This window comes from Terriglobus albidus, from assembly GCF_025685425.1.
In the GTDB taxonomy this organism is placed as follows: Bacteria; Acidobacteriota; Terriglobia; order Terriglobales; family Acidobacteriaceae; genus Terriglobus; species Terriglobus albidus.
Map to the genome: position 1 here is coordinate 115,344 of NZ_JAGTAS010000048.1, position 57,379 is coordinate 172,722.

The 57,379-nt window shown below is 58.2% G+C and carries 55 protein-coding genes (2 of these 55 only partly in view); 24 read left to right on the forward strand and 31 right to left on the reverse strand.

All coding sequences use genetic code 11. The annotated features are described in order from the left end of the window. The 8 genes from rseP to OHL21_RS08530 form a co-directional block, all read right to left on the reverse strand. Positions 1-424, reverse strand: partial view of an RIP metalloprotease RseP gene (rseP, locus tag OHL21_RS08495; RefSeq protein ID WP_263416825.1) — the 5' portion only. 929 nt of this gene lie to the left of the window's left edge; only the first 424 of its 1,353 coding nucleotides appear in the window; it begins with the start codon at positions 422-424; its stop codon lies beyond the left edge, outside the window. A gap of 19 nt (positions 425-443) precedes the next feature. Then, positions 444-1,622, reverse strand: coding sequence for a 1-deoxy-D-xylulose-5-phosphate reductoisomerase (locus tag OHL21_RS08500; protein WP_263416826.1), 1,179 nt, complete (start codon positions 1,620-1,622; stop codon positions 444-446). Positions 1,623-1,688: 66 nt separating this feature from the next. Further along, positions 1,689-2,144 (reverse strand): hypothetical protein, encoded by a 456-nt coding sequence (locus OHL21_RS08505; RefSeq protein ID WP_263416827.1) that lies wholly within the window; start codon positions 2,142-2,144, stop codon positions 1,689-1,691. After that, entirely contained in the window at positions 2,141-2,410 is a 270-nt protein-coding gene (locus OHL21_RS08510; RefSeq protein WP_263416828.1) for a UPF0175 family protein, read from the reverse strand. The genes OHL21_RS08505 and OHL21_RS08510 overlap by 4 nt, the downstream gene beginning before the upstream one ends. Positions 2,411-2,463: 53 nt before the next feature. Then, positions 2,464-3,285 carry a phosphatidate cytidylyltransferase gene (locus tag OHL21_RS08515; RefSeq protein WP_263416829.1) on the reverse strand — a complete coding sequence of 274 codons (822 nt, stop codon included), beginning with the start codon at positions 3,283-3,285 and terminating at the stop codon, positions 2,464-2,466. Between the two features lie 300 nt (positions 3,286-3,585). After that, entirely contained in the window at positions 3,586-4,440 is an 855-nt protein-coding gene (locus OHL21_RS08520) for an isoprenyl transferase (protein ID WP_263416830.1), read from the reverse strand. Positions 4,441-4,503: 63 nt separating this feature from the next. Further along, the gene (locus OHL21_RS08525) at positions 4,504-5,421 is read right to left on the reverse strand and encodes an EamA family transporter (RefSeq protein ID WP_263416831.1); all 918 of its coding nucleotides are present in this window, start codon (positions 5,419-5,421) and stop codon (positions 4,504-4,506) included. A gap of 117 nt (positions 5,422-5,538) precedes the next feature. Then, positions 5,539-6,816, reverse strand: a complete 1,278-nt coding sequence (locus OHL21_RS08530; protein WP_263416832.1) for a VWA domain-containing protein — start codon at positions 6,814-6,816, stop codon at positions 5,539-5,541. A 173-nt stretch (positions 6,817-6,989) separates the two neighbouring features. Here OHL21_RS08530 and OHL21_RS08535 point away from each other — a divergent pair, with 173 nt between their 5' ends. After that, entirely contained in the window at positions 6,990-8,033 is a 1,044-nt protein-coding gene (locus OHL21_RS08535; RefSeq protein ID WP_263416833.1) for a VWA domain-containing protein, read from the forward strand. Positions 8,034-8,300: 267 nt separating this feature from the next. On the opposite strand, the gene OHL21_RS08540 is transcribed toward OHL21_RS08535, so the two are convergent. The 12 genes from OHL21_RS08540 to OHL21_RS08595 all read right to left on the reverse strand — a co-directional run bounded on the left by OHL21_RS08540 (position 8,301) and on the right by OHL21_RS08595 (position 17,331). Next, positions 8,301-8,855 carry a methylated-DNA--[protein]-cysteine S-methyltransferase gene (locus OHL21_RS08540; protein WP_263416834.1) on the reverse strand — a complete coding sequence of 185 codons (555 nt, stop codon included), beginning with the start codon at positions 8,853-8,855 and terminating at the stop codon, positions 8,301-8,303. Positions 8,856-8,904: 49 nt separating this feature from the next. After that, entirely contained in the window at positions 8,905-9,600 is a 696-nt protein-coding gene (locus tag OHL21_RS08545; RefSeq protein WP_263416835.1) for a 1-(5-phosphoribosyl)-5-[(5-phosphoribosylamino)methylideneamino]imidazole-4-carboxamide isomerase, read from the reverse strand. Between the two features lie 184 nt (positions 9,601-9,784). Further along, the gene (hisF, locus tag OHL21_RS08550; RefSeq protein WP_263416836.1) at positions 9,785-10,564 is read right to left on the reverse strand and encodes an imidazole glycerol phosphate synthase subunit HisF; all 780 of its coding nucleotides are present in this window, start codon (positions 10,562-10,564) and stop codon (positions 9,785-9,787) included. Next, on the reverse strand, positions 10,558-11,091 hold the full coding sequence (locus OHL21_RS08555; protein WP_263416837.1) for a hypothetical protein: 534 nt from the start codon (positions 11,089-11,091) through the stop codon (positions 10,558-10,560). Before OHL21_RS08555 ends, hisF begins: the two co-directional genes overlap by 7 nt. 3 nt (positions 11,092-11,094) lie before the next feature. Beyond that, complete coding sequence (hisH, locus tag OHL21_RS08560; RefSeq protein WP_263416838.1) at positions 11,095-11,703, reverse strand: imidazole glycerol phosphate synthase subunit HisH; 609 nt, start codon at positions 11,701-11,703, stop codon at positions 11,095-11,097. Continuing rightward, positions 11,700-12,044, reverse strand: coding sequence for a hypothetical protein (locus OHL21_RS08565; protein WP_263416839.1), 345 nt, complete (start codon positions 12,042-12,044; stop codon positions 11,700-11,702). The genes hisH and OHL21_RS08565 overlap by 4 nt, the downstream gene beginning before the upstream one ends. After that, a complete protein-coding gene (hisB, locus tag OHL21_RS08570; RefSeq protein ID WP_263416840.1) occupies positions 12,041-12,703 on the reverse strand; it encodes an imidazoleglycerol-phosphate dehydratase HisB in 663 nt (220 codons plus the stop codon). The genes OHL21_RS08565 and hisB overlap by 4 nt, the downstream gene beginning before the upstream one ends. Then, complete coding sequence (locus tag OHL21_RS08575; RefSeq protein WP_263416841.1) at positions 12,690-13,826, reverse strand: pyridoxal phosphate-dependent aminotransferase; 1,137 nt, start codon at positions 13,824-13,826, stop codon at positions 12,690-12,692. Before OHL21_RS08575 ends, hisB begins: the two co-directional genes overlap by 14 nt. Next, entirely contained in the window at positions 13,823-15,085 is a 1,263-nt protein-coding gene (gene hisD, locus OHL21_RS08580) for a histidinol dehydrogenase (protein WP_263416842.1), read from the reverse strand. The genes OHL21_RS08575 and hisD overlap by 4 nt, the downstream gene beginning before the upstream one ends. Next, positions 15,085-15,960 carry an ATP phosphoribosyltransferase gene (gene hisG, locus OHL21_RS08585; RefSeq protein WP_263416843.1) on the reverse strand — a complete coding sequence of 292 codons (876 nt, stop codon included), beginning with the start codon at positions 15,958-15,960 and terminating at the stop codon, positions 15,085-15,087. The genes hisD and hisG overlap by 1 nt, the downstream gene beginning before the upstream one ends. Positions 15,961-15,963: 3 nt before the next feature. Then, positions 15,964-16,305 carry a phosphoribosyl-AMP cyclohydrolase gene (gene hisI / locus OHL21_RS08590; RefSeq protein WP_263416844.1) on the reverse strand — a complete coding sequence of 114 codons (342 nt, stop codon included), beginning with the start codon at positions 16,303-16,305 and terminating at the stop codon, positions 15,964-15,966. A gap of 225 nt (positions 16,306-16,530) precedes the next feature. After that, positions 16,531-17,331, reverse strand: coding sequence for a glutaminyl-peptide cyclotransferase (locus tag OHL21_RS08595; RefSeq protein ID WP_263416845.1), 801 nt, complete (start codon positions 17,329-17,331; stop codon positions 16,531-16,533). 348 nt (positions 17,332-17,679) lie between these two features. Between OHL21_RS08595 and OHL21_RS08600 the strand changes: the two genes are divergently transcribed. The 3 genes from OHL21_RS08600 (at position 17,680) to OHL21_RS08610 (ending at position 21,516) form a co-directional block, all read left to right on the forward strand. Continuing rightward, positions 17,680-18,045 (forward strand): ComEA family DNA-binding protein, encoded by a 366-nt coding sequence (locus tag OHL21_RS08600; protein ID WP_263416846.1) that lies wholly within the window; start codon positions 17,680-17,682, stop codon positions 18,043-18,045. Between the two features lie 177 nt (positions 18,046-18,222). Then, positions 18,223-18,585, forward strand: coding sequence for a helix-hairpin-helix domain-containing protein (locus OHL21_RS08605; protein WP_263416847.1), 363 nt, complete (start codon positions 18,223-18,225; stop codon positions 18,583-18,585). 288 nt (positions 18,586-18,873) lie between these two features. Next, complete coding sequence (locus OHL21_RS08610; protein ID WP_263416848.1) at positions 18,874-21,516, forward strand: SpoIIE family protein phosphatase; 2,643 nt, start codon at positions 18,874-18,876, stop codon at positions 21,514-21,516. Between the two features lie 286 nt (positions 21,517-21,802). Here the strand turns inward: OHL21_RS08610 and OHL21_RS08615 are convergent, their stop codons facing one another. Further along, positions 21,803-22,957 carry an LssY C-terminal domain-containing protein gene (locus tag OHL21_RS08615; protein WP_263416849.1) on the reverse strand — a complete coding sequence of 385 codons (1,155 nt, stop codon included), beginning with the start codon at positions 22,955-22,957 and terminating at the stop codon, positions 21,803-21,805. Between the two features lie 97 nt (positions 22,958-23,054). On the opposite strand from OHL21_RS08615, the gene OHL21_RS08620 reads away from it, so the two are divergent. Beyond that, a complete protein-coding gene (locus tag OHL21_RS08620) occupies positions 23,055-23,801 on the forward strand; it encodes a DUF4397 domain-containing protein (protein ID WP_263416850.1) in 747 nt (248 codons plus the stop codon). A 123-nt stretch (positions 23,802-23,924) separates the two neighbouring features. Next, entirely contained in the window at positions 23,925-24,248 is a 324-nt protein-coding gene (locus OHL21_RS08625; protein WP_263416851.1) for a hypothetical protein, read from the forward strand. Positions 24,249-24,493: 245 nt separating this feature from the next. Here the strand turns inward: OHL21_RS08625 and ahcY are convergent, their stop codons facing one another. From ahcY to OHL21_RS08645, 4 genes are all read right to left on the reverse strand, one after another. After that, on the reverse strand, positions 24,494-25,924 hold the full coding sequence (gene ahcY / locus OHL21_RS08630; RefSeq protein ID WP_263416852.1) for an adenosylhomocysteinase: 1,431 nt from the start codon (positions 25,922-25,924) through the stop codon (positions 24,494-24,496). A gap of 276 nt (positions 25,925-26,200) precedes the next feature. Beyond that, positions 26,201-26,464, reverse strand: coding sequence for a hypothetical protein (locus OHL21_RS08635; protein ID WP_263416853.1), 264 nt, complete (start codon positions 26,462-26,464; stop codon positions 26,201-26,203). Positions 26,465-26,505: 41 nt separating this feature from the next. Further along, complete coding sequence (locus OHL21_RS08640) at positions 26,506-27,174, reverse strand: Rossmann-fold NAD(P)-binding domain-containing protein (protein ID WP_263416854.1); 669 nt, start codon at positions 27,172-27,174, stop codon at positions 26,506-26,508. Between the two features lie 181 nt (positions 27,175-27,355). Next, on the reverse strand, positions 27,356-28,201 hold the full coding sequence (locus OHL21_RS08645; RefSeq protein WP_263416855.1) for an SDR family oxidoreductase: 846 nt from the start codon (positions 28,199-28,201) through the stop codon (positions 27,356-27,358). A gap of 97 nt (positions 28,202-28,298) precedes the next feature. Between OHL21_RS08645 and OHL21_RS08650 the strand changes: the two genes are divergently transcribed. After that, positions 28,299-28,724: a winged helix-turn-helix transcriptional regulator gene (locus OHL21_RS08650; protein WP_263416856.1), complete on the forward strand. Its 426-nt coding sequence runs from the start codon at positions 28,299-28,301 to the stop codon at positions 28,722-28,724. Between the two features lie 62 nt (positions 28,725-28,786). Beyond that, complete coding sequence (locus OHL21_RS08655) at positions 28,787-29,662, forward strand: carbon-nitrogen hydrolase family protein (RefSeq protein WP_263416857.1); 876 nt, start codon at positions 28,787-28,789, stop codon at positions 29,660-29,662. 95 nt (positions 29,663-29,757) lie between these two features. Here OHL21_RS08655 and ada read toward each other — a convergent pair whose 3' ends face one another. Further along, on the reverse strand, positions 29,758-30,840 hold the full coding sequence (gene ada, locus OHL21_RS08660) for a bifunctional DNA-binding transcriptional regulator/O6-methylguanine-DNA methyltransferase Ada (RefSeq protein WP_317889966.1): 1,083 nt from the start codon (positions 30,838-30,840) through the stop codon (positions 29,758-29,760). Positions 30,841-30,946: 106 nt separating this feature from the next. Here ada and OHL21_RS08665 point away from each other — a divergent pair, with 106 nt between their 5' ends. The 4 genes from OHL21_RS08665 to OHL21_RS08680 all read left to right on the forward strand — a co-directional run bounded on the left by OHL21_RS08665 (position 30,947) and on the right by OHL21_RS08680 (position 35,409). Further along, the gene (locus tag OHL21_RS08665; RefSeq protein WP_263416858.1) at positions 30,947-32,434 is read left to right on the forward strand and encodes a GH39 family glycosyl hydrolase; all 1,488 of its coding nucleotides are present in this window, start codon (positions 30,947-30,949) and stop codon (positions 32,432-32,434) included. 82 nt (positions 32,435-32,516) lie between these two features. Then, entirely contained in the window at positions 32,517-34,103 is a 1,587-nt protein-coding gene (locus tag OHL21_RS08670) for a DHA2 family efflux MFS transporter permease subunit (protein ID WP_263416859.1), read from the forward strand. A 532-nt stretch (positions 34,104-34,635) separates the two neighbouring features. After that, the gene (locus OHL21_RS08675; protein ID WP_263416860.1) at positions 34,636-34,992 is read left to right on the forward strand and encodes an MmcQ/YjbR family DNA-binding protein; all 357 of its coding nucleotides are present in this window, start codon (positions 34,636-34,638) and stop codon (positions 34,990-34,992) included. Between the two features lie 60 nt (positions 34,993-35,052). Then, entirely contained in the window at positions 35,053-35,409 is a 357-nt protein-coding gene (locus tag OHL21_RS08680) for a VOC family protein (protein ID WP_263416861.1), read from the forward strand. A gap of 186 nt (positions 35,410-35,595) precedes the next feature. Here the strand turns inward: OHL21_RS08680 and OHL21_RS08685 are convergent, their stop codons facing one another. The 3 genes from OHL21_RS08685 to OHL21_RS08695 form a co-directional block, all read right to left on the reverse strand. After that, complete coding sequence (locus tag OHL21_RS08685; protein WP_263416862.1) at positions 35,596-37,170, reverse strand: ArnT family glycosyltransferase; 1,575 nt, start codon at positions 37,168-37,170, stop codon at positions 35,596-35,598. A gap of 172 nt (positions 37,171-37,342) precedes the next feature. Further along, positions 37,343-38,446, reverse strand: coding sequence for an ABC transporter permease (locus OHL21_RS08690; RefSeq protein WP_263416863.1), 1,104 nt, complete (start codon positions 38,444-38,446; stop codon positions 37,343-37,345). A 248-nt stretch (positions 38,447-38,694) separates the two neighbouring features. Next, positions 38,695-40,191 (reverse strand): hypothetical protein, encoded by a 1,497-nt coding sequence (locus tag OHL21_RS08695; RefSeq protein WP_263416864.1) that lies wholly within the window; start codon positions 40,189-40,191, stop codon positions 38,695-38,697. A 100-nt stretch (positions 40,192-40,291) separates the two neighbouring features. Here OHL21_RS08695 and OHL21_RS08700 point away from each other — a divergent pair, with 100 nt between their 5' ends. The 9 genes from OHL21_RS08700 to OHL21_RS08740 all read left to right on the forward strand — a co-directional run bounded on the left by OHL21_RS08700 (position 40,292) and on the right by OHL21_RS08740 (position 52,715). After that, positions 40,292-40,717, forward strand: a complete 426-nt coding sequence (locus tag OHL21_RS08700) for a helix-turn-helix domain-containing protein (RefSeq protein WP_263416865.1) — start codon at positions 40,292-40,294, stop codon at positions 40,715-40,717. 206 nt (positions 40,718-40,923) lie between these two features. Then, positions 40,924-44,421 (forward strand): TonB-dependent receptor, encoded by a 3,498-nt coding sequence (locus tag OHL21_RS08705; RefSeq protein ID WP_263416866.1) that lies wholly within the window; start codon positions 40,924-40,926, stop codon positions 44,419-44,421. A 187-nt stretch (positions 44,422-44,608) separates the two neighbouring features. Then, entirely contained in the window at positions 44,609-45,805 is a 1,197-nt protein-coding gene (gene metK / locus OHL21_RS08710) for a methionine adenosyltransferase (protein WP_263416867.1), read from the forward strand. A 147-nt stretch (positions 45,806-45,952) separates the two neighbouring features. After that, complete coding sequence (locus OHL21_RS08715) at positions 45,953-47,038, forward strand: hypothetical protein (RefSeq protein WP_263416868.1); 1,086 nt, start codon at positions 45,953-45,955, stop codon at positions 47,036-47,038. A gap of 155 nt (positions 47,039-47,193) precedes the next feature. Then, complete coding sequence (locus OHL21_RS08720) at positions 47,194-48,270, forward strand: glycoside hydrolase family 88/105 protein (RefSeq protein ID WP_263416869.1); 1,077 nt, start codon at positions 47,194-47,196, stop codon at positions 48,268-48,270. 29 nt (positions 48,271-48,299) lie between these two features. Continuing rightward, a complete protein-coding gene (locus OHL21_RS08725) occupies positions 48,300-48,458 on the forward strand; it encodes a hypothetical protein (RefSeq protein WP_263416870.1) in 159 nt (52 codons plus the stop codon). Positions 48,459-48,590: 132 nt separating this feature from the next. Further along, entirely contained in the window at positions 48,591-49,766 is a 1,176-nt protein-coding gene (locus tag OHL21_RS08730; RefSeq protein WP_263416871.1) for an acyltransferase family protein, read from the forward strand. A gap of 449 nt (positions 49,767-50,215) precedes the next feature. Next, a complete protein-coding gene (locus OHL21_RS08735) occupies positions 50,216-51,319 on the forward strand; it encodes an acyltransferase family protein (RefSeq protein WP_263416872.1) in 1,104 nt (367 codons plus the stop codon). 226 nt (positions 51,320-51,545) lie between these two features. Further along, positions 51,546-52,715, forward strand: a complete 1,170-nt coding sequence (locus OHL21_RS08740) for an acyltransferase family protein (protein ID WP_263416873.1) — start codon at positions 51,546-51,548, stop codon at positions 52,713-52,715. A 148-nt stretch (positions 52,716-52,863) separates the two neighbouring features. Here OHL21_RS08740 and OHL21_RS08745 read toward each other — a convergent pair whose 3' ends face one another. Next, positions 52,864-54,030 carry an AAA family ATPase gene (locus OHL21_RS08745; protein WP_263416874.1) on the reverse strand — a complete coding sequence of 389 codons (1,167 nt, stop codon included), beginning with the start codon at positions 54,028-54,030 and terminating at the stop codon, positions 52,864-52,866. A gap of 59 nt (positions 54,031-54,089) precedes the next feature. Between OHL21_RS08745 and OHL21_RS08750 the strand changes: the two genes are divergently transcribed. From OHL21_RS08750 to OHL21_RS08760, 3 genes are all read left to right on the forward strand, one after another. Continuing rightward, positions 54,090-54,836, forward strand: a complete 747-nt coding sequence (locus OHL21_RS08750; protein ID WP_263416875.1) for a cytochrome b/b6 domain-containing protein — start codon at positions 54,090-54,092, stop codon at positions 54,834-54,836. Continuing rightward, complete coding sequence (locus OHL21_RS08755; protein WP_263416876.1) at positions 54,833-55,588, forward strand: molybdopterin-dependent oxidoreductase; 756 nt, start codon at positions 54,833-54,835, stop codon at positions 55,586-55,588. Before OHL21_RS08750 ends, OHL21_RS08755 begins: the two co-directional genes overlap by 4 nt. Before the next feature lie 195 nt (positions 55,589-55,783). Beyond that, on the forward strand, positions 55,784-56,662 hold the full coding sequence (locus OHL21_RS08760) for a transglutaminase-like domain-containing protein (RefSeq protein WP_263416877.1): 879 nt from the start codon (positions 55,784-55,786) through the stop codon (positions 56,660-56,662). Between the two features lie 145 nt (positions 56,663-56,807). Here OHL21_RS08760 and OHL21_RS08765 read toward each other — a convergent pair whose 3' ends face one another. After that, positions 56,808-57,379: the 3' portion of a hypothetical protein gene (locus OHL21_RS08765; RefSeq protein ID WP_263416878.1), read on the reverse strand. The gene runs 199 nt beyond the window's last position; only the last 572 of its 771 coding nucleotides appear in the window; its start codon lies beyond the right edge, outside the window; it ends in the stop codon at positions 56,808-56,810.

A 57,379-nucleotide genomic window follows, 5' to 3' on the forward strand; every position in this document is an offset into this window, starting at 1 on the left:
CGGCGTCTGCCGGAGAGCCCTTTACAACGTAGTTCACGCGGGCCGGTCCGGAGATGTACTCATCCACCTCGTTGTGGAAGTGGAACACCAGAACCATGATGGCGAAAGCCAGGATGAAGTTCGCAACCGGTCCTGCGAGCGCAATGATCACGCGCTGCCAGCGCGGATGCGCATTGAACTCACCGGGATCGCCAGATGGTTCTTCGCCCGGATTATCACCTGCCATCTTCACATAGCCACCGAAGGGCAACAAAGAGAGCCGGTAATCCGTATCTCCACGGCGGAAGCCGATGAGACGGCGGCCAAAACCGATGGAGAAGGTCTCAACGCGAACGCCGCACCACTTCGCGGCAAGAAAGTGGCCCAGCTCATGCACGAGCACCATAATGCCCAGCACGATGGCGAGATAAATAATGGTTGTCATTGGGAGTGTGTCGGTGACCTCAATGGGTGGCAGCCTGGCTCAGGGCTACCTCGCGTGCAAGCTGCCGAGCCTCATGGTCTGCCGTAAGCACCGCTTGAATGGACGCGGGATGGCCGGGCTTGGTTAGCTGGAGCACTGATTCTATTGTACGAGGAATCCCCAGGAAGGGAATACGTCCTTCAAGGAATGCCGCGACCGCTATCTCGTCGGCCGCATTCAGGGCAATGCAATGCGCCGGACCGGCCTCGGCAGCCTCATAGGCAAGCCGTAGACAGGGGAACCGGGCGAAGTCAGGTTGCTGGAAGTCCAATTGGCTCAATGACTTCATGTCGAAGGTCAGATCCGACGGAATGCGCTCCGGGTACGCCATGGCGTACAAGATCGGCAGCCGCATGTCGGTAACCGAAAGCTGTGCCAGGATGCTGCCGTCCACGTACTCCACCAGCGAGTGGATGGTCGACTGGGGGTGAATCGTCACCTGGACCTTGCCGGGAGGGAGGTCGAAGAGCCGGCAGGCCTCGATGATCTCCAGTCCTTTGTTCAACATAGTCGCCGAATCGATGGTGATCCGCTGACCCATCACCCAGGTCGGGTGCTTCAAGGCCTGTGCCGGCGTGATCGATGCGAAAAAATCAAGCGGTGTGTTCCGAAATGGGCCTCCCGAGGCTGTCAGCCAGATCTGCTTCACCTCAGCAGCGGTGCCGCCGCGCATGCACTGATGAATCGCATTGTGCTCGGAATCGATAGGCAGCAGAGCAACGTTGTTCCGCCGCGCCTCGGCGATGATCAGCTCGCCTGCAGCGACCAAAGCCTCTTTGTTGGCCAGGCCGATGTCCTTGCCCGCTTTGACCGCCTCATACGTGGCTTCCAGTCCGGAGACGCCGACGATGGCGGAGACCACAAAATCGACCTCAGGCAGCGTGGCCACTGCAATGGTTCCCGCCGTGCCATGCAGCACATCGATACCGGTGACGCCTTCAGCCCGCAGCCGCGCGGCAAGCTGGTCAGCAAGCTCTTCATTCGCCATGGAGACCAGTCGCGGTCTCCACTGCTTGCACTGTGCAACGGCTACGTCCAGGTTGCGTCCGGCAGCGAGCGAGACGGGCTGAAAACGATCTGGAAAGCTTTCGCAGATAGAAAGAGTGCTGGCGCCGATGGATCCGGTAGAGCCGAGGATAGCGATCTTCTTTACGGACATTGCTTCTCAATTCTAGCGTTTAGCGCTTTTCAGATCCTGATATTGCGCGATTCCGGTACCGATCCATCAGAGCCGTTCAACATTGTGCGAGAGGCGGAATCCGGCTTTTTTCAATGCTTCGATTGAACTCGGGAGGTTCACGGCACCTTGCACGGCCGCGTTTAGCAAGACCGCAAGTGTTCCGGCTGCAGGAATACTCCGCGTTTCCGCCTCGTTTCGTCCTGCCCATTCGTCGATCAGTAGAACATCCGCATGTAATTCGAGAGCAAGACTAATAGCTTCCCGTTCTCCGGCGCCCAATGCGTCGGGAAGGGTATCGTCTATTTGTTTTGGGGAGCGAATGCTAACCCACGAGGGCGGATTTGCAGCCCATCTTTGAACAGCCATTGGGGCTGCCGCATGTTGCATTTCAATCAAGACTGCTCTAGGAACGATGAGCGAGCCATACATCGTAAGCAATAGATCCTGCTGCCCGAGAAGAATCAAATAGTTCAATGGGCTGGTGTCTGCGACGATGATCATTCTGCTTTAGCGGGCAACTGATCCAGAATGCTGAGGTCGTGGTCCAGATCAGCAACGGTATAGTCGAAGACTCCGTGTCTTTGCAGGAATCCATCCACCTGCAAGCAGGTTTCGAACCCAAGCACCTGACGGACCTGTTCCATCGTCAGCCGATGTTCCCGGTAAGCGCCGGCTACGGACTCTTCAAGGAGAAGACGGGAGCCATCGCTTCCAGACGGAATGATCTGGGAGACGAACTCATCCGGAATTTCAACCGTTACCTGCATGCATCATCAGGGTAGCAGTCCGGGAACCGGAATACCACGTCAAACCCCAGCAACTAGAACGACTGCAGCAGCAGCGCATAATACAGCACCGGCGCTGCGAAGAGCAGTGCATCGATGCGGTCCAGAATGCCGCCGTGCCCAGGCAGAAGATTGCCGGAGTCCTTCACGCCTGCGCCGCGCTTGATGGCCGACTCCAACAGGTCGCCGATCTGTGCTGCCACATTGATCAGTGCCGCGAACAGCGGTACCTGCAGCAGGTTGAGACCCACATCCAGAATCGACTGTCCACGCGCAGCAAGCCATTGTCCGAACCACGTGAGCAGCAGTCCCAGAAGAACGGATGCAACCACGGAGGCGATCGAGCCCGACCATGTCTTGCCTGGTGAGATCGACGGCGCCAATTTCTTTCCGCCGATTGCGCGGCCGATATAGAGCGCAGCGATATCGCCCGACCACACGCACACGAAGAGGAAGATCAACAGTCCGGTCGACTGCGCGGCGAGCAGGTATAGCAGCGAGAGCGGCCAGGCAATGTACAGCAGGCCAAACGCTCCGGCGGCAGCATCTTTCAAGACACGCGCGGTAGGCTCCGCAAACAGCGAGATCACGAAGAGCGAAAATGCCAGAAGTGTCAGCACCGGCAACTGCAGGTTGGGCGTGAAAAATGTCGCCGCGAAGAAGGTGAGGATCGCGACGCCCGTCCACCAGTAAGGGATCTTCGCTCCGGAGAGATTTACCAGGCTGGTGTATTCAAAGCCCGCAAGCAGAGCGACCAGCATGCCCGCCAACAGCAGAAGCCATGGATAACGATTGCCGAACCACAGCAAAGCCGCGACGGCGAGAATTAAAACTGTGGCGGTAAGAATCCGTTGCATGAGTGCTGGAGCATTTCCCTGTAGGTGTAATGTAGAGCTTCTGCATCCATAGGCGTTTTCCGAAATGAAAACGCCGCTGCACGCCCCTTCCGGGATACCCAGCAACAGGGAAAATGCTCTACAGGGAAGGTACTAGGTGCGGGGCGTAGGGGGCAAGAACGACAGAAGGTTGAATAGTGGAATAGTTGAATCGTTGAATCGTAAAAGCCACCTCCATTGCAATGTTGGGCGGCCCAATTCGAATGGTAACGGGAGGTCCGTTATTCAACCATTCAACTATTCAACAAGTCCACCATTCAACTACTTCACAAGCGCTTCAGCCTCAGCCGCTGTGCCATGAAGCTCTTCTTCATCGGTGGTTGAATCACCCAGGCCGCCATAGCGGCGTTCGCGGCCCTGGTAGGCAGCGATAGCCTCCAGCAGATGCACTCCCCGGAAGTCAGGCCACAGACGTGGCGTCACGAAGATCTCCGAGTAGGCGATCTGCCACAGAAGGAAGTTTGAGATGCGCATCTCGCCCGAAGTGCGTACCAGAAGATCCGGATCGGGAATCTGGCCGGTGTACAGCCGAGGTCCGATCGTCTCTTCGTTGATGGCGTTGAGCAGCTCTTCGCCGGTCTTGCCCGCGGCAATGGCGTCGCGCAGAATGGCGCGGCAGCTATCCACAATCTCCGAACGCGAGCCGTAGTTCAGCGCCAGCGTTAGTGTGGTGCCAGTGTTCTTCGCCGTCTGCTCCTGCGCCCATTGCATGCTCTCCTGGACCTCGGCAGGAAGCTCGGTCAGGCGGCCGATATAGTTCATGCGGACGTTATTGTCGTTCATCCGCTTCACGTTCGAGACCAGATAGCTCTTCAGCAGCTTCATCAGGAAGTTCACTTCCGATTTCGGCCGGCGGAGATTGTTCTCGATGGAGAAGGCATAGAGCGTCAACCAGGGCAGGTTGATGCGCGTCGCCGTTTCGACGACAAACTGCACGGACTCGGCGCCTTGCTTGTGGCCGAAGAATCGCTTTAACAGCCGTTTACCGGCCCAGCGTCCATTGCCGTCCATGATGATCGCAACGTGCTCAGGAATACGGGCGGGGTCCAGCGTGCGGTAGATTGCCATCTCTTCGGGAGAGAGCTCATGCACACGGCTGGGCTGTGAAAGGGGCAAAACAGGTCACCTCGTCATCTTCGACCGTAGCACGCCGGGCGGCTCGGGGCAATTGACGTTGTGTTACAGCGTGATCAGCACGGCTGCGGCCACTGCAATCGCAAAGCCCAGATTTTGGCGTGCCGTGGTGCGTTCTTTCAGGATACGGCTGGCCAGAATAATGGTGGATGCGGGGTAGAGCGATCCCAGCACGGCCGCCACATCCAGCCGTCCGGCCTGCGTGGCGGCGATATAGAACAGGTTGCCGGAGGTATCGACGACGCACCCGGCCAGAACCCAGTAAACCGACTTTCGGGGGAGCCAACCCCCGGTCGAAGACATCCCCCGGCGGCGTCCGGCTGCGCTGACCAGGGCAAGGGTGATGGCGCAGGTTGCCAGCGAGCCCACGCGGGTGGTGGCCATCGGCAGCAGCACCCCTTTGGTCCCCTCTCCGGCCCATTTGATTGCTGTAAAAAAGATGCCGAAGCCCAGACCTGCGGCCAGCGCCAGCCAGGTCGACCGTTTGGCATGAGCATGGGCCGCCTCAGCCAGCTCGTGCTCGCCTTCCGCCCCGGCGATGAACCAGATCGCCACCGCCGCCAGCAGAAAGCCCAGATACCGGCGCCACCCTGAAGATCCCTCGGTAAAGGCCGAGATCACCGCCGGCAGCGCCGCGGCCAACAGGCCGCTGATGGCCGCGGCCGCGCCCATCGCTCCGCCCGACAGCGAGACGTAGAAGATCGCCAGCGCCAGTCCGTTGGCAACGCCCGCGACAAGGCCCCACAGGATGGCCGCCCTGCCCGGAATGGGGTCTCCCAGCGACCAGGCAATCAGGCAGACAACCGTCATCGAGATGGTGTGCGACAGCAACACCACCCGCAAGGCTGCCGGGACTGTCCCGCCGGAGTGCTTTGAGGCCAGGCCGCCGCAGAAGTCTCCGCCGCCCCAGAAGATGGCGGCCAGCAGACCGAAGATGGCATTCGATTGGAGGAGAGCTTGCATTGGGTCGTCTGTGATACAGATGCGACGGCAGGGCCTTCGGGTGCGTAAGTTGCTGCAAACAAAAAGGCTCAGTTCCCGTGGCCGGTTGTGTGGCCAGGAACTGAGCCCTTTGATGATTTATCGGACGCGGGTAGGGGTGTTCTCCCGGGCATCGCGAAGGCTTGGGATGAAACCCTCCTTCGCTGTGACGGTCAGGTTCGGACGCATCACACGCACATCGATGGAGCGATACTTTCCGTCGATAAAGTTCTTTGTGTAATAGCCAACCGTGTACTGGGCGCGCATCGTGCGACCGATTTCGGCAAAGCTGTCTTCGATCGCCCGCTGCCGCCATTCGGAGTACAGCGTGCCGCCGGTGGCGTTGACGTACTTCGGCAGGATGTTGTCCTGCATCATCATCGGCAGGTGGAACTTCTCTACCCAGCCCAGGCCCCATGCGGCAGAGTCGCCCACCAGCGTGCCCCAGACCGAGATCTGGTTGGTCTGCAGATAGCGGCGAACCTCGGTGAACTTGGCATGCGAGCCATATTCCTTACCGTCAGAGATGACGTAGATCACGCGGCGACGATCCTTCGGACGCGTTGCCAGCTCCTCGGCCGCGGCAAAGATCGCATCGTTCAGGGTGTGCTGTTCCTTTGGAATGGTCAGGGTCATACCCTGTTGGTTGCGGCGAGGCGAGGTGTTGGCGTCGAACTGGCGGCCGTTGATCGTGGTCGTCTGTGCCAGCGGGCCAGTGTTGTCGTAGAGGTCCACTTCGCGGCCCTTCGATTTCGACCGTTCCAGAATTGCCGGCAGACGGGCCGACTGGGAGCCGGTAAAGTCCGTCTGCTTTTTGGTGCCGTTGTTGTACGTAAAGACCGCTACCTCGTCCTGTGGCGTAAAGGCGCCGGGCAGGGCTCCGAGCGATGAGTTCACCTTCTCCATGACGTTGAAGGGCAGGCTCTGGTCAATGACCAGGGCGATCGAGAGTGGGAAAGGATCAACGGTAAAGAGCTTGATCTCCTGGCGGATGTTGTTCTCGTACACTCGTACATCTCGCCAAGTCAGGCCGTAGACCAGATTGCCCTTATTGTCCTTGACGGTGAAAGGCACCTGCACGAAGTTGACGTTCGTGCGCAGAATATACGCCGGAGCCTCACCCGGCGCTGGAAGGTCCGGCGGTGGGCCTGGATTGTCGTCCGGCGCAGGGGGCTTTGCCGCCTGCGGGACCTGGTTCTCATTTGCCGGTTTGGGGGCGTCGGGTACCGTGCCTTTGCCGGGCGCAATGCCCGAAAAGACCGGCGAGGGCGCGGCCGAAGGAGCGTCCGGGATGGCCTGCTGCTGTGCGGATTGCGTCGCCGACTGTTGCCCCGCCAGGGCAACTGCCATGACGCCTGCCATAAGTCCCAGTTTCACTAGATCTTGCCTCGCTTTCTTACCTATAGAAGACTACCAGCGCGGTGATTCGGAGTCACCGCCTTCTATAGTTTTTGACGCTGGAGTATGGTTGGGGTTGCTGGAAGGTGCCATCAAACTCCTGACGTGCACCAATGGCCGCAAACGGCGTCTAAAAGGATGATATGCAGCGAATGACGTGGTGTGTTGCAGCAGTGTTAACCCTGGCGTGCGTCTCGGTGCTTGCCCAGGAGGCTCCGTCCCCCGGCGGCGCTCCGCCTATGAGCTCCGCCCCCAGCGCCGCCCAGGAGGCCACTGACGCCCAACCCACCCTTCGGGTGAACGTCAATCTGGTCAACACCTACTTCTCCGTCCGCGACAAGAACGGATTCGTCACAGATCTGACCAAAGATTCCTGCTCCGTTCGCGAAGACGGCAATCCGCAGACCATCAAGAACTTCACGACGGAAAAGAGCCTTCCGCTGACGATCGGTATCCTGCTGGATACCTCGGGCAGCATGGAGCGCATGCTCCCCATGGAGCAGGATGCGGGTTCCGAGTTCCTGAAAGACGTTCTCACGCCGAAGGACGAGGCCTTCCTCATCACCTTCGATGTGAATGTCGACCTGCTGGCGGACTACACCAACAATCAACGTGAGCTTGACCGCCAGATTCGCAAGGCCCAGATCAACACCTCATCTTCCTCCGGCGGTATTCCCGGCATCGGCGGCGGACCGGTACCGACCAGCAACCCGCGCGGAACGCTGCTCTATGACGCGGTCTACCTGGCAGCCCACGATAAGCTTCGTCCCGAGGCCGGCCGTAAGGTGATCGTCATGCTGACCGACGGCGTCGACCAGGGCAGCCAGGAGACGCTGAAGTCCTCCATCGAGACAGCGCAGAAGGCTAACGCCATCGTCTACGTCATTCTGGTGGAAGACCGTAGCTTTTACTCCAACGGCGGCATCACCTTCGGCGGTGGCGGTGGTGGCTACATGAAGAAGCTGGCCGAAGAGACCGGCGGACGCATGATCGATGTCGGCTCCAACGGGAAAAAGCTGAAGGATGCGTTTACTCAGATCAGCGATGAACTTCGCACACAGTACCTTATGAGCTATACGCCAACGAACTTGAAGCTGGACGGCACCTTCCGTAAACAGGAGATCGACTGCGGCAAAGGGTTGAAGGTCCAGGCACGCCGTGGATACTACGCGATCGACGAAGCGGCGAAGGACTAGAAAGGGTGCTATCCAATTCGAGCGAAGCTCGAATTGGTGGGAGCCGAGGGCTTTCAGCCCTCGGTCTAGCACGTCTAGAGAAATGGGCTTTTAGCCTTGGGTTTTGGATAGAAAACCCAGGGCTAAAGCCCATTCCTTCAAAGGTCAAAATCAGCGGGCTGAAGCCCACTGCTCCCACCCATATGTGAGGCAGGCAATGAACTTTCGGTACCCATACCGTACGTCTTCAACTTTCAACTTTAACTTTCAACTGTTTGCCTACTCTGCCTACTCCGGAAATAGAGAGGCCTGCTCGGCCGGGGGGCCATCGAACCTGGTCGCACGTTCCAGCCTCAACAGCGCTTCCTTGCGATGCTTTCCACCGCCGTAGCCGGTCAGCGATCCGTCAGCGCCAATTACGCGATGGCAGGGGATCACCACGGCGAGACGGTTCTGTCCATTGGCCGCACCGACTGCGCGCGATGCGCCCATGGTTGTACCGGCGGCGATGGCAAGTTCGCCATAGCTCGCGGTTGTACCGTAGGGAATTTGTCGCAGGGCATTCCACACACGAAGCTGAAAGCTTGTGCCCGGAGTGATGAGGGGTACGGTGAACTCCTGCAGGGTACAGGCGAAGTACTCCGCGATCTCCCGCTCAATGGCATCGTGATGCGATGTTCGTCCGGGCAGAATGGTGTAGCCGTAGCGCTTCTGCAGCTCGTGTTCTTCAGTGGGTAGAGCGGGCCGGTCGTAGAACTCCAGCAGCACCAGGCCGTTGTCTTCGGCCATGGCGATCATCAGTCCGAGCGGAGTCTGAAAGATGCTGGAGTAGAGCTTCTTCATGACACAACCGTGTTTTGATCATAGATCGTCTGCCGGCCCACCGCGAGCGTCAGGCGTCCATCGCTCCCGAGTAGACGGCCATACCGACAACAGCGTCCACGCCAAAGGCGTCGAGATCATCGACTTCCTGCTTCGAGCGGATACCACCGGCGACAATCAACTGCTTCGTGGTCGTGGCGCGCAGAATGGCGGCGGTATCGATGGGGAAGCCCTGCATGGTGCCCTCGGTATCGACGTGGGTGTAGAGGAAGGCAGCGCAGTACGGTTCCAGCCATGTGATGGCCTCTTCCGGCGTGAGATCGACGTTGGCCTGCCATCCGCGTACGGCAACTTTGCCGTTTTTGGTATCGACAGAGAAGACCAGGTTCTCTTCGCCCACTTCCTTCTGGAGGGATGCGGCGAAGTCCTTGCGGATTAATTGGTCGGGTTTGGCGTCCGGCTCGGTGTTGAAGAGCGAACTACCGAAGATCACACGCTTGGCTCCGCTATCCAGCAGTGCACGGGCATCGTCGGCGGTGCGAATGCCGCCACCTACCTGTACCGGCAGACGCTTCGCGATGTCGTGGATCAGCGCACGGTTGTCGCCCTTGCGCATAGCGGCGTCTAGATCGATCAACTGTACGAGCGGATACTTGCTGAAGCGATTAATCCAGTAGTCGAAGTCATCGAAGCTCAGCTTCAGCTCCGCTCCCTGGCGAAGCTGCACAATCTTTCCGTTCATCAGGTCAATGGATGGAATCAGCACGTCACGACAACCTTTCTAACGTTGAATCTTACTCATTTTTGTTTTGTCATCCTGAGCTTAGCGAAGGACGCGCCGTCTTATCTTTCCTCTGAAGCAGGCAATCACTCAACCCCACCCATACGGTACGTCTTCAACTTTCAACCTTTAACTTTCAACGCGAAACTCGCGAAGCGAGTTTCGCCCCTCAGCACGGCAGTCTCATCGGGATGCCGCTTTTCGCCAGTTCTTCTTTTAGCGCGCGGCTTGAGGTGACACCGAAGTGAAAGATGCTCGCCGCCAGCGCCGCATCGGCTTTGCCGCGAGTAAAGACATCGGCGAAGTGCTGCGCAGTGCCCGCACCACCACTGGCGATGACGGGAATCTGTACCGCCGCGGAGACAGCAGCGGTCAGCTCACAGTCGAAGCCCGCGCGTGTTCCATCGGAATCCATGCTGGTCAGCAGAATCTCACCTGCGCCACGATCTTCCGCCTCACGCGCCCAATCGACGACCTTGCGGCCTGTGGGCTTGCGTCCACCGGCAACGTAGACCTCGGCGTTGCGGACCGGATCAGGTGAGTCAGCAGCACGACGTGCATCGATAGCAACGACAACGGCCTGTGCCCCGAAGGCTCCGCCGATCTCACCGATCAACTCCGGCCGCGCGATAGCGGCAGAGTTGATGCTGATCTTGTCCGCGCCTGCGGTGAAGACTGCCTCGGCTTCCTGGGCAGAACGAATCCCACCACCGACGGTGAACGGAATGAAGAGCTGCGATGCGGCGCGGCGCACGGTGTCGATCAGCGTGGCGCGGCCTTCATGTGTGGCGGTGATGTCGAGCAGGACGATCTCGTCCGCTCCCGCGGCGGCATGGCGATGTGCCAGCTCCGCGGGATCACCGGCGTCGATAATGTCAACGAACTGAATCCCTTTGACGACGCGTCCGTCACGGACGTCGAGGCAGGCGATGATGCGTTTGGTCAGCATTTTGTAGAGGCCACCTTGGATTGCAGGAACACGACAAATTGGTCCCAATCAGTTGGAGTGAGGTTCTCACGCGGAATGCAAAGAAACTTGGTTTTTGTAAAAAGAACCAAGGCGAGTTTGTCGTTCGAGACGACGCGGCAGAACGCCTGCCAAGTCCATTCACTGCTCGCAACCCCAGCTATCTCTGTATGTACTCCCGCGTCAGAAAATACCAGGAAGCAATCTCTGCGCGTAACCTTGCCCGGAAAGATATTACGGTAAGCACGACGGAAGCAGTACCACCGGAGGCCCCATAGAAAAATGGCGTATCCAAGAGGCATGAGGATGGCGAAATAGTCCGGAGGGTTCTCTGACGGATCGTTCATTCTGACTGCAGCCAGAATTGCCGCCAAGAGGAGACAACTGATAGGAAGCACGAACCAGATAAGCCCGTAGAAGATGGCGGTCCGGATATTCTTCTTCCGAAATAACTGGTTTGCCTCCATGTACAGCGGATAGGTGAATTCGTAGCGTGCTTCGAAGTCCATCGATCACATCTCCAGAAAATTCTTCAACAACTGCAAACCGGTATCGCTAGATTTCTCCGGATGGAACTGCACGCCCATCACGTTGTCGCGTTCGACGGCAGCGGTGAACGCTCCACCGTAGTTCGTTACCGCAGCCGTATCTTCGCTTACCGGAGCACGCCAGGAGTGCGTGTAGTACACAAAGCTGCCATCGGAGATGCCGCGCAGCAGTCGCGAATCCGGGCGAATCTGCTCCAGCGAATTCCAGCCGACGTGCGGACTCTTCAGCTCTGCGCCTTTCCATGCCGCGGGGAAGCGTTCGCAACGGCCGTTGAAGTGGCACAGGCCATCGGTTGAGGGCGCCTCGGTCGAACCGACATAGAGCCACTGCAGTCCAACGCAGATGCCGAGGAACGGGGTGCCCTTGGCTGCCGCTTCGCGCGTTGCTTCCGTCAGCTTCAGATCATGCAGCAGTTGTGTCGCCTGAAAGTGCCCGACGCCAGGAAGCACGATCTTTTGTGCACGACGAACAACATCAGGAGACTGCGTGACCTCGGTCTCCGCACCAAGGTAGTTCAACGCTTTCACAACGCTAGTGAGGTTTCCGGCTTTGTAGTCGATAACAGCGATCATGCTTTTGACCAGTACTGGCGGAGCGCTCTCCACTCACCAGTTCGTTGAGCGTTCAATATTTTTCCGAGAGGAACATCCGGTCTTTTGCGAAAGAGATTCCGTTCCCCGGCTTTGATGGCATCGCGCGTGGATTGTTCAGCTGCAATAGCAGCATCTTCATCGACGAAATGGCCCGCGTCATAAAGTGGTCGCTTGGCGGCACGACGGAGAGCATGCTGTCCAAGCCGCTTGCCGAGAGGAATGCGTCTACGACTGGCCTTATCATTTTCGCCGTAAAAGTTACGGCGATCATGCAGAAGGCTCAGCCGCTTCTTTTCGACAGGCGACTTGACCGTACTCATAGCAATCCCTTCGTGCTCGGCAGAATCTCTGCCATGCGCTCATCGCGGCTGCAGGCTCCGCGTAGCGCGCGTGCAAACGCCTTGAAGATCGCCTCAATCTTGTGATGGTTGCTGCGGCCATACATTGTCTTCACGTGTACATTCGCACGCGCACCACGCGCGAAGCCGTCGAAGAAGTCGGCCAGCAGCTCGGCCTGGAAGTCACCGACGAGGCGAGTCTTCACCTTGTCATCGACCACGTAGGCCACGCGGCCTGAGAGATCGACCGCGGCAACCGCTAGCGTCTCATCCATCGCCATCACGAAGTAGCCGGCGCGTAGGATGCCCTTTTTGTTGCCCAGGGCCTTATCGAAGGCCTCGCCCAGCGCAATGCCCACATCTTCCACCGTGTGGTGCTGATCGACATCCAGATCGCCGTTGCAAGTCAGCGTCAGGTCGAAGCCGCCGTGGCGGGTGAAGAGCTCCAGCATGTGATCGAAGAAGCGGATTCCGGTAGTGACCTTATAGACACCGGTACCGTCGATATTCAGCTTCAGCGCGATCTGCGTCTCGGTCGTATCGCGCTTGACGGTTCCCGTACGTGCCTTCAGCGGCTTTACTGCAGGGGCTGGGGCGGCGGCGGCGACGGGTTTCTTCTTTGTGGTTTTACTCGTACTCATGTTCTTCTCCGCTTGTTCCTTTGCTCAGGCCTGCCTCGGCCGGAGTCCAGTTCATGGCATGGATCGCCAGTTTCAGCGCAGCCAGGCCGCGCTCTACATGATCATTCGGACCGATGGTGATGCGCACACACCCTGACAGTCCAGGATCGTTTGACCGGTCACGCAGCAGCACACCGTGCGCGCGGGCATCGGCGACAAACTGTTTGTGGCGCGGCCCGATCCGCATCAGGATGAAGTTCGCATGCGAGGGATAGTAGGGAATTCCAAGCTCATCCAGACCTTTGGCCAGGCGCTCACGACCAACGCGAATCTGGTCGGCATACCACTCGAGATAAACATCGTCGTCGAGCGACGCTTCCAGCGCCGCCAGGGCTACGCCGTTCACGTTGTACGGCGAAGCGGCCTTGCGCAGATGCGTCATCAATTCGGTCGAAGCTATCAGTGCTCCGGCGCGCAGGTTCGCCAGACCGTAGGCCTTGGAGAAGGTGCGTGCGACGATTACGTTCGGCAGCGAAGCAAGCTCGTCCAGAATGGTCTCGCCGAAGAAGTGGTAGTAGGCCTCATCCACCAGAACAGCCGCCTGCGGAGCCATATTCGCGATATTGCGGATCTGCTCTTTCGTCATCGTCGTGCCCGTCGGGTTGTTCGGTGAGCACAGAATGATGAGCCTGGTCTTCTCGTTGATCGCGGCAACAAAGCGCTCATACGGAAAGGCCAGTGTCTTGTCAGCCAGAATGCGATGCAGCTTTGCTCCCATAGCCAGTACGTTGACGTCGTACATGAAGAAACTGGGGACCGCGACTACCGCCTCATCGCCTTCGTTCAGGAAGGTGAAGGTCACCAGGTGAATGGCTTCATCGACAGCATTGGTCAGCAGCACCTGGCTCGCATGCAGGCCGAGGTGCTTGGCAAGCTTACGTTCTACCGGCTGGCGTTCGGGATAGATGGTGAAGCTCTCCGCCGAAAGCGAGCGAATGCGTTCCAGCACCTTCGGCGAGGGAGCGAAGGTGTTCTCGTTGAAGTCCAGGCGCAGCCCGGTACGTCCGGCCAGCGGCGGATGATACTCCGGCATCTCGTCGATGGCTTTACGCGGCTTTACCTGCGACTTGAGTGCTGCGCTCATGGCTTCAACCTCACACGGACACTTTCGGCGTGACCCACCAGGCCCTCGGCCTCGGCCATTGCAATGGCGTGCGGCCCCAGCTTGGCCAATCCCTTCGCGGTGTACTGCTGCACCGTGATCAGTTTTACGAAGTCCATCACCGAGAGCCCGCCGCGCAATCTGCCGGTGCGGCCTGTCGGCAGCACATGGTTCGGGCCGGAGACGTAGTCGCCCATCGATTGTGGCGAGTGCGGCCCGATGAAGACTGATCCGGCATTGCGAACCCACTGCAGATCCTCAGGCCGGTCGACGGTCAGATGTTCCGGAGCCAACAGATTGGTCAGCGCCTGGGCTTCCATCGGCGTCTCGCAGACAAAGATGGTGCCGCGCGCCTCCAGCGACTGTTTCGCCAGCTTGTTCTTCCGCGCCAGAGCCTTGGCCTGCTTCTGTACCTCTTTGGCCAACGGCTCATTGGTCGTGATGAAGATCGCCAGCGTCTCCGGATCGTGCTCGGCCTGCGCCACCAAGTCGGTCGCAATGCCCTGGGCATCGCCAAGATCGCTGGTGACTACAATCTCTGTCGGTCCGGCAGGCATGTCGATGCCGCAGTCCTGCGAGACCAACTGCTTCGCCGCAGTGACGTATAGATTGCCGGGACCGACGATGCGTGTGACCGGCGGCGTGGAGTCGGTGCCGTAGGCCATCATCGCGATCGCCTGCGCTCCGCCCACACGATAGAACTCGCTAACGCCGCAGAGATGCGCAGCTGCCAGTGTCTCCTGCCCGGGCTTCGGCGAGCAGACCACGATGCGCTCCACACCCGCGACCTGCGCCGGCAGCGTCGTCATCAGCAGCGTGGAGGGCAGGGGATAGCGGCCGCCGGGAACATAGCAGCCGACGGCGTCGAGCGGACGGACGATCTGTCCGGTGCGGACGCCGCTTGCGGGTTCAATGATCCACTCCTCGGGCATCTGCGCTTCGGCAAAGGCGTGAATGTTGGCCGCGGCCTCTTTCATCGCTGCCTTCAGATGCTTCGGCAGGGCGTTCCACGCGGCTTCCATCTCGGCGGGGTCGACCAGGATGTCCTGCTCCGGCTGCAGGCCGTCGAACTGCTGGGCATACTCGCGCACGGCTTTGTCGCCCTTACGCTTCACATCGGTGACGATCTTCTTCACCGCGGGAGCGACCGAGGCGGTGGAGGTTGCTCCACGCGCCGCGATCTCCTGGATAACCGTCGTTGCCTCAGCCGCTGATTTGCCGAAGGTGCGGATCAGCTTCATTAAAGAACCACCTTGCTCAGCGGATACTCGACAATACCGGTGCCGCCCGCTGCCTTGAGCTTGGGAATCACCTCGCGCACGGTCGACTCATCCAGAATGGTGTTCACCGCCACCCACTCCGAGTTTGACAGGTGCGAGATGGTCGGCGAGTTCAAAGCCGGTAGTACCGCCAGCACATCCTTCAGGTTGTCGTTCTTCACGTTCAGCATCAGGCCGACCTGTGTCTGTGCGGCCATGGCGCCGTTGAGCATGAGGCTGATGTTCTGGATCTTCTCGCGCTTCCAGTCATCCTGCCACGCGGTCTTGTTGGCGATGAGCTGGGTCTCGCTCTCCATCAGGGTCTCGATGATGCGCAGACGGTTGGCGCGCAGCGAGCTTCCGGTCTCGGTTACCTCGACGATGGCGTCGGCCAGCATCGGGGGTTTCACTTCGGTCGCGCCCCACGAGAACTCCACCTTGACGGGGATGTTCTTCTCGGCGAAATAGCGCTTGGTGAACTCCACCAGCTCGGTGGCGATGATCTTTCCGGCCAGATCCTCGGGCTTCTGGAAGGGCGAATCTTCCGGAACCGCGAGTACCCACTTCACCTTCTGGCGGCTCTGCTTGGAGTAGGTGAGCGAGGTGACACGCTCTACATCCGACAGGTTCTCCAGCACCCAGTCATTGCCGGTCAGGCCGGCATCCAGAGCGCCGTGTTCGACATAGCGGGCCATCTCCTGCGCGCGGACCAGCATGCACTCGATGTCTCCATCGTTGATGGTGGGGAAGTAGGAGCGGCCGCTCGCGTAAATCTCCCAGCCCGCGCGCTGGAACAGTGCAATGGTTGCGTCCTGCAGGCTGCCCTTCGGAATACCAAGCTTCAGTTTGTTCGCCATGACTTACTTCGTCTCCTGCTGAATCGGTTTGGTGAAGCAGCTTACGGTGCCCTCGTGGCACACCAGGCCGTCGCCGTCGACGGTCACCTTGAAGAGCAGCGCATCGCTGTCGCAGTCGGTCGAGATCGACACAATGCGCAGGCGATTGCCGCTGGTTTCGCCCTTCATCCACAGCTTCTGGCGCGTGCGTGACCAGAAGGTGACGAAGCCGCTCTCCAGCGATTTCTGATAGCTGGTCTCATTCAAAAAGCCAAGCATCAGCACCTGGCCGGTGTTCGCGTCCTGCACAATGCCGGGGACGAGTCCGTTTTCTTTTGCGAAGTCGAGCTGTATGGGTTCTGCCATGTCCTGCTTTCCGTTTCTTGCCGTGCGCATCAGCCGCAGACACAACAAAGCCCGCTGGCTTTGCGCATCAGCGGGCTTTGAATCCTTCGAGTGTCTCTGTGCTTACTTCTGAACCGCACCGGACACCGCCGCCGACACGCTGATCGCGTGATGGTGATGGTGGCCATGATGGTGCACAAAGCGCATATCTCTACTTTCGAAAGTACCGAAGACGCCTCCGTTTTGTCAATTTGTCTTCTGTTTCGTGCCGGTCGAAGCGGCTTTAGGAACGGCTTTAATCTCGAAGATCTTCGGCCAGTTTTTGCCGGTCACGAAGATACGGTTCTGCTTTGCGTCATAGGCGATCCCGTTCAGGACCGACTCACTGTCCCGCCGCTGGTCTGCAGGAAGAATGCCGGTCAGGTCGATCCAGCCAAGAACCCGGCCGGTCGCAGGTGAGATGCGGGCAATCCGGTCCGAATGCCAGACGTTCGCATAGATTTCACCCTTGATGTATTCCAGCTCATTGAGTTGTTTTACCGGCTGGCCATCATCGCGGACCGTAATCGTGTGCCGCACTTTGAAGGTGACCGGATCGCGAAAATACAGCGTCGCCGAGCCATCGCTGGTGATGATCTCCCGGTTAGACCGGGTCATGCCCCAGCCCTCGCCCTCGTAAGTGAACTGCCTTATCGGCCTGAGGGAGAACCGGTCGTAGATGAAACCGGTATGCGTCTCCCAGGTCCATTGGTAGAGGTTCGCGCCCCAGTCCACGATGCCTTCCCCGAAATATTGCGACGGCAGCGTGGTGGTCTGCTGCAGCACCTTGCCAGTTGCAGGATCGGTCACCGCCAGGCGCGAGTCGCCTTCGCGCCCCGTGCCCTCATAGAACATGCCATCCCGGTAGAAGAAGCCCTCAGTGTAGTTATCCGTCGCATGCGGATACGTTGCAACCACGCGATATCCCGCGACCGGCGCTGCAGCCAGAGGAAGAGCCGACAACCCAATACAGAAGCAGAGAAGCAATCGGATTGTCTGGTTACTCATTTCTTATTCCTCACAAGGATCCTTGTATCTCCGAACAATTAGGGTCACCAGAAGAATTGGGGTTACCCAAACAATTGGGTGCCCCATATCTGGCGGCTTTATCGCCAGATGTGGGTGCGGTGCCACAGGCCGGATGTCTCATTACCTACTGTTGGACAGGACATGGAATCCTGCAAACCCACATCTCGGCTATGCCGAGATATGGGGCACCCAGACATAGCCAGCCTTAGCATTTCAACGTTCAACTTTTAACTCTTATCCCGCCATGCCGTACGTCTTCAACTTTTAACTTTCAACTTTTAACTCTATTTCTGTTACTCTGGCGGCCCATTTGGGAGGAGGAAACGTATGTTGAAGTTCCATCGCATTGCGTTGTTGCTGGTACTGATCCCTCTGTTGTATTCCCCCGCTGCGCCGGCACAGGCACAGAGCAAGCCCGCTAAGCCTGCCGCAACTTCTAAACCGGCTGCAACTGCCCCTGGCAAGCCGGCAGCGGGTTCCGCCGCAGCGTCTGCTTCCGGCCTGGTCGACATCAATAGCGCAACCGCCGACCAGCTCAAGGCCATTCCCGGCATTGGCGATGTCTACTCCAAAAAGATCATCGACGGCCGCCCCTATGCCAACAAGACGCAACTCGTCAGCAAAAATATCCTTCCGCAGGGCGTCTATGACAAGGTGAAAGACAAGATCATCGCCAAGCAGGCGAAGAAGTAGATCCTGGCTCAGGCGCCTGCCTCGGAACAGCGGGTATTCGGAGCACCCCCGAGGCACGCGCCATCTGACAATTTGCCGATACGGCTTTCTACGCCAGCCAGGGCTGCTGAAAAAAGCTCGTGCCAGCGATTGGGGGCTCATGGTAGTCTTCTCTGGATTCTTGGAGACTGTTGAGCAATGATCTCTCCCCGAAAACTGCTGCCATATCTGTTGGCGCTCGGGCTCTCTGCCTTTGTCTGCCTTACTGACGCCGCACTACCCCCTGTCGAGGCTCAGCAGATTGCCCCTGATGGAACCGAGACCGCTCCCGCTAAGCTGGACCTCAATGCTGCATCACCCGAACAGCTCAAATCGCTGGGACTGGGCGACAACTACGTTCGCCGCGTCATTGCAGGCCGTCCTTACACGGCGAAGAACCAGCTCGTAAGCCGTGGCGTTCTGCCGCAGGATGCGTACGAACCCATCAAAGAGCGGCTGGTCGCGCATCACTCCTTGCAGGAGCATCACTCCTCACAGGAGCATCACTCCTCACAGCAATAGAGCATTTCCCTGTAGGTGTAGTCCAGAGTATCCGCATCTATGGGCGTTTTCTGCAATGAAAACGCCGCTGCACGCCCCTTCCGGGATACCCAGCAACAGGGAAAATGCTCTAACTGCTCCGTAAACCATTCGGTCTGCTCGTTCGTCTTCGATGCCAGGAGCATTTCCCTGTGGATGTTGTGTAGGGCGTTCGCATCTATGGACGTTTTCCGCAATGAAAACGCCGCTGCACGCTCCTTCCGGGATACCCAGCAACAGGGAAATGCTCTAGGATGAGCACCGACACGGATGCATACATTTTCCCCATCACGGCCGAGGCACCGCTCTGCCGTCGTGCAGTATCTGCTGCTCCTGCTCATCGCCGCCATGGCCCTGGGGCAATGGGGAAATACCGCGTACCGCATCGTGCGGGGCATCTTCGGCGCGGAGCGCGGAATTCGAGCTCCCTTCGGCCTGAACAACGGTGTGATCGAGGGGATGAGCCCCTTTCTTCGCCATGCGGGTCTGCAGATCGGTGACCGTGTGCTTGCGGTCAACGGGCACGCGTTGACCGGTGAGGCCGTTCTGCTGCGGGAGTTTGCCCACGCACATCTCGGTGACACCATCAAGGTGGAGGTGCAGCATCCCGATGGGAAACATCAGACGGTAAGCTGGCAACTCATCACGCCGCAGCGCCGCCGTGGCGGAGGCAGGCCCGCAGGATGGATCGGCCCATTGCTGCTGCTTGTTATTCTTCCCCTGGCCTTTCTTCTTGTTGGCCTCTGGGTGGTCCTTGCCAAGCCGCATGACCTCAGCGCATGGCTCGTCCTTGGCATCCTGCCTTACTTTGAGGCGCTCCTCTCTCCGGCTAACCCACAAGGGGACTGGACCATCTGGTTTGCCCCCTTCTGGAATGAGACCGCACAGATGGCTATGCCCATCTGCCTGATGTGGTTTGGCGTTCTCTTTCCGGAGCGTGCCGGCCTCGATCGCCGGGCTCCATGGATCAAGTGGCTGTTGAGCATCTCTTTGCTTATCCTGATACCCTTCAACCTGCTTCACAGCTATGCGCGCCTCTGGAACCTGGCGCTCGATCGCGCCATGAGCGCGTGGTTTTTGCCGACCGACCGCATCCAGAGCTTTCTCAGCATTCTCTGTGTTGCCTATTTCTTCGTTCTTTTCAGCCACAAGATCTTCGCCGAAAAGGTCGGCGCCGACTCCGGCCGCCGTCTGCGCCTGCTCTTCTGGGGATCGCTTATCGGGCTCACTCCCTTTGGCGCCATGGTCATCTACACGCTCGTTACCGGTGAAGATGTCAGCGAGACCTTCCCGCAGTGGCTCAGCTTCGGCATCGTCTTGGTCCTGACAATCTTTCCGCTCTCACTCGCTTATGCGCTGGTCGTACAGCGGGCCATGGATGTTCGCCTGATCGTCCGCCAGGGAACGAAGTATGCCTTTGCGCGCTACACACTCTTCGGTATCCGCGCGCTGCTTGGGGTGCTCTTCTCCTGGCGTCTGGCGCTCTTCTTCTCCGCTTCGGGCACGCATCGCACATTACGTGATGTCGTTCTGGTTCTCCTTCTGCTCGGTCTCTTCTTCGCCTTTCGCGGCGTACTCTCCAGACGGCTGCAGCAGGAGATCGACCGCCGCTTCTTCCGCGAGGCCTATTCCGCCGAACAGGTGCTCAGCGAGCTCTCGGAACAGGCGCACAACTTCACAGAGACCGGGCCGCTACTCAGCACCATCACCCAGCGCATCAGCGACACGCTGCACATCGAGCGCATGGCAGTCTTCCTGCGTGGCCGCGGCGATGTCTTCCGCCTGCAGGCCGCGATCGGCGTCGATCTGACCTCGCCCGTCCTGTTACCGGCGCATTCAGCAACGGTCAATACGCTCTCCCGCGAAAAGCGCCCGGCGGCGATGCGCATCGACGACAGCTCTCACTGGCTGCTCGAAGCCAGCGATACAGAACGTGCCGCCCTCAGTGAGTTTCAGACTGAGCTGCTGGTTCCCCTGCCGGGCCGTGGACGCCTCATTGGCGTGATGGCTCTTGGTCCCAAGCGCAGCGAAGAGCCGTACTCTCGCACGGATCGCCGTCTATTGGAGAGCGTCGCCTCGCAGACCGGTCTTGCGCTTGAGAATGCGGAGTTGCTCCAGTCTCTCGCGCACGAAGCTGCCCAACGCGAGCGTGTCACGCGCGATATCGAGATCGCACGCGAGGTGCAGGAACGTCTCTTTCCACAGAGCTATCCGGAATTCGAGGGCGTGGATGTTGCCGGCTACTGTCGCCCGGCGCAGGAGATCGGCGGCGACTACTACGACGTCATGGAAGTGAAGCGCGAGAGCGACGATGGTTCGCCGCAGCCGCGTCTGCTCGGCCTGGCCATCGGAGACGTCTCGGGCAAAGGCATCTCGGCCGCGTTGTTGATGGCGAGTCTTCGCGCAAGTCTGCGAGGTCTCACGCTCGTCGGCTCTTCCGATCTCGGCGAGCTGATGGGGCACATCAACAAGCTGGTTTATGACGGCAGCACCGCCAACCGCTACGCCACCTTCTTCTACGCTGAGTATGATCCCACGAGCCGCCGTCTCTGCTACGCCAACGGCGGACATAATCCACCCGTAATCCTGCGCGGCGATCAGGTCATCGAGCTTGAAGTAACCGGCATGGTGATCGGCCTGCTGGAGAGTGATACCGGGTACAAACAGCGGGATGTCTATCTCGAACCCGGAGACATCCTTCTGCTCTTCACCGACGGCATCTCTGAAGCCATGGACGACGGCGACGAAGAATGGGGCGAGTGCCGCATGATCGCCGCAGCTCAACAGGAACGCGCCCGCGGAGCGCTGACAGCAGAAGGCCTGTTACGCGCCCTCTATCGCCGCGCTGACGAGTTCGCAAATGGCGCTCCCCAGCACGACGACATGACACTGGTAGTGATGCGAGTCAGCTAAAGCAGTTGCTAGTTGCTGGTTCCTGGTTGCTAGTTGTTGATGCCTGTACTTAGAAGAACTGGGTGCCCCATATCTGGCGGCTTTATCGCCAAATGTGGGTTTGCAGTCACCGAGTCCCGCTGGGAACAGGCATCCTCCAAACCCACATCTCGGCGTAGCCGAGATATGGGGCACCCAGTTCAACGTTGTCCATACCGTACGTCTTCAACCTTCAACTTGTAACTTCAACTCTTCTCGCCCATGCCTTAACGCTTTAACTTTTAACTTTCAACTTTAACTCTTCTCGCTACTTCAACATCATCACCAGAATCCGCCCATCAGAATGAAACTCTCCACCGGTCGCGGTCTTTCCGCTCGAAAACGGATTATCCGGCAACACATAGGCTGCTGACGAAAACACGCCGGCGGCATCGAAGCTATCGAGGACGAACTTGCGCTCGATGTCGATATCGGGATCGATGTGGTGGGTCACCTGCCCGTTGCGCTCATCTTTCTCAAAGCCGTTGTCATGCGTCGCCGATCCTACCCATAGCGGCACACCGTTGACCGTCTTACCGCTGTTCCATACGCGGAGATGATGCCGCACGGCGACGACGCTGATCGCCTCCGCTCGCGCATAGGACAAGTCTTGTGGCCGGTTGAAGAGATACAGTGTGCTCATCGGCATCTCCAGGTAAGCCTCATGCTCCAACGTGGAGATGATGCCATGCACGATGGCGGCATCGACGGACCGATCTACCTGTAACCAGCCGGCCGCCTTAAAGGCCTGCTCCACCTGTCCACGCGTGCCTATCAGGGCGAAGTTCACCATGTCGCCGACATTCCCCTGCTGATCTGTCACGCGACGTGGGATCTCGGCGAAGGTCTCTGGAGAGATCAGCGAGGTAAGGTCCTGCAGCGGCGCCGCCAGTGCCTTCGGTGCGACTGCCTGTGGTTTGGGGAACTCCAGCTTGACGGTAAAGCTGCCTGTGGCTGAGATGCTTTCTGGAAGATTGACTCCAAGGTAAAGATGGCCGGAGGTGGGCGCCGTGACGGTGTCGCCTTCGCCAATGGGGAAGGGAATGGACGCTCCAGCATCGCTGACGCGTCCAATCAGTGATCCGACAGGAGCTGTGTTCATGGGAAAGCTTGCCAGCAGGTCGCGCCAGCCTCGATTGACACCTGCGGGCCCTGTCTTGCGGCCATCTGCAAGCTGAAAGCTTCCCTTTGCGCTCAGCTTCAGCGGCTCGCCCGCAGCCACGGTAACGCCGGTATCCAACCACGCCGTGTTAGCGACCGTAAAGCTATAGGACGACTTGCGTTGGGGAAGGGGCTGCGTCCCCAGTCTGGCCCGCATGCTGGGAATCGCGGTGACGCGTTGCTGCGGCGCCTCCTGTTGTTGCGCCAGGACGGCGGTGGAGAGAGCAAGGGGCCATGCCAGATAGGAGGGGAGCTTCACCATACGACTTTCGTTCTGGGGAGTAACGACTTTCTCCCTAGGTTGATAACCCGGAATCAGGTACTCTGTTGCAAGCAGTCCACACGACTTAGACAGGCCAATGAAACCAGACGTTGCACAGTTCTTTAAGCGCGTCGCCGCCGCGACCGCTCTGGCCGCCGCGACGCTTGGTTTCGGTGGCTGCCAGGGTGTCACCGGCAGCACCGCCACCTCGCAGATCCGTTTCATTGACGCTTCTATTGATGCCGGCGGTCTGGATATGTACATGGGCAACACCGCCGTCACCTACAACGTAGGTTTTGGCACCATTACGTCGTACGTCCCGGCAACACCAGCTACCTACGTCATCACCGCGAATACCGCCGGCACCCGCCAAGCCCTGGCCACGACGCGCGCGACCCTGGCCAACAGCAAACAGTACACCGTCCTGATCGGCAACGTCGTCGCCAGCCTGGGCGCAACGGTGCTTACTGACCAGTCGCAGCCAGCTCCTTCGGGTCAGATCGCCATCCGCTTCCTCAACCAGTCCACTGCGGTTGGCAATGTTGATATCTACATGGTTCCGTCAGGGACGGCTGTCACTGCCGTCTCGGCGTTGCAGAGCAACGTCGGCTTCAATACCAATACCGGCTACCTGAACATACCAGTCGGTACTTATACGCTCTACATCGTTAGTAACGGAACGGCGCTCACCACTACCACCACGACGCTCTATACCGGAGCATCGACAGCTTATCCGCAAGGTTCCGCACGCACCATCGTGATCCTCGATCGCCAGCTTGTGACCACCCCTGCGCTGAACGTCATTGTGGCCAACGACTACGACTCTGCGACCGCGACCCAATAGTGGACCGGATGTCGCGCTTCTGCGCGAAAAATAAACTTCGCAACATGGCGTATCTCCCCGTGTCTTCTCTCTCCGTAGGCAGGCGCTTCATCCCTGCTACTGCAATTGAAGGAGATTCCCCGTATGAAGAAGTTCGCTTCCCTCGCTCTTACTACACTGGTCGCCGTTGCTCCCACCCTCGTCCTCGCACAAAGTTCGCAGGAGATTCGTAATCGCAAGATCAACCAGCAGGACCGCATCGCCCAGGGCGTCCGCTCCGGCGAGCTGACCCCTCGTGAGACCTCACACCTGGAACACCAGGAGGCAGCCATCAATCACGAAGAACGCGCGATGCGCGCCCAGAACAACGGCCACCTCACCGCCGCCGACCGCCGCGTAATCAACAAGCAGCAGAACGCCGAGTCCAAACGGATCTATCGCGACAAACACAACGCCCGCGTCCGCTAAGCAGATGCGCGACAGACGGGTGCGGACCAACTGGGTGCCCCATATCTCGGCAAAGCCGAGATGTGGGTTTGCAGCGATAAAGCGCCCAGACACCACCGCAACGAGCGAGTTCGTTGCGGACCCCGGATATGGCGCACCCGATTCTACTGAGCCGTTGAATCGATCTATCCCTCAAATGAAAAGCCCCTCGATGTACCGAGGGGCTTTTACCATTCAACTATTCAACGATTCCATCATTCAACTACTTAGTACCGATAATGCTCCGCCTTGAACGGGCCTTCCACCGGCACGCCGATGTAATCAGCCTGCTTCTGTGAAAGAGTCGTCAGCTTAACGCCGATCTTCTCCAGGTGCAGGCGGGCGACTTCTTCGTCCAGCTTCTTCGGCAGAACATACACGCCAACTTTGTAGGTGTCCTTGTTCTTCCAGAGGTCGAGCTGAGCCAGCGTCTGGTTGGAGAAGCTGTTCGACATCACGAAGCTCGGATGGCCCGTCGCGCAACCCAGGTTCACCAGGCGGCCTTCAGCGAGCACGAAGATCGAGTTGCCGGAGGGGAAGGTGTACTTGTCGACCTGCGGCTTGATATTCAGCTTGGTGACGCCGGTTGCGGCGTTCAGGCGGTCCATCTGGATCTCGTTGTCGAAGTGGCCGATGTTGCAGACGATGGCCTGATCCTTCATCTGCTCCATGTGCTCGAAGGTGATGATGTCCACGTTGCCGGTGCAGGTGACGTAGATATCTCCACGGCCGAGAGTCTCCTCAATGGTCGTGACCTCGAAGCCTTCCATCGCAGCCTGCAGCGCATTGATGGGGTCGATCTCGGTGACGATCACGCGGGCGCCCATACCGCGCAGCGAATGTGCTGATCCCTTGCCCACATCGCCATAACCGCAGATCACAGCAACCTTGCCGGCCACCATCACGTCGGTGGCGCGCTTGATGCCGTCTGCCAGCGATTCGCGGCAGCCATAGAGGTTGTCGAACTTCGACTTGGTCACGGAGTCGTTCACATTGATGGCCGGTACCAGCAGCTTGCCCTGCTCCATCATCTTGTACAGGCGGTGAACGCCGGTCGTGGTCTCCTCGGAGACGCCACGCCACTCCTTGGCCACATCGTGCCAGCGGTTGGGGCTCAGTGCCAGCACCTTCTTCAGCAGCGCCTTGATCACGCGCTCCTCTTCGCTGCCGCCCTCGGAGTCGACGAACGAGCGATCGCCGTTCTCCAGGTCATAGCCCTTGTGGATCAGCAGGGTCACGTCGCCACCGTCATCGACGACGAGCTGTGGTCCCAGACCGCCGGGGAAGCTCAGCGCCTGGTCGGTGCACCACCAGTACTCTTCCAGGGTCTCGCCCTTCCAGGCAAAGACAGGCACGCCGGCAGCGGCAATGGCTGCGGCAGCGTGGTCCTGCGTGGAGAAGATGTTGCAGCTTGCCCAGCGCACATCGGCGCCCAGCTCCACGAGCGTCTCGATCAGCACGGCGGTCTGGATGGTCATGTGCAGCGATCCGGTGACGCGCACGCCCTTCAGCGGCTTGGCGGGGGCATACTTCGCGCGGATTGACATCAGGCCGGGCATCTCCTGCTCGGCGATGGTGATCTCCTTGCGTCCCCAGTCGGCCAGCGAGATGTCGGCAACTTTGTAGGGCAGTGTCTGTTCCAGAGTGGCTGTGGACATAGATACCTCTTAAGAAATTTGGGATAGAAAATTTCCCGCCTCAGAATAGCACCCGGATTGCACTACCTTTCGTGCAACCGGCGGGAACGGGGAATCCGTGCAGCGAGCGGGGCAAACAGCGCACTCAAGCGCCTGATAATAGGTTACCGCGCAAACGCCCGATCTTCTATGAACAGTGCCTGTGCGCTACCGGGCGCAATGCCCGCTTTCCTGTGCACAAGGTGCTTGTGGACTACCGGGCGCAACGCCCGATCTCCTATGCACGGTGCCTGTGCGCTACCGGGCGCAATGCTGATCGGGGTCTTCGTGCTGGTCGCTCATCCAGCGGTTCATCAGCGTCGCCGCGCACTGGGCGCCGCAGAGATGCTTCACGGTCTTGTCGTGGGAGTGGCTGGTATCGAAGCGGGAGAACTTGATGACCGGGATAGTGTCGTCGGGGGAGGACCCGGGAATACAGTCGCTGAATGAGAGCCACCACAGGTCGCGCTCTCCCTTCTTATTGCCGCAAACGTCACACTCGTAGCTTTCGGTATAGGACATATGGGGGCAACGTATCACAGTGCCCCACGAGGAAACAGCCTCTAAATAAGGATTCCAGCAGCCCGGCGAATATCGATCGGCTCCAGAATCGGGTTGGGATATCCCTTCCGGGCCACCGCCAGCATCGCCTTACCCACCTCGCGGGTGGTGACAATCTGCTTCGGGAACATTCGCATCAGCAGCGGAACAAGCGGACTGACAAGAAGATAGATCGCGTTATAGAGCGGCGTCTTGGTCCTGATGCCGTCCAATGGACGGATCATGCCGGGACGGAACATGAAGGCATCGGCGAAGGGAAGCCGCAGTAGCGCCTCCTCCAGCTCACCCTTCACCCGCGCCCACATGGTGCGGCTATTGACGTCTGTTCCGCTGCCGGAGACATAGCAGAATGTCGCCTGAGGACTCTGTTTCGCCACCAGGGAGGCGATCTTCATTGCCAGGTCATAGGTGATGTAGCGATAGTCCGCCTCCGACATACGAAAGGAAGAGACACCAAGCGGAAAGAAGACCGCATCGAAACTGGTCAACTCGTCGGTCACGGTAGCGATATCGAAGAGGTTGGGCAGCAGAATGTCTTTAAGCTTCGGGTGCTTCTGCGGCAACGGCGACCGCCCAATGGAGACAACCTCTGCCACATCGGCAGCCCGCAAACATTCCAGCAGGATGCCCTGTCCTACCATCCCACTGGCTCCAAAGATCAACACCCGCATATCCAATAGATGTCATCGAGCCTACATATGGACGCAAAAGAAAATGCACGGCTGCTTATTGATATTGATACAGAGATCCGGGTGCCCTATGTCCCGTTTCTGGGACATGGGCATTCGAGCGAAGCTCGAATTGCTTTTGGGGAGCTGTGCAAGCCTCCCCAAAAGCTCATGTCTTCGCGCTTTAACTTCCGACTTGCAACTCGTTCGCATGATCTTTCGCGTATGCCTCCAGTGACAACGCGGGCTTCCCGGTCAACTCCGTTACATCACCCGTCACTCCAGCCATATATCCCGCACGCACCGGGGCGAAGATGGTCGCCAGGAACTTCCCATACTCCTCCGGCACACCGGCCGAGGTCAGCATTGCAATAAACGCCTCATCGCTCATTGCGGTATAGCCGATCTCTTTTCCAGTGGCTTTCGACAGGATCTTTGCAGCCTCGGCATAACTCAGAGCCTCGGGACCGGTCAGGTTGAAGGCACGTCCATCAAACTTATTGGTCGTCAGGGCAGCTACGGCTGAAGCCGCAATATCGCGTGCATCGATGAAGCTGGTCTTGCCATCTCCTGCCGGAAGCTGAATCTGCCCATGGACGATGCCGGCCTTCCAGAAGGTATGGAAGTTATCATCAAACCAGTTGGGCCGCAGAATCACATAGCGTGAGCCCGAAGCTTCGATCTTCCGCTCGATCCTGCGATAAGGAATGCTTTCATCCGCATCCGCTCCCAGCACGCTGAGAAAAACCAGCTTCACCTTCTGTGCGGCAGCTGCGTCCACGACAGGCGCGACAAGGCTGAAGGCATCCGGATATCCGCTGGGGACTAGCAAAAACGCGCGATCCACGCCAGCAAACAGCGCATCGAAGTCCACCGGAGCGCCATACTCAAACGCCACCGGCTCCGCGTCCAGAATTGCTTTGCCCCCGCGAGTGGCTGCTTTCACCCGCTCACCCTTTTCCAGCAGGCCCTTCACTACCGGAACCCCCAGTGTTCCGCTTGCACCAAATACCAGCACCGATCCGCTCATATAAAATCTCTCCTGCCTGGTTTCCTTCAGAAACCAGATATCTGGGAGTAATCTTAAGCTCTCGCGAGATTCGCGCAAGAAGGCACTTTTTTCTTACATGGTTACCGCAAAGAAACCGGCAGCGAAGCCACAGGACCATCGCATTCCCCGGCCCTACGACGTGTACAACAAAGACTGCCCCACGCGCATGGTGCTCGACCGTATCGCCGATAAATGGGCTCTGCTCATTCTGGATTGTCTGCGCGACGGTCCCATCCGCTTCAACCAGTTGCGCCGCGAGCTGACGGGCATCTCGCAGAAGGTGCTCTCCGAAGCTCTGCGCAAGCTGGAACGTGACGGTCTGCTCAAACGCAAGGTCTATCCCACGGTGCCGGTCTCAGTCGAATACTCACTCACCCCACTGGGCACAAAGCTCTCGCATCCTGTAGCAGCGCTAGCGCACTGGGCCGAACAACATATGCCCCTGGTGCTGAAAGCCCAACAGAAGTACGACGCGCTCGCGCAGGAACGCAAGCGTTCTTAGGACCGCCTTCGGCGAGATGGTTGAATCTTTGAATCGTTGAATTGTACTGAGGAGTTGTTCCCATGCTGAAAGTCGCCGTGGCCCAGGCCGGTAGTGTGATGTTCGATACGCCCCGCACAATAGAGAAGGTGGAAATGCTCTCCCGCAAAGCGGCCGCGCAAGGCGGGCAACTGCTGGTGCTTCCGGAGGCCATGCTTGGCGGCTATCCCAAAGGGCTTTCGTTCGGAGCGACCGTGGGCAATCGCACGGACGAAGGCCGCGAACTCTTCCGCCGCTACATGGAAGCCGCGATTCGTTGTCCCGGTCCCGAGACCGCGAAGCTCGAGTCTCTGGCGCATGAATTGAACCTGCACATCGTCACCGGGGCCGTCGAACGTGACGGCAATACGCTCTACTGCATCTCGCTGGTCATCACACCAAATGGCGGCGTTGTCGCCAAACATCGGAAGCTCATGCCTACAGGCAGCGAACGACTGATCTGGGGTTTCGGTGGAGGCGACACCATGCAGGTGGTTCAGACAGAGGTCGGCCGCATCGGTACGGCGATCTGCTGGGAGAACTACATGCCGCTCTATCGGCAACACCTCTACAACCAGGGTGTGGAGCTATGGTGTGCGCCAACCGTGGATGCGCGTGAGATGTGGCAGACCAGCATGCGGCACATCGCATACGAGGGCCGTTGTTTTGTCCTCAGTGCCTGCCAGCAACTGGCGACCTCCGATTGGCCTGTAGACCTGCAGGGAATCGGCGGAGAGATCCACGGTCGAAGTCTCATTGTCTCCCCACGTGGTGAGCTGCTCGGCGGGCCAATGGCAGAACCGGACCTCCTCTTCGCCGATCTCGATCTGGACGAGATCCAACGCGGTAAATTCGACCTCGATGTCGCCGGGCACTACAGCCGCCCCGACATCTTCCGCTTCGAACCACGTTGCGATTAGCGACAAACTGGGTGCCCATGTGCAGATGGATGCACCCATGCAGCACGTCTTCAACTTTCAACTTGCAACTTTCAACGCGTAACTCGCAAAGCGAGTTACACCCCTTCCATTTCCAGCAATCTCTTCTTCCTCTCCACGCCCCACCGATAGCCAGTGAGCTTGCCATCACTCCCAATGACGCGATGGCAAGGAATGGCCACAGCCACTGGATTCGTCGCACACGCACGGGCTACGGCGCGGGTTGCTGTGGGTTGTCCCATGGACTTCGCCACCTCGGCATAGGTACGTGTCTCTCCGCGAGGGATTTCGCGCAGCACCTTCCACACGCGTTGCTGAAAGACCGTCGCCCTCAGGTCCAGCGGCAGATCAAGCTCATGGGGAGCCGACCTTAGCTGTGCCAGGACAAAGCGAACACCCTGTGTCAGCAGCGGATCATCTTCCTCTGAAGCAATCTCTGCATGCGGGAACCGGGCGCGAAGATCAATTTCTAATTGATATGCCGAGTCTCCGAAAGCGATGGAGCAGATGCCCTTATCGGTTGCCGCCACCAGCACCAGACCAAGCGAGCACTCGCTGGTGATAAAGCGGATCGTCAGTCCCTGTGCTCCTCGTCCTGCCTCGCCCGGCGTCATACCCAGAGCTTCCGCAGCCTGGTACATGCGACTCGGCGAAGAGAAGCCTGCTTCATAGGTCGCGTCTGTCACCCGTCCCTGGGGCAGGTGTTTGCGCAGGCGTTCCAGCTTCTTTGCTGCCGCGAACTCCTTCGGCGTGACGCCGAGAATGCGTTTGAAATTCTTCTGCAGCGAGAAGGGGCTGGTTTTGGTAATCCGGGCTAGCTCATCCAGCGTGACCGTTTCGTCGCTGTGGCTGGCGAGATACGCCGCCGCGCGGCTGACCGGCTCGGCAAAGCGATCATGCGGACGCTCTGTCGGCCGGCAGCGCTTGCAGGCGCGGAAGCCCGCTGCCGCAGCCTGGGCGGTGCTGTCAAAGAAGCGGATCTGCGTGCGATTGGGCCTGCGGCTGGGGCAGGACGGACGGCAGAAAATCCCGGTCGACTGCACGCCGTAGACAAAATCGGCGGTAGCGTCGCGGTCGAGCACCTGCTTCCAGCGGGTGTCTTCGATCGTTGTCGGGACTGCAGCCGGGGTGGAGGGGCGAACTGCCATAGCGAGGTTCATGTCAGTATCCTGCAACGATCAGCCAGATGGCCACATCCCGTTTCTTGCCGGCAAAGTCCAACGAAGGCGAATTTGTCGGACGGGCCCTGGCATCTAACGGCGCAGTATGTGCCGCCGAGTCGTCCTTGCCGTGCTGTTGTGGTGTGCCGTACTTCCCGCTGTAGCGCAACGGGAAGAGACGGTGCGTGTCGATGCCCATGCCGAGGCCAAACCCTTTCCCCACTTCTGGGAAGAGATGTTCGGCTCCGGTCGTGCGATTCTTTCGCTTCGCCAGAGCTACCGGGATGACCTCGCCGCGGTCCACGCTGCTACCGGGGTGAAGTACATCCGCTTCCACGCTATCCTGCACGACGAGCTGGGTGTCTATGACGAGGACAGACACGGCAATCCGGTCTACAACTTCAACTACATCGATCAGGTCTACGATGGTCTGCGCGCTGCAGGCGTCCGTCCGGTGGTTGAGCTCAGCTTTATGCCGAAGAAGCTGGCCTTCAACCCCGACGCACTGCATCCCTTCTGGTACAAGCAGAATGTCTCTCCGCCTAAAGACATCAAGCTCTGGAACGACCTAATGACAGCGCTCGCCCGGCATCTGGTGGAGCGTTACGGCATCGACGAGGTGGCGCAGTGGTACTTCGAAGTGTGGAACGAACCCAATATCGACTTCTGGGGTGGCGTTCCCCGTGGCGAAACCTACTTCGATCTCTACGCCAACACCGCGCGATCTCTGAAAGCCGTGAATTCACGCCTTCGTGTCGGAGGTCCGGCAACCGCCGCCGCAGCCTGGATTCCGGAGTTCCTCGTCTTCTGTTCCCGGAACCACGTTCCGGTGGACTTCGTCTCGACCCACGGCTATGCAGATGAGCCTGTGAAGCGCCTGCTCGGCACCGACGAGGTGATTGCGCCGGAAGATCGCGTCGCTGCCGCTGTCGCAAAAGTGCGGCGCCAGATCGACTCTTCGCCCATGCCGCATCTCCCCTTGCTTTGGACCGAATGGAACGTCTATCCCGCTCATAATGCGCGCGAGACGCCATATGTCGGCCCTGCGCTGGCGAATACCATTCGCGAGAGCGATGGCAACGTCGACTATCTCTCCTTCTGGACCTTCTCTGAGGTCTTTGAAGAGGGAGGTCCGGCGCGGGCTCCCTTTACGCAGTTCGGCATCCGTGCGATGGGTGGGATCAACAAACCCGCTTTCTATGACTTCGCGCTGCTGCATAAGCTCGGCGACCAGCGCATCCCCAACCCGTCGAAGAACGCGATCGTCACTCGTCAGCCGGACGGCCGATTGGCCATCGCTCTATGGAACCTGGTTGATCCCGAGACGCAGCCGCAAGATAGTACGGTTATCTTGCAGGTCCAGGGTGTCAATGCGAACGCCGAGGTCAGCATCCAGCGTGTCGATGAGACGCATAGTAACGTTGCGCCCTTCTACAAAGCGATGGGAAGTCCGGTAAGCCCTACGGCCGCCCAGGCGGCGGAGCTCAACAGCAAGACCGCTCTCGAAGAGCCCGAGCATATGCGGTTGACGAACGGCGCTGTTCGTCTGCAGCTCACGCCAAATGCGCTGCTTCTGGTGACGGTTGGGAAATAGATGCATCCTCTTCGCGGCGGCGGGCTTCTAACGAGATCAAACACGTCTGTTTCGGAAATTCTTACTCCCAGCGCGAGGGAACATGGCTTCAGCCGCCGCTACGGTGGACCAATCCAGCGTCGTCACCCAGGGGGTAAACCCGTGGCTCATTGCCGCGTCGGTGATGCTGGCCACCTTCATGGAGGTTCTGGACACCTCCATCGCCGCTGTCGCGCTGCCTTATATTGCAGGATCGCTATCGGCTTCGACCGATGAAGCCACCTGGGTGCTGACCAGCTATCTGGTGTCGAATGCGATCGTTCTGCCGGCCTCCAACTGGTGCAGCCTTCGTTTCGGACGGAAACGCTTTCTCATCTCCTGCGTCACCATCTTCACGATTGCCAGCTTCTTCTGCGGAGCGGCTCCGAGTCTTGCGCTCATGCTTCTGGCTCGTGTGATTCAGGGTGCCGGCGGGGGAGCGCTGCAACCTCTCTCGCAGGCCATCCTGCTCGAGTCATTCCCGCCGGCGAAACGAGGCGCGGCAATGGCTGTGTTCGCACTCGGTGTCGTCGTCGCTCCTGTCATCGGTCCCACGCTCGGCGGCTGGCTGACCGATACGTACTCCTGGCGATACGCCTTCTACATCAATATTCCAGTCGGCCTTCTGGCGGTCTTCATGATCGGCCGCTTCGTGAAGGATCCCCCTTACATCGCCAAGGCGAAGGTGCCACCGTTCGACATGATCGGCTTCGGCACCCTCTGCGTCTGGACCGGTTGCCTCCAGATCATTCTCGATAAGGGACAGGAAGACGATTGGTTCGGAGCTATCTGGATTCGTTGGGCCGCTACATTCCTGGTGGTTTCGCTGATCTGGTTCATCATTCATTCCTGGCGGGCACGTGAGCCGCTTGTCTGCCTTCAGATTCTGAAGAACCGTAACTTCGGCGTGGGCTGCCTGCTGATTCTGCTCTTCGGCATGGCCATCTATTCGACGGTAACCGTGCTTCCGCTCTTCTACCAGGAGTTGCTGGGCTATACCGCCTTTACCGCGGGTCTCGTTGTGGCTCCGCGCGGACTTGGGGCGATCTTTGGTTCATTCCTGGTGGGTCAGATCTCGTCGAAGATCGATAACCGCGTTCTGCTAACGCTCGGGTTCCTGGTTTTCGGACTGACGACGCTTTACTTCGGCAACATTACTCTGGAGATCTCGCCGACCACACTCTTCTGGCCCATTGTCATCACCGGTATCGCCCTGGCCTTCGTCTTTGTGCCCATCAGCACTATGGCCTACGGGACGTTACGCAACGACCAGATCGGCAACGCCTCCGGACTTTTCAACCTGATGCGCAATGTCGGTGGCTCTATCGGTATCTCGATCGCGCAAACACTGCTGGTGCGCCGTGCCGCTCTCCATCAGAACGAGATCACGAACTATGTCCCGATTACCGGCGCTCAATTCCAGCAGGCCGTGCAGTCGCTGCAGAGGGTGCTGGCAGGCTCCTTCCTTGGCCCGGCCAATGCCGCTACCGGAGCCAACGCTAATCTCTATCAGCAACTTATCCGGCAGGCCATGTACTGGTCGTTCGTCGATGTCTTCCGGTTACTGTCGTTGCTGTGCCTGGCCTGTGTCGTTATCGTGTGGTTCTTCCAGAAGGTCAAAGGAAAGGGGCCACCGGCCGGGGCGCACTAGTAAGTGTTCTCCTTGGGGTATAGAGATTGATTCTTTGCGAGGCCCGGATGCTCCTTCCATTACACCAAACGACCCAACTGTTCGGTTCAGACTCCCTTTTTACAGATCTATAGCGATGGGAGGATACCTCTAGGTTCGCGCCTGCGGCGCGAATGCCTTGCTCCGGGGCCCCCGGCCAGCTCTGCTGGCTGGGGTGGTTAAGGGGACGGCTTCAGCCGTCCCGTACTGAGCCCAGAAGAAATGCGGCTTTAGCCGCTGAGGTCATGGTTTGGTACCTCAGCGGCTAAAGCCGCGTTTCTTGCCAACTTTATACGGCACGGCTGAAAGCCGTGCCCTTAAGCAAAACAGGGGTCCTCAATCTTAAAGTTCGTGCATAAATCATGAAGAGCTTTGCCTTCCGAAGCGTTGAAAGAGCAGGTCCTTCGCTTCCTGCACCAGCCAGCGAAGCTGGCCGGGACCCCGTTCGCTCGGGATGACAAGATTTATGACGAGAACTTCTGAGACATCACACTAGCGACTAGAATGTTGCCCGATGACTCCCGCCGATTTCCGCAGGATCGCGCTCTCACTTCCCGGCGCCGAAGAAGGCTCGCATATGGGCGCTACTGATTTTCGTGTCGGTGGACGTATTTTTGCGACACTCGCCGCCGAGGCAAAGGGTTATGGCAACCTGATGCTTGACCCGGAGACGCAGCAGCCCCTGGTGGAAGCGCTCCCCGAGATTTTTCTGCCCGTTCCCGGTGGCTGGGGACGCAATGGAGCCACCCACATGGTGCTGGCAGCAGCCAGTGAAGACCAGATCCGCGGAGCATTGATGACAGCACACCGCCTGCGCGTCGCGAAGAATGCGAAGACCGCGAAACCGCGCTCCCGCAAAAAGCTTGATTGAGAATTAACTTGACTGAGAATTAACTTGCCCGGGGCTGCGCGGCAGGAGCACTCTTCCCGCATGGCAAAGCTACCCTTCGTACACCTTGAACTGACGACGCCGGATCTGGCCGCAGCAAAGGCTTTCTACGGCGAGTTATGCGGATGGACCTATCAGGATCACCAGATGCCCGTTGGGGTCTACTCCATCTTCCAGACCGACTCCGGCCCGGGGGGCGGCATGTTTACCATGCCCGGAGCTCCCACCCAGTGGACCCCCTACATCGGCGTAGAAAACCTGAAGGAGTCGACCGATAAGGCTGTCTCTCTTGGCGCGAAGCTCCTGCATGGAGATACGGTGGAGGGAATGGGCGCCTTCTCGATCCTGCTTGATCCCACCGGTGCGATGTTTGCCCTTTGGGAACCGAAAAAAGCCTAGAGCTACTCTAGGTGCATCGACAAATTCCAGATAGCCGATACTCTGGGCGCCCATCCATCGCAATGTGATCGGTGGGATGTTCGAGCGAAGCTCGAATCGGTGGGACCCCGCTGCTCCCACCAGTTTCGGTCATGCTGTGTCAGATCAACTGAATTTGTCGATACGCCCTAGCAACAGGGAAATGCTCTACTCGTCGTCCAGCGAGACCTTTGCCTCGCCATCGCGAAGCGAGGTGGCCATAAACTGTGGCCGCCTCCGAGTCCTCTTTTTTGCGGGTGCGGGCGTCGACGGCTTGGGGTCAAGACGATAGACGATGAGCAGGTTGCGCTCCGGGTCGTCGAGGGCTGGGTATTCGGCCACCCGCGTTAGCTTATATAGCGGCGACAGGGCGTCCATCTTGTCATCCTCCACCAGGTTCCAGGTGATGAACCATCCAGGTTTATAGGCGGCGACACGCTGGTCGAGCGCCATAGTGCCGAAGTCGTCGCAGATGGCCGGCAACCCGGTCATCAAGGCAAGGTTCGATCCGGAGATGGAGAGGACCAGATGGTTTCCTCGCGGGTCTGCGTCAATCAAGGATCGGATGCGGCGCGCCGCATTCAGGTAGGTGTACTCCGGCGTGCGCACATAGTGGATCGTCTTTGCCGCATGCAGCACGGCGACGATCGCCAGTGCCGCAGCAGCAGCGCCACGTACCATCGCACGGTCCTCAGAGAGCAGTGTCAGAGAGATGGCCAACAGGATTGTTAGCGGAACCGCCACGACCAGGTAATACCTGGGCTGAAGATTGTTGTGATACGCCAGGAAAAAGAAGTAGCCGCCTACCCATAACAAAAGCGAGACATATAGCGGGTTGCGCCAGACCTTCCGATGGGTTACGACCACGGCCGCAAGCGCGACGGCAACCAGGAAGTAGGAGGCCCGTCCCATCCACATGCCGTCGCGGAAGGTATTGGCGATCACCTTCCACAAAGGCTCTTTATCGAAGCTGGTGTATTGGTTTGCGCTGAACAGGTAGCGGTAGTCGGCCAGGTAATGTGGCCGGACGAAGAGCAGGAAGTATCCGCCCCAGATCGCGGCGGCAATTACGCCTGCCGGCAGGGCAAACCGCAGCGCCACTCGCCAGTTGTATTCAGACTGCGCAAAGACCATCCAGAAGATAGCAGGGAGCAGAAAGACTGCCGTCGTCTTGGTCAGCACCATGAGGGGCAGAATGATGCCAAGAGCCAGCACCGGCAGCCATCGCGCGCGTCCCGTTGCTGCCGGCTGCAGGAAAGATCCTGCGTACAGACCGAGCAGGGTAAGCAGGATGAGCAGCGGTTCCAGGATGGCGAGCCGGCTGAATGCGTAGATGAACGGACTTACCGTCAGAAGCAAGACCGCTATCGCAGGCACCAGCGAGCCCTGGCGCATACGGCGAAGCAGCAGATAGGTCACGATAAGGATGCTGCCGAAGACTCCAATCGCCAGGCCGCGTGCCGTGGCCAGGCTGACGCCGAAGATGGAGAAGACGATGGCTTCCAGAAGGGGCCAGACGGGGAGTGCGACGGCAGGATTGAAGTCGCCTGAGACGTACCAGTTCCCGCGCAGGAAGTAGCGGATAGCGGCATCGCCGTACCAGCCTTCGTCCGTGTACTTGGCCCAGTCCATCCAAGGGGAGTGGTTGGGGAAGTCAGCAGTCGGGTGTACGGCGTGCAACGCGAAGAACATTGCCGCGACAGCCAGCAGGGTTCCACGAAGAACACGGTAATTTCCGTTCACGTATGGGATTTTAACGGATCATCCTGGCAGTCCATATAGCCGTCTCCAGAAGTGCGGTGCAGGCAGCAGCTTTTGCCGTGAAATGTCGTCTTAGAAAATTTCCCTGTTGCCGGGTATCCCGGAAGGGAGATAGCAACGCTGGAAGCTTACGCGGGTGAGAAGCGACGAGTCCCTATTCGTATGCGAGTGCTTCGATGGGATCTTTTGCCGCAGCTTTCAGCGCCGGATAGAGCGCGCCGAAGAGAGCTCCAGCGAGTGCCAGAAGAGTTGCAATGACGATCCAATGTCCGGTCAGCTCGAAGTCCATGGTGGGGAACTTCGCATGCAGACCTGCCCGGATGCCGAACGTCGCAGCAATGCCCAAAGCGATGCCGCAGATCGCGAGCAGACTGCTTTCGCGGAGGACGATGCCGACGATGGTTGCTCTGGAGGCGCCGAGCGACTTCAGGATGCCGATTTCGCGGGTGCGTTCCATGACCGCGGTGTACATGGACTGAAAGATCACGAGGAAGCCAATGATGATCGCGATGCCAATGACGGTGCGAAGGCCCACGTTGAAGCCCGGGTACTTATCGGGCGCCAGGCTGGAGAGCAGCTCTTCCATGGTCTGAACGTCATATTGTTCCATGCCCGGAGTCGCCTTGATCTCAGCGCGAACGGCGTCGCTGTTTTTGATGTCGTCGAGTTTGAGATAGAAATAGCTGGCCTTGCCCTCGGTACCGATCAGCTGTCCCATGGTGTCAAGCGGGATAAACTTGCGGCCACCCTTGCCATGCTCGACGATGCCGCTGATATGAAAGGTGTGGTTGAGGATCTCGATGGGGTCACCCACCTTCCTCCCCTTTCCACGGGCAGCTTCGTAGTCGTCAATGACGGCGTCATCCGGACCCTGGAAGGGGCCTCCCGCGATAAAGGTGAACGGGCGGAGAGCGTCATAGCTCTTAAAATCGATGCCGTAGATATTTTCCAGCGTCGCCCCGGAGGAGAGCTTGATATTGACCGGTGCAGCCACCGTGACATGCGGGAGTGCACGCAGGACATCCGCAACCTTGATGGAAGCCGCGGCGCCGCTCACGCCGATCAGATTGGATGCCGTACCGGGATGCGTCACCATGTCAGCGCCAATGCCGCTGGTCCTTACCTTCTGTCCATTCAGCATGCCGAACATGATTGCCGCGATGGACAGGATCATGATGACTTCAATGGCCACGGCGAAGACGCTGATCAGCGAGCGTAGCGGCCTGTGGACGAGGTTTCCAATAACCAGCTTATTCATGCTTTTGCAGTGTATCGCCTTAGAGCGTTTTCCCTGTTACGAAGTATCCCGGAAGGGGAGTACAGCGGCGTTTTCATTGGGGAAAACGCCCATAAATGCGGCAGCCCTAGCTTACATCTACAGGGAAAATGCTTTAATCGCATTTTCCCTGTTACTGGGTATCCCGGAAGGGGAGTACAGCAGCGTTTTCATTGGGGAAAACGCCCATAAATGCGGCAGCCCTAGCTTACATCTACAGGGAAAATGCTCTAGCTTTGCGTTTCACGAACGAATCCTGGCTGCCTGCGGCCTTGCATGATCGCTGTGCGACTGCGCGGGAGCAGCAGGCCGCCGATGAGTGGAAGTACATATACGGTGAAATAGGCGAGCCCGATCAGCACAGGCGTCATGAACGTGACCATCGAAGTAGGCGTATCAAGCAGGCCTTCATTGGCGCCATGCGCAGAAACCAACGTATATAAGAGGCCCCAGGGGGTCTCGCGAACGTCGCCTCCCACCGAATCGATGACCGCAAACACGATGATGTAGATGAAAGGACAGACGAAGAAGAGGCTGTTCCAGCCGTCCATCCCAAATGCCTCTGTAACTGGCGAAAACGAGACGCCTGTCGTGACGTCATCGTCGGCAAGTACTCCGATGCGATGGGCGTAAAAATTCCCCCAGGTTGTCAAGGGCTTATCGGGCCATAAAAAGTGAGGCACTGCGTTGTACAAGTACGTCCAAAGCGGGGTGTAGCCGAGTTTGCCGTCGTTAATGACCGTTTCGAGCATGGCGTCATCCCAGCTGATCATCTGGAGGCGCTCGAGAAATGCTCCCACTGGTGCGTCGTAAAACAGCGGTTCGTTTTCCTTGCTCTTCGTGTCGCCTGCTTCTGAAGAGAGTTCGGCTCGAAATTCGTCGATACGGGAGAGGTTGTTGATTGCTTTATCGACAGCGCTGCCTGGGGTAAATCTGTCATTACGGCCTCCCTGCGCATATGGCACCAGGTAGTACACGATTCCTGCGCCCGCGATGAGGAGGAAAGCGATCTGCCGGATAGAGAGCCTGCCGCCGCTGGCGGCCACAGCGATCAGCCAGGCGACAAGGCCCGCCAGCATTCCTTCTTTGGAGTACATCAGAATGCCGACGGACACAAAGGTGTAAGCGCCGGCGAAGACTGCAATTAAGCTCACATTCTTGCGTCCTCCGCTGCGCTTGACTGTGTCGTACGTACTGATCAGGATGGCAAGAGGTAGGAAGCTGTTCAGACGATGCAGCGCACTGGCAAAGGAGCCATTTTCAAGGCCGGAGATCGCTGAGAAGATATCAATGCCGACGGCGATGATGATGCAACCGATGGTCGCCTGCCGGGCGCTGGCGGGTGTAATGAGGCCGCTGAGAATGGCAGGTTTTTTGGTCAACGGCCGCTTCACATACACAGCAACCAGCAGGACGAAGACGAAGCCGACGTTGGCCAGGATGGTGGTTTCAGGCACACGCAGCCTGCTGTCAGCCGCTTCCCACAAGATGGCCTTCATCACAAAACCAAGCAACGCTGTCAGGACGACATGGAAGAAGATGTAGCCGCCGCTTGGCGTCGACAGACCGCCTGCTGCATTGAAGGCCAGGGTCGCGACCATAACGTATGCAAATACGCCCAGCGCGAAAAAGGTCGATGTACCCTGAAGTACTTCGAGGAGGCAGAGCACGATGGCGAACAGGATTGCGCCCCACAGGGGAACCTTGGTTGGGAAGGGGATTCGCACGCTACTGCTAGTCTAGTCGATAGAGCGGGGCTTCCTCTTTTGACTCGGTAGGATTCTGTCTCTATGCTCAAGAAAATAATATTCGGGTGACGGGGAGACCATGGTGAACGGATCCATGGCTGGATTCGGAGAGCAACTGCGGCGTGCACGTGCGGAACGTGGAATCTCGCTGGAAATGATCTCCGAGAGGACAAAAATTGCTGTCCGCCATCTGGAATCCCTGGAAGAGGATCGTTTCAAAGACCTGCCTGGCGGAGTGTTCAACCGCGGCATGGTGCGCAGCTATGCTCGCGTGGTCGGCCTCGATGAGCAGGAATGGCATGACCGCTTTATGGAGAGCTATCGCAGTAGTGGCTCTCTAAAGCACGATGACGCCGACTGGCTCGCATTTACCGAAAATATGGCGAACCCCGATCAGGCCGCTGATCCCGCAATTCGACTACGGTGGGCCGGCGTTGGGCTGATGGGGCTCCTGTTCCTGTTCCTGGCGGCGCTGGCATGGTATCTGCTTAATCGCCGTCTTTGATCAGCGAAGTGATCGTTTCCCCATCAGCCGCACAAAATCTTCGTTGACAATCCTGTTACGGCATATTCAACTGCTTGCAACAGAAGGACCATCCTCGCGGCGCAGCCAAAACCTCTGAATGGCGCGTCAGCACCCCTATTCCCAACTTAGTTGTTTTTGTTTGGCGATTCCTCTTTTGTTCGCCATTTCGAGGAGGCAGTTCCACTATGAAGCGCATTTTGCAGTATTTGTGTACCGTCGCGGCTGTACTGCTGCTGACCGGTATGCCCGCCTTGGCGCAGTCCGTGACAGGCAGCATCAGCGGTACGGTGACCGATCCAACCGGAGCAGTGATTCCGGGTGCGACGGTCACTCTTACCAATACCGACACCAATCAGATCATCCGCACCATCACTACCGGGAACTCCGGTACTTATTCCGCAACCTCTCTGCCATTGGGTACCTATACGGTAGTGATCGAGGGCCCAGGCTTCTCCAGGCAGGTCGTCAACAAACTCGTGCTCCACGTCAACGATGCGTTGACCGTGAACGGTGCTCTCAAGCCAGGATCGACGGCAACCACCGTGGAGATTTCTGCCGATCAGGTTCAGCTTAACTTCGAGAATGCAACTGTGGCATCTCTGATCAACGGGGTGCAGATGAAGGAACTGATTCTGAATAACCGCAACTACGAGCAACTCCTGGCACTTCAACCGGGCGTAGTTTACGGCGGCACCAGCGATCAACTCTATATCGGTAACTCGCTGCCGAGCGGAACGACGGCGACGGTGGCCTTCTCTGTCAGCGGGAACCGCTCTTCCACGAATAATTGGACGATTGACGGCACCACGAACGTTGATCGTGGATCGAACCTGACGCTGCTTAGCTATCCCAGTGTCGACGCTATCGCCGAGTTCAAAACGCTACGCAACACCTATACGGCGGAGTTCGGCGGCAGCGTTGGCGGTCAGGTCAACGTTGTTACCCGCGGCGGGTCGAATAAGTTTCATGGCACGCTGTACGAGTTCTTCCGCAACGATGTCTTCAATGCGAACAACTACTTTTCCAAGCTCAACGGTACAGTCCGCGCTCCGCTTCGTTACAACGACTTCGGAGGTACGGTCGGCGGTCCGATCTGGCGAGATCACACCTTCTTCTTCTTCTCCGGCGAATATCGCCGCGTCATCAATTACTCGCCGCTGACGCAGAATGGTGTTCCAACCGCTGCTGAGCGTCAGGGCAACTTCGGTTCCAGTACAGTCTGTACCCGCGTCAATATCGTCAGTGCGTCGAGCGCCAACTGCGGTAGCACTGGTACGGTGGTTCCTACCAGCAACATGGATGCGACTGCCCTTGCATATGTAAAGGACATGTTCAATCCAGATGGCAGCAAGGTGCTTCTGCCGAATGCGCCAGCACTGGGGCCGAACTACATCATCTCCAACCAGCGGGCGCTCTATAACGAGAATCAGGAGATTGCTCGTATTGACCATACGATCGGCAAAGTTCTGCTAACCGGCCGCATGATCTATGACGAGATTCCGACCCTCGAGCCGGGTGGCGCGTTTACCAATGCCTCCAGCCTTCCGGGCAATGGAAACACACTTAACCAGAGCAACACGAACTCCCCCGGACATAACTATCTTGGACGTGCCACGTGGACGGCGACTCCGACTCTGGTTGTCGAAGGTGGTTATGACTATAGCTACGGCGCAATCCTGAGCACGCCAAGTGGATATATCTCGCAGAAGGCCTCCCCGGATATTCAACCGACCCTGCCTTTTGCGACAACTCTGGGAATTGTCCCCACCTTCACCATGACCGGCGCAGTCGCCGGTACAAGCTCGGGGCAGTACAACGTTCTTAGCGTGGACCACAACGTCTTTGGACAAGTGACCAAGAACTTGGGCCGTCAAACGTTGATTGGAGGCGTTACGTATCACAACTACATGAAGACGGAGAACGCGACGATCAGCAATGCCGGCGTCTTCGGATTCACAGACGCTTTCAACCCGAACACGACGACTACCAAGAACTATCAGCAGTCGTTTGCCAACTTCCTTACCGGTTACGCCGCCAGCTTCAGCCAGGCGAGTATCGCGCTGACCCCAAAGTTGAAGGCAAATATGATCGAGTGGTTTGTACAGGACAACTACAAACTGCGTCCTAATCTGACGGTAAACCTGGGTGTGCGTTATAGCTACTTTGGCCAGCCAGTTGACCAGAACCACCTGCTGTCAAATTTTGATCCTTCGCAATATGTCGCGGCTAATGCTCCGGCTCTCGATACGAACGGTCAGATCTGCGTGACGGGCGCGGCTTGCGCCGGTGGTACGACACCCAACCCCAGCTATGACAGGCTGAACGGAATCATTCTGGGTAATGGCGGTACGAATGGCCATCAGTCACCGTACGGAGCTTCGGTCAGCCCTTCCAAGAAGATGAACTTCGCTCCGCGCATCGGTGCTTCCTGGTCGCCGTCTGGATCGGGCAAGACTGTTATCCGCGCGGGCTATGGAATCGCTTATGACGCGACGTTGTTTGGCACATACGAGCAGAACAGCTTCACGAATCCACCGTATGTGACTTCGCTCTCGTATACGAATGTTCGTCTGAATAACCCCGCCGCCAGTTCGCCGACGACAACCACGACGCCATCACCAAGCGCTCTGCGTGCTACAGATCCGAACTTCCGGGTTCCGTATACGCAGCAGTGGTCGTTCGGCATCCAGCAGGAGTTGGCGAGTAATATGGTCCTCTCCGCGGATTATGTCGGTAACCATGGCGTTCATCTGCAGGGCATCGTGGACATCAACGAGGTAACGCCGGGCGCTTACACGCAGGCCCCGCTTAATTTGGCTCCAAATGCGCCTACGTTCACCTCGTCGGCTTCAGAACTGGTGCTGAACCGGATTCGCCCGTACAGGGGCTACAACGCCATCAATATGGTGAAGACGGATTTCGGTTCAAACTACAGTGGTCTGCAAGTGCAATTGCAGAAACGCTTCAAGGGTGCGAATCTGATCGACTTCAACTACACCTGGTCAAAGGCCTTGACCGACAACCAGACGGACCGTTCGACCGCAATTCAGGATCGTACGAATCCGCGCGGCGAATACGGCCGCAGCCAGATCGACCGTCGCCATGTCTTTACCGCAGACTTCGTTTATGAATTGCCGTTCTATCGTGATCAGCAAGGATTTACCGGTCATCTGCTCGGTGGATGGCAGTTTACCGGCATCGTCGCGATGAACGGAGGCCTGCCGTTCACGGCCTCGACCAGCAATCTGGATCCAGGTGGTCTCGGCTTCCTTGGCGCCAGCTCGGCCGGCGGACGTCCTGACCAGGTTGCCGACGCGAATTCTGGTCCCGGCCTCAAGACGCGACAGAAGTGGTTCAATACGGCTGCGTTTGCTCCGGTTCCGGTAGGTCAGGCGCGTCCCGGCAATGCCCGCCGCGGCACCATCAATGGACCTGGATTCCAGCGCTGGGATCTTGGTTTCATGCGTAACTTCAAGCTGTCGGACGGCTTCCGCGGCTCGGACCATCGCATTGATCTGCAGTTCCGCGCGGAAAGTTATAACACCTTCAATCACACCAACTGGGCTTCCATCGGAGGGACAATCTCAAACACGGGGCAGACCACGGCTGGTACGAATTACGGTGTCATTACCTCAGCGCGCGATCCCCGTATCTTGCAGGTGGCATTGAAGTTGAACTACTAGCGACGTCTCTTCATCAGACGTCAGTACGGCGGCTGCTTCGGCGGCCGTCGTTCTTTTTACAGGGAAATGGCTCCGTTCGGCGGCCCAAAAGCCCCACTCGCTGCAAATCTGACCCGAAATGGGGCACAACCGCGTAAAATGAACAGTGCATCACACGAGCTGCAACGCGGCATTGGAGGAAGTAGTTTTGGCGACACGCGACCGTTTTCTGTTTACCAGTGAGTCCGTAACCGAGGGACACCCTGACAAGATTGCCGATCAGGTATCGGATGCAATCCTGGACGCCTGCCTTGCGCAGGATCCCTATAGCCGTGTCGCTTGTGAGACCCTCACCTGCACCGGTCTGGTGATGGTTGCCGGCGAGATCACGACCAAGGCGTATGTCGACTTCCAGACCATCGTCCGCAACACGGTCAAGGCTATCGGCTACGACGATGCCCTGAAGGGCTTCGACTGCCAGACCTGCGCCGTCATCTCCTCGATCAACAGCCAGTCGCCTGACATCGCCCAGGGTGTGGACACCGGCGGGGCCGGCGACCAGGGCATGATGTTCGGCTATGCCACCAACGAGACGCCGGACTTTATGCCGACCCCGATCTCGCTGGCGCACAAGCTCTCGTTCCGCCTCTCCGAGGTCCGCAAGAACGGCCTGATGCCGTATCTGCGTCCCGACGGCAAGAGCCAGGTTACGGTCGAGTATGACGAGAACCATAAGCCCGTCCGTGTAGACGCGGTGGTTATCTCGACCCAGCATGCTGAGTTCAAGGATCGTGATCCGAATTCGACGCTGACCAATGAGCAGCTTCATGCCGACATTCTGAAGAACGTCATCCAGGCGGTCATTCCCGCCGAGCTGCTGGATGCCGACACCAAGTATCACATCAACCCGACCGGCCGCTTCGTTATCGGCGGACCGATGGGTGACTCGGGCCTGACCGGCCGCAAGATCATCGTCGACACCTATGGCGGCATGGGCCGTCACGGCGGCGGCGCCTTCTCCGGTAAGGACGCAACCAAGGTCGACCGTTCAGCCGCTTACATGGCCCGTTATATCGCCAAGAACATCGTCGCTGCCGGTCTGGCCGACCGCGCCGAAGTTCAGCTTGCTTATGCGATCGGCGTCGCCGAGCCGGTTTCGGTTCTGGTGGATACCTTCGGCACCGGCAAGGTCTCCGAGGCGAAGATCACTGAGGCTGTCCGTGCGAACTTCTCGCTGACGCCGAAGGGCATCATCGAGACCCTCGAGCTTCGCCGCCCGATCTTCAAGCAGACTGCCGCCTACGGCCACTTTGGCCGCACCGGCGATGCGTTCACCTGGGAGAAGACCGACAAGGCTGCCGCTCTGAAGGCTGCCGTACAGCAGGAAGCGGTCGCCAGCAAGTAATGGAATGATGGAATAAGGAATGATGCAATAAGTAAAAGCGCCGCGCGAGCGGCGCTTTGCTTTTGGTAGGCTTTCACGCTCCGCGTAAGGCTATATCTATCGTGTCGCGTTCATCACGCCATTCTGACCGGCATGGTAGGTTGAAGTATGCCCAAGACCGAGGTTCAGCCGCCGACGGTTTCCGGCGATAGCGGCTCCGGCAGAAAGCGCAAGCTTCTCTTCTGGGTGCTGTGTATTGCCGGCTGCTTCCAGTTCGCACAGGGATTTTCCATCACTCTGGCGCCCGCGTTTACCCTGCAGGATTTCGCCTATGGTCACGTTGAGAGCCCGTACCGCCGGCGCATCTTCATGGAGTGGGTCTACCGGGCATTTCTGCAGCTGCATGGTACCCGGATGTTTCATCTGGGCAAGCGCACCTTTACTCCGGAGCAGCAGGTTCTGTTTCTTACCGGCTTCGTGGCGTCAATTCTGATGGTTGTGGTGACCTGGACGCTGATCCGCCACCTGCTGGGACGCCAGACCCCATGGCAATGGATCTCTCTGGCCTCCATCTATATGCTCGATACCCATGAGTTGCTCTCCTTCGATATCCGGGCACAGTTTCCTTATGATCTGACCACGCCGGTATTTTTCGGGACTGGATTGTATGCCCTGATCAGCCGTAAGCGATGGCTTTATTACGTGGCTTTTCTGGTTGGAACGCTGAATCGCGAGACGACGATGTTCCTGCCGCTGCTGTTTGTTGTCTGCTCCTTGCCGGAGGAGTTTTCCTTGCGCCAGGCATGGCGGCAAATTCGTCCTCTTGTATTAGTCGAGGCAGCCGCTCAGTTGGTGGTATGGCAGCTGATGGTGATGTGGTGCGAGCAAATGACCGGAGGACACGGTACCGGCATAGTGATCTCCTGGCGGAACAATCTGCATATCGTCTCCAACCCAACGCACTGGCCTCTCTTTGCCAGCATCTTCGGTTTTCTCTGGATCCCTCTGGTCCTGTTTCGTGACAGAGTTTCGGATATACGGCTGCGCCGCTGCGCGTATCTGCTTCTGCTCTGGGTCGCAGTGATGTTCTATACCGGGGATCCGCTGGAGATCCGTTTATATAACGAATGGATTCCTTACATGACGGTGTGCCTGGCGCTGATTCTCAGCAACAGCGTGCTTATCGTTAGACGAGGGAATGCGGCAGCCGACCGGCCTGCGCAGGCGGCTGAGACTATGATTGCTCATTCGTGAGCGAGTGAATGGCGATGCATGGGGGAGAGTTTGTCGCGCCGTTGTTAGCGCTAACTCGGCTGATTCCTCTGAAATGGCGGAAAAACGAGTGCTCAACAAATGGTGGCTCCATTCGGTACAATCCTCTCGTTCTAGAAGGAGAAATCGTTTTTCTTATGAAGCTCCGCATCCTGGCTGCCCTACCTCTCTTTGCGACGGCTCTGTTGGCTCAGAAGCCCGGTGACAAGTACTTCACGAACTGGCCGGAAAATACCGACCCCAAGATTGTGGGAAAGAAGCTGGCCGACCATTTTGTTGTGAGCCCTCACCAGTACACGGCGACGATCCACTACTCAGAGGTCGGGGCATGGTACGGATCGCTGGAGTTCTCGAAGCTCACGAACGACACGGAGCTCCGTGACAAGCTGGTCAAGAAGTTCGAGCCGCTGATGCCTGGCGGCGCCGAGGAGTCCCGTATTCCGCAACGTCGCCACGTGGATGACTCAATCTTCGGCATCGTGCCCATCGAGATCGGCATCCTGACCAAGGACGAGAAGTATGCCAGCTACGGCAAGAGCTGGGCTGACCGTCAGTGGGAGAATCCCCAGCCGGACGGTCTTTCTGCCGAGACCCGCTACTGGATCGATGACATGTATATGCTCACCATCCTGCAGCTTCAGGAGTATCGCGCTTCGGGCGATAAGAAGTACCTGAACCGCACGGCAAAGGAGATGGTGAGCTATCTCGATAAGCTGCAGCAGCCGAACGGTCTCTTTTACCATGCGCCCGATGTGCCCTACTTCTGGGGACGTGGTGATGGCTGGGTTGCTGTTGGTATGGCCGAGATGCTGCGGGACCTGCCTGACAATCACCCGGATCGCGCCCGCATCCTGAAGGGCTACAGGCTGATGATGGCCGGCCTTCTGAAGTACCAGGGCAAGGATGGCATGTGGCGTGAGCTGATCGACAAGGACGATGCCTGGCCGGAGAGTTCGAGCTCGGCAATGTTTACCTACGCCTTTATCACCGGTGTGAAGAACGGCTGGCTGCCGGAGGCTGAGTATGGTCCTGCGGCTCGTAAGGGATGGATCGCCGTTGCTGGTTATATCGACCAGAACAGTGACATTACGCAGGTGTGCGAAGGCACGGGCAAGAAGAATGATCTTGCCTACTACTACGCTCGCCGCCGCCGCACGGGCGACTTCCACGGCCAGGAAGCCGCCATCTGGTGCACCAACGCACTGCTGCGGTAGATGAGTAGAGTTGAAACCAGGAGCCTTCGATGAAGAGGCTGGTCGTTTCTAGATGTGAACCGGTTCTCGTACAGTCTCCCAGCCGCCGCCAGCGGAGGCTGGGAGCCATCAGTAAGCAGGGCAACCAGTTCATGCGCCAGCTGCTGGTTGAAGAGCGTCGCCGGCTCGAGTGCCGTCTCTTCAAATAATGAGTGTTAAAAGCTGATAGGTAGAGCGGTAAAGGGTAAGCCGGGGTCAGCTATACTTGAGGAACGTCGCTCCCCAATCCAAATTCAGAGGCATCAGGTCTCCATATGAGTGCTGAACTGAGGCAGAAGTCTGTGTCCACATTTGGTCCTATCGACTTCAAGAACCGCATGCCGGCTCTGGATGGTCTGAGAGCGATGGCCATCACCATGGTTTTTTTGGAGCATTACGCCGGAGGGTCGCACGGCGGCGTGCTGCTGCGGATTGTGAACATGGTGCGCGGACACCTGGGGGTTGGTGTCGACCTGTTCTTTGTACTCTCCGGATTTCTGATTACCGGTATCTTGTACGACACGCGGGAAGACAGCTACTATTTCAAACGTTTTTTCGCCAGGCGAGCCGTCCGTATCTTCCCTGTCTACTACGGCATTTTTGCGGTGATGGGCCTGCTGACTCTTATCTTTCATTACCGCTGGTATTGGCTGCAATCCACATTCTTCGTGTATCTGGGAAATTTCTTCGGGAACTGGGACCCCCGGCTGTACAACCTGGTTTCGCCGACCAATCCCCGAGCTAATATTCAGTTCGGTCACTTCTGGTCGTTGTGCGTCGAGGAACAGTTCTACCTCGTCTGGCCATTTGTGGTTTGGATGATACGCGACCGGGTCCGGCTGATTCGGATCGCAGGTTTGATCTCCGTATTTGCGCTGCTTGCCCGGGTTGCCATGTTCTGGCTATTCAGTCCTGAGATAGCAGAGCGGTGGGTCGTTCGGGCATTGCCGTTCCGCGCGGACGCCCTTCTGATCGGCGCGATTCTGGCGCTACTCTTACGTGGGGAGCGCGCTGCTATCTGGCAGCGCCGCATGACAGGAGTGTTTGCCGTTTCCTTGCCTGTGAGCGTCCTCATTCTGGCAATGCCTCATGCATGGCCAAACCCCTGGGAATACACGCTGGGAATGATGTTTATCGCGCTCGCTTCGGCAGGTTTGATCGCCATGACGATTCGGACCGGCACACGTACTTTCCGTCTGTTCAATCTCCGTGGACTACGCGTGATCGGGAAGTACAGTTACGGTTTCTATGTCTTTCACTACCTCTTTGCGCAGGCGTGGATCGGCCTGCTGGTTCTGCTGGGCGACAGATTCCATTCCTTGGCCAAGGCAGGTTTGATCGCAATTCCGCTAAATTACGTCGTTACATTCCTTGCGGCGAAGTTCAGCTACGACTTGTTTGAGTCAAAGTTCCTGAAGCTCAAACGCCACTTCGAATACGATCTCGAGCAGAAGACTCACCAGCATGCATTCCGGTAGGTTCCGGCACATAATCTGGGTGGACACACCCGTTCCTGTAACTTCAACGAGCAAATTCGTCCAGGACACTGATACCAGGGTCTGATGCCTCTGAATTAACAGAGAAAGAACGAGTGAAGCTGTGCTTCACTCCAGCGAAACAAGCTCGCTGGGCAACCCATATGCTCGAACCATATAAGCTTCGCCATCCTGCACTCGAGCATTTTCCCTGTTGCTGGGTATCCCGGAAGGCGGTGTGCAGCCGCGCGGTCTCTGCAGCGTTCCTTCTGCAGCACGGCTTCTTCGATCGCGTCGTCTCACGCCGCGAACTGAAGGACTACAACATCCGAGCTCTAAGCTTCATGAACATGCAATGACGCAGTCGCCGGAAAGCCGTTAGTATGAAAGCAGCTTTAGCGCGACGATTCACGTCGTAGGCTGCTCCGATCTCAAAATCTTTTGAGGACAAGTTGAAGGCTAAAACACCTAACTTCTATCGTCCAGAACTGGATGTGTTGCGCCTCTTCGCCTTTCTTCTGGTATTTTTTCTGCATGGATGGGATGAGATTCCGAGTCGTATCCCAGAATCCATTCATATGGCCGGCCGCTTTGGCGTATGCGTTTTCTTTCTGCTGAGCGCATACCTTATCACTGAACTTCTGGAGCGGGAAGAATCCAGCACAAATGACATCCGTCTCGGCGCGTTCTATGTGCGGCGATGCCTCAGGATCTGGCCGCTCTACTTCGCCATACTTGGAGCGGAGGTAGTCACTCGCATCATTCGCCCAACCGAACCTGGATACAAGATGCGTCTGCTGGCAAATCTCCTTCTGATGGGTAACTGGTATGTCGCTGCTCACGGCTTCAGCATCGCTATTGCCAGTCCACTCTGGAGCATCTCCGTTGAGGAGCAGTTCTACGTGCTCTGGCCTTCCGTCCGTAAGTTCTTCAAGAGGAAAGGCGCCCAACTTTTCTCTATCGTGATGTTCGTAGTGGGCTACATTGCCCTCTTTTGGTTGGGCTACACCCATGCTTCGGAACGTGCTGTCTGGGTCAACAGCTTTGTACTCTTCCAGTACTTTTGCAGCGGGTGTATGCTCTCGCTCCTGCTGCGAGGCCGCGCGCCACAATGGAATATCTTTACGCGCCTCCTGGTCGTTACGGCCGGGTTGGTTCTATTTGCCGCCGCCAGTTATCTGATGTTCGTCCCCTCCAATACCAACCCGTCTGCCATTATGTCCGGATATCTTCTGGTGAATATCGGTAGTTGCGTTGTATTTCTCGGATTTCTCGGGGCATCGGAAACCTTCAGTAAAGCGAGGCCGCTGATCTATCTCGGCAAGATCTCTTACGGGCTGTATGTCTTCCATTGGATCGTCCTTCTGATCTGTTTCAAGATCTTTACGCATCTAAGAGGCAGGTTCCACGTCCCTGAGGCAGTGCTGACGGCCGCCAGACTCTCCAGCGCACTGGCGTTTACGATCCTCATAGCAGCGTTATCCTACCGCTACTTTGAAGCTCCTGTGCTTCGATTCAAACGTTTGTTCGAAGTGGTGCATACACGAGAGGTTTAGAGCATTCTGCCTGTTGCTGGGTATTCCCGAAGAGGAGTGCGGCGTTTTCGATGCGGAAGCCCTACGCTACACCTACAGGGAAAATGCACGCATGAGCGTCGGGGAACCGATATGTGGCACTCATGGTTTGTGGCTTTTCTCTTTGTCGTATCGACAACCTACGGATGCTACACTCGCTGAAAGCCGAGCATGGAGGGCATATCGTTTGGAGGCCGTAGCTTCTTCTTTGGAGAGCGAGGTCCCGGCGCGGATTGCCGGTGCACCGACGAGGGCGCCCAGTATCGGGGCCTATCGAAACTTCCATCTGGATACCGTAAGAGCGATTGCCGCCGCGGTCGTTGTGCTGGACCATACGCGTAGCGTTTTCTTTCGTCCATTTGCGGCATACAAATCGATCCCACATGGGCTGCTGGTGAATCTGGTCTATACGGACCACTATTTTGCACGTGCCGCCGTGATGCTGTTCTTCCTGTTGAGCGGCTACCTGGTCGGAATGTCCGCCTTGCGGGCAGAGAAGAAGGCACGCTTCAGCTGGCCGAGCTATCTGTTGAGCCGTCTGTCACGGCTCTGGGTGGTTCTGTTACCTGCCCTCGTCGTCACCGCAATCTTCGATTGGATTGCCATACGGTATGGTCTTCCGCACTCCCAAACTCTGGCGGAGGCGGTAGAGCAACGGTCTTTGGCCAATTTTGCCGGGACACTGTTCTTTCTTCAGAAGATCTTCGTGGCTCCTTTTGGAAGCAATGGCGCAACTTGGAGTCTTGCCTTCGAGTTCTGGTATTACATCCTGTTTCCACTGGCGGCCTTAAGTGTTCTCAGGGCAAAGCGCCGCTGGCTGCATGGGACTCTCTTTGTTTTGCTGTGCTGGCTCTGCTGGCGAGAGATTCTCGGCCGCTTTCCGATCTGGTGCGCGGGTGTACTTGTAGGTATTGTCGCGGAGCGATGGCCGATTGCTTCCGCCAGGCTTCGGCGGGTTACGGTGACTGTGTCGCTGCTGGTGCTGCTTGCTGTGGTGTTGGCCTCGGCTGCACACCGCCTTGGTGCAGTGGGAACTGACTATGCCATCATGGTGCCTTCGTTCACACTGATCTGGGCTCTGATCTCAATGCCCCGGACTGAGGTAGGCGCCTACGCAAAAACATCGATTTTCTTTTCTGAGATGTCTTACACGCTCTATCTGACCCATCAGCCGTTTGTCGTGCTTCTCTCTGCACTATGGATTCGTGAGCGGTTCTGGCCGGCGGATCTTCCACACCTGGCAATGCTGTTTTGTGGGCCGATTGCGCTCGCCTTTGTATTCGCGTACGTGATGTATCTGCTCTTTGAGTCCCGCACGGATGCGGTGCGTAACTGGGCCCGCCGTGCCTTGCATATCGGTCAGTCTATGCACGCGTAACGTGGGGCTGAGCGTGTCGTCTGTATCAGAAGGTTTGATTCTTACGAAACTCTAAGTTTAGTCCTATGCCGAAGTCCGCTCCTGTCTTGCTTAAGGGCACGGCTTCAAGCCGTCCCTTTGAGCAAGGCATTCGCGCCTCAGGCGCGAACTAGCGAGCGGGCCAGGCCCACTTTGGTGTGTTGAAGAGTGTGGCCGCTTCCAGCGTGGTCTCTCCGAATGACTTGATCAGATGCAGGTGAGCGCAACCAGATTCGGCGAGGACGTTTTCGATAAGTACCGGAGCATGCGAGACGACGATGATTTGCGTGTTCTTCGCGGCGGAGCGGATCAGTCTTGCCAGCGCCGGCAGCAGGTCCGGATGCAGGCTGGTCTCCGGTTCGTTGAGAACCAGAAGCTCCGGCGGCCGCGGAGTTAGAAGGGCAGCCGTCAGCAGCAGATAGCGAAGTGTTCCATCAGAGAGCTCCTTCGCGGAGAGGGGACGCAGCAGACCGTGCTGCTGCAGGCAGATGCTGAAACCGCCGCCAGTGCTTTCGATGGAGAGGCTGCTTCCAGGAAAAGCATCGTCGATGGTGCGGGCAAGTTCTTCATCGGAGCGCAGTTCGAAGATCGTCTGCAGTGCGGCGGCGAGGTTGCTGCCATCGTGATGGAGCACTGGAGAGAAAGTGCCGATCTGGGCGGAGCGTACGGGCGAGTCTGCGTCGGTGCGGAAGTGATCGTAGAAGCGCCAGCTTCGAATCGATTCGCGAACAGCAAGCATCTCCGGCGCACGCTGGGGATCGGGAATGCTGGCGAGCATGCTGTCGGTGTCAGCGAGGTGTTGGGTCAGCATGACGGGTTCTTCGTCTCTGGTCGTTGAAAGCCAGACGAAGTTATTACGGCGGTCGACCATCGCAGAGGCTTTGCGATAGATGGGGCCGTTCCAGATGCACTCCCGCTTGATGCGTGGATCCAGTCCAAACATTGTCTTGGAGGGTGTCGGGTATCCGAGGTCAATGCTGTACCCATAGAGATCGCTGCCAAAGCCGAGCTTAAGGCTTGCAGAGTTCCTGCCAGCCAATGGCTCAACTTTATGCTCTCCCTGGCGCACGCTCCGCGCGATGGTCTCAGGGCCGGCCCAGAAGGTGGAGGGCAGCCCTCCTTCACGCGCCAGCGAACCTACCACCGCGTTTTGTGCCGCATCGGCGAGCAGGCGTAACGAACGGTAGATGTTGGACTTCCCGCTGCCGTTGGCTCCAGTGACGACGCTGAGCTGTCCCAGGGGAAGAACGAGATCGCGAATCGAGCGATATCCCTGGATGGCGATGGTGCGGATCATAGATGCAGCATAGCTGGTTGCACGCCGCAAAATGGCTGATTTCTTGTAGAGAGGCGAGGGTGACTCCGTGCTATGCTCCCGTCGTGCCAACTATCGTTGCAGCGCCTGCTACCGAGAGATCGCGGCACTCCGTCGTCGTGCGTGTGACGCACTGGATCACGGTGTTGTGTTTTGTGGCGCTGCTGGTGACCGGTGTCGAGATTCTTCTCTCGCATCCGCGGTTCTATTGGGGAGAGACCGGCAATGTGAACATGCATCCGTTGTTCACACTGCATGTGCCGTCGTCCCGCGCGATGGTGCCGACTGGTTACGCCGTCCTGCCGGATCAGAATGGATGGAGCCGCTATCTGCACTTTGAGGCGGCATGGCTGATTGTCCTGACGGGTATCGTCTACGTGCTGGCAAGTCTCTGGAACGGGCATCTTCGGCGTGATCTTCTGCCGGCAGGTGAGCAGCGCAACTGGAAGGCATACGTGGCGGTGTTGGGCAGATATCTTCGCCGCGCCCCGGTGAAAGAGAGCGGCGCTTATAACGCCGTGCAAAGAGCGGTCTATCTGGGCGTGATCTTCGGTCTGCTCCCACTGCTGATCTGGACTGGTTTGGCGCTCTCGCCCGCGATTGGTTCCGTTGCTCCGTGGGCGGTGGAAGCTCTGGGTGGACGGCAATCCGCGCGCACGCTGCACTTCTTCGCAACCATTGCGTTGGTCCTGTTCTTTATCGTGCATGTGGTGATGGTGGCGCTGGCTGGTTTCTGGAGCCGAACACGGGCGATGGTGACCGGCGCCGTGAAGGAGGAACAGCTATGAGCATGACGCGGCGCAGGATGATTACAGCGGCCGTCGCGGCAGGAGCCGGTATCTCTGCTGCAGGCGTAGCGGTGCGGCTGGCGCGGAGATATGGGCTGGTGCCTCCTGACAGTGGCGGTATCTACGGCCCGGGCGAGACGTTGACCTACGCCACGCAACGTTTGATGACCACACATTCGATGGCGCGTGAGTTTTCCCGCGGCATGATCTCGAAGGCTCCGTTCGCGAATGAAATGCCGCCGCTCAACGCGGAGTTCAAGCGCCATCAGGCCGCGGGCTTCAAGGAGTGGAAGCTGACGGTCGACGGCATGGTGGCGCATCCGGCATCGCTCTCGCTTGCAGATCTAAAGGCACTCCCGCTGCGCAGCCAGATTACGGAGCTGGCATGCGAGGAGGGTTGGTCGTATATCGCGGAGTGGATTGGCGCACCGCTCTTCGAGGTGCTACACGCCGCCGGCACGCTGCCCCAGGCTCGCTACGTTGTCTATCGTTCCATCGATCGCGACTGGTGGGAGAGCATCGACATGGCCGACGCCATGCATCCGCAGACACTGCTTACCTATGGTATGAACGATGACGATCTGCCGGTCAGGTTTGGTGGACCGCTGCGTCTTCGGCTGCCACGGCAGCTTGGCTACAAGAGCCTCAAGTTTGTCGATTCCATTACCATAACGGACTCAATGAAGCACTTCGGCAAGGGGCTGGGATCAGCTTCGCCGGAGGGCGGATATGCCTGGTACGCAGGCATTTAGACTGCGTTGGCTTGCAATACCCGCTGTAGAGCATTTTCCCTGTAGGTGTAGTCCAGAGGATCTGCATTATGGGCGTTTTCCGCAATGAAAACGCCGCTACGCCCTTTTCGGGATACCCAGGACCAGGGAAAATGCTCTAGACACCGGGCTTCTGTGATTTCGGCATCTAAACAAAGGAAAGCCGCTGGTGAACCCATGCTCATACGCTCTGAATTCGATATTCAGTTCCAGCTTCCTGCGCCGGTGACGATGCTTGCCATGTTGGATCTGCATCCGTCGGTGGATGCCTTTGCACGTGAAGTGACGCCGCTTGCCGTGGAACACGTTGACGGCGTGGAGGTGTCGCGGCTGGTAACGGAGAAGTACCTGGACAACTTTGGCAATCGCTGTTCACGGGTGCATCTGCCTGCAGGCGCGGTGCGGCTGAGCGGATCAAATGTGGTGGAGATCGAGGGCGCACCGGATGCGGTGAAAGAAGATGCGCAGCAGGCCGAGGTGCGGGATCTTCCTGCCGCGGCACTGCCGTTTCTGTTTGCCAGCCGGTATTGCGAGGTAGACCGGATGTGCGGTCTCGCCTGCGATCTTTTCGGAGGAATGCCGAAGGGATGGCCGCTGGCGGCGGCCATCCGTGACTGGGTACACGATCATGTCCGCTTTGACTACAACGCCGCGCGGCCTACCAAGACGGCGCTTGATGTCTTCACGGAACGGGTCGGCGTCTGCCGCGACTTCCAGCATCTGGCGATTACACTGACGCGGGCCATGAACCTGCCGGCACGATATGTCGCCGGGTATCTCGGCGACATTCGATCGCCTTATGCCGGGCCGGGCGATTTCTCAGCGTGGTACGAGATCTTTCTCGATGGCCGCTGGTGGACGATGGATGCACGTCACAACCATCCGCGCATCGGCCGCGTGTTGATGGCAACAGGCCGCGACGCGACCGATGTGGCGATTACGACGACCTTCGGTGTCGCCAATCTGACTCACTTTTATGTGGAATCGAATGAGACGGATGGCGAGGGGAATCTGATCCTGCCGCCAGGACATCCTGAGACTTCAATCGCAGCCTAAAAGGCAGTTGGGAGTTAACAGTTGCCGGTTGCCAGTTTTGAGTATTCCGTACCCACCCTAGCGTTGCTGTCAAGTTCCAGGACAATCCTTTACAGATCGTTATCAGGACATCCTTTACACATTTGGCATAGGTAGCCAGCTGTCTCTATTTCTGGCTGGGTGCCCTTTGGTCGATGATGGGGAAGCCGTCCGGAAGATCGAAGAGTTTGGGGTCCGGGGGAGCCGTGCTGATCTCGGCTACGGTGAAGGTCTGGTGGCCGGAACGCGGGTCGTTGCGGATAGAGAGCAGGTTGATGCCGAGCTGCTCGGAGTACCAGTACTCCCGGGTGATGACCCAGGGCTGGGAGTTCCCCAGGACGCCCGGTTTCAGAGTGGTGGTCACGCGGACCCCGTGGGTATCGATCCCCAGGATGAACCGGCGGCCCAGGTCCTCGCGCGTCGTGGAGCCCGCCGGGAAGCTCTGGACGCCCGGATCGAAGGTGGGGTCCACATCGACCGGATCGTTATACGGCAGCATGTAGCAGACCTTCTTATAGGGATGGCAGTTGTAGAAGACATGCGCCGCTGGATCCCCGTGCTGCCACCAGGAGAGATAGGAGTTTCCTCGGCTGCCAACGGGGCCAAGGAGGCGGCGCTCCTCGAAGATCCGGCCCTGCGCGTCTCGGGCGATGAAGCGGTGGTTGGTCACGGTGGTGGTATTGCCGTCGGCGTAGGTCC

Coding starts and splice junctions, on each gene's coding strand:
- hisI (WP_263416844.1), bottom strand. CDS start 16,305: ATGGCAGAACCCATACAGCTCGACTTCGCAAAAGAAAACGGACTCGTC.
- OHL21_RS08675 (WP_263416860.1), top strand. CDS start 34,636: ATGACTCCCGCCGATTTCCGCAGGATCGCGCTCTCACTTCCCGGCGCC.
- OHL21_RS08690 (WP_263416863.1), bottom strand. CDS start 38,446: ATGAATAAGCTGGTTATTGGAAACCTCGTCCACAGGCCGCTACGCTCG.
- OHL21_RS08640 (WP_263416854.1), bottom strand. CDS start 27,174: ATGCGGGTGTTGATCTTTGGAGCCAGTGGGATGGTAGGACAGGGCATC.
- OHL21_RS08505 (WP_263416827.1), bottom strand. CDS start 2,144: ATGATCATCGTCGCAGACACCAGCCCATTGAACTATTTGATTCTTCTC.
- hisG (WP_263416843.1), bottom strand. CDS start 15,960: ATGGCGAACAAACTGAAGCTTGGTATTCCGAAGGGCAGCCTGCAGGAC.
- OHL21_RS08620 (WP_263416850.1), top strand. CDS start 23,055: ATGAAACCAGACGTTGCACAGTTCTTTAAGCGCGTCGCCGCCGCGACC.
- OHL21_RS08605 (WP_263416847.1), top strand. CDS start 18,223: ATGATCTCTCCCCGAAAACTGCTGCCATATCTGTTGGCGCTCGGGCTC.
- OHL21_RS08670 (WP_263416859.1), top strand. CDS start 32,517: ATGGCTTCAGCCGCCGCTACGGTGGACCAATCCAGCGTCGTCACCCAG.
- hisF (WP_263416836.1), bottom strand. CDS start 10,564: ATGCTGACCAAACGCATCATCGCCTGCCTCGACGTCCGTGACGGACGC.
- OHL21_RS08595 (WP_263416845.1), bottom strand. CDS start 17,331: ATGAGTAACCAGACAATCCGATTGCTTCTCTGCTTCTGTATTGGGTTG.
- hisD (WP_263416842.1), bottom strand. CDS start 15,085: ATGAAGCTGATCCGCACCTTCGGCAAATCAGCGGCTGAGGCAACGACG.
- OHL21_RS08510 (WP_263416828.1), bottom strand. CDS start 2,410: ATGCAGGTAACGGTTGAAATTCCGGATGAGTTCGTCTCCCAGATCATT.
- OHL21_RS08565 (WP_263416839.1), bottom strand. CDS start 12,044: ATGAGTACGGTCAAGTCGCCTGTCGAAAAGAAGCGGCTGAGCCTTCTG.
- OHL21_RS08745 (WP_263416874.1), bottom strand. CDS start 54,030: ATGATCCGCACCATCGCCATCCAGGGATATCGCTCGATTCGCGATCTC.
- OHL21_RS08655 (WP_263416857.1), top strand. CDS start 28,787: ATGCTGAAAGTCGCCGTGGCCCAGGCCGGTAGTGTGATGTTCGATACG.
- OHL21_RS08615 (WP_263416849.1), bottom strand. CDS start 22,957: ATGGTGAAGCTCCCCTCCTATCTGGCATGGCCCCTTGCTCTCTCCACC.
- OHL21_RS08705 (WP_263416866.1), top strand. CDS start 40,924: ATGAAGCGCATTTTGCAGTATTTGTGTACCGTCGCGGCTGTACTGCTG.
- ada (WP_317889966.1), bottom strand. CDS start 30,840: ATGAACCTCGCTATGGCAGTTCGCCCCTCCACCCCGGCTGCAGTCCCG.
- OHL21_RS08680 (WP_263416861.1), top strand. CDS start 35,053: ATGGCAAAGCTACCCTTCGTACACCTTGAACTGACGACGCCGGATCTG.
- OHL21_RS08500 (WP_263416826.1), bottom strand. CDS start 1,622: ATGTCCGTAAAGAAGATCGCTATCCTCGGCTCTACCGGATCCATCGGC.
- OHL21_RS08635 (WP_263416853.1), bottom strand. CDS start 26,464: ATGTCCTATACCGAAAGCTACGAGTGTGACGTTTGCGGCAATAAGAAG.
- hisB (WP_263416840.1), bottom strand. CDS start 12,703: ATGAGTACGAGTAAAACCACAAAGAAGAAACCCGTCGCCGCCGCCGCC.
- OHL21_RS08665 (WP_263416858.1), top strand. CDS start 30,947: ATGTGCCGCCGAGTCGTCCTTGCCGTGCTGTTGTGGTGTGCCGTACTT.
- OHL21_RS08700 (WP_263416865.1), top strand. CDS start 40,292: ATGGTGAACGGATCCATGGCTGGATTCGGAGAGCAACTGCGGCGTGCA.
- OHL21_RS08540 (WP_263416834.1), bottom strand. CDS start 8,855: ATGAAGAAGCTCTACTCCAGCATCTTTCAGACTCCGCTCGGACTGATG.
- hisH (WP_263416838.1), bottom strand. CDS start 11,703: ATGATCGCTGTTATCGACTACAAAGCCGGAAACCTCACTAGCGTTGTG.
- ahcY (WP_263416852.1), bottom strand. CDS start 25,924: ATGTCCACAGCCACTCTGGAACAGACACTGCCCTACAAAGTTGCCGAC.
- OHL21_RS08535 (WP_263416833.1), top strand. CDS start 6,990: ATGACGTGGTGTGTTGCAGCAGTGTTAACCCTGGCGTGCGTCTCGGTG.
- OHL21_RS08755 (WP_263416876.1), top strand. CDS start 54,833: ATGAGCATGACGCGGCGCAGGATGATTACAGCGGCCGTCGCGGCAGGA.
- OHL21_RS08600 (WP_263416846.1), top strand. CDS start 17,680: ATGTTGAAGTTCCATCGCATTGCGTTGTTGCTGGTACTGATCCCTCTG.
- OHL21_RS08650 (WP_263416856.1), top strand. CDS start 28,299: ATGGTTACCGCAAAGAAACCGGCAGCGAAGCCACAGGACCATCGCATT.
- OHL21_RS08515 (WP_263416829.1), bottom strand. CDS start 3,285: ATGCAACGGATTCTTACCGCCACAGTTTTAATTCTCGCCGTCGCGGCT.
- OHL21_RS08610 (WP_263416848.1), top strand. CDS start 18,874: ATGCATACATTTTCCCCATCACGGCCGAGGCACCGCTCTGCCGTCGTG.
- OHL21_RS08725 (WP_263416870.1), top strand. CDS start 48,300: ATGAAGAGGCTGGTCGTTTCTAGATGTGAACCGGTTCTCGTACAGTCT.
- OHL21_RS08625 (WP_263416851.1), top strand. CDS start 23,925: ATGAAGAAGTTCGCTTCCCTCGCTCTTACTACACTGGTCGCCGTTGCT.
- OHL21_RS08720 (WP_263416869.1), top strand. CDS start 47,194: ATGAAGCTCCGCATCCTGGCTGCCCTACCTCTCTTTGCGACGGCTCTG.
- OHL21_RS08575 (WP_263416841.1), bottom strand. CDS start 13,826: ATGAGCGCAGCACTCAAGTCGCAGGTAAAGCCGCGTAAAGCCATCGAC.
- OHL21_RS08555 (WP_263416837.1), bottom strand. CDS start 11,091: ATGGACTTCGAAGCACGCTACGAATTCACCTATCCGCTGTACATGGAG.
- OHL21_RS08645 (WP_263416855.1), bottom strand. CDS start 28,201: ATGAGCGGATCGGTGCTGGTATTTGGTGCAAGCGGAACACTGGGGGTT.
- OHL21_RS08760 (WP_263416877.1), top strand. CDS start 55,784: ATGCTCATACGCTCTGAATTCGATATTCAGTTCCAGCTTCCTGCGCCG.
- OHL21_RS08525 (WP_263416831.1), bottom strand. CDS start 5,421: ATGCAAGCTCTCCTCCAATCGAATGCCATCTTCGGTCTGCTGGCCGCC.
- OHL21_RS08715 (WP_263416868.1), top strand. CDS start 45,953: ATGCCCAAGACCGAGGTTCAGCCGCCGACGGTTTCCGGCGATAGCGGC.